This window comes from Acidocella facilis ATCC 35904, from assembly GCF_000687875.1.
Lineage (GTDB): Bacteria > Pseudomonadota > Alphaproteobacteria > Acetobacterales > Acetobacteraceae > Acidocella > Acidocella facilis.
This window is the reverse complement of record NZ_JHYG01000004.1, coordinates 224,715-280,110: the sequence shown is the minus strand read 5'-3', so window position 1 is coordinate 280,110 and position 55,396 is coordinate 224,715. Positions and strand designations below refer to the sequence as shown.

The window sequence follows — 55,396 nt, the reverse complement described above, 5'->3', positions numbered from 1 at the left end:
AACCGGCTGATACGGCCCGAAGGGGGCAACACTCTGCTCAACCTCCACCACCTCCTCCGCATGCCCCTCTTCAAGGCCGAGCCTTGTGCGGATGGAGCGGAAATTATTCTCAACCAGGAAGGCGCGCAGCACCGCGGCGTCCCAGGCTTTCACCCCCAGCTCGTCCACCGGCAACGGCAGCGGCGCATCGTCGCGCAAAATCACCAGCTCGCGCGAAATCCTTGCCGCCTGCGCATGCTCAATCAGCGCATCCCGCCGCTTCGAGGGCTTCATCGAGGGGGCGGCCTCCAGCACGGCTTCGAGCGTGCCATACTCGCCAATCAGCGCCGCCGCCCCTTTCGGGCCAATCCCCGGCACGCCGGGCACGTTATCCACCGAGTCGCCGATCAGCGCCTGCACCTCGATCACCTTGTCCGGCGTCACCCCGAATTTCTTCTCAACCTCTTCGAGGCCGATCGGCGTGTTCTTCATCGGGTCCAGCATCTCCACGCCGGGGCGCAGCAGCTGCATCAGGTCTTTATCGGACGAGACGATCACCGCCTCCCCGCCCGCTTCCAAGGCCGCCTTGGCATAGGCGGCGATCAGATCATCCGCCTCCCAATCCTCCAGCTCGATCGAGGGCACGCCGAACGCCTTGGTCGCCTCGCGGATCAGCGCGAATTGCGGCACCAGCTCCGGCGGCGGCTCGGGCCGGTGGGCCTTGTACTGGTCGTAGAGCCGGTTGCGGAAGGTATGCCGCCCGGCATCGAAAATCACCGCCAGATGCGTCCCGGCATGGTTTTTCAGCAGCCGCTCCAGCATGTTGCAGAAGCCGAACACCGCGTTCACATGCACGCCATCGGCGCGCTGCATGTCAGGGATGGCGTGAAAGGCCCGGAAGATGAAACCCGAGCCGTCGACGAGGACGAGTTTCAATGGCTCTCGCCCGCGCCGTCACCATCGAGGATGAAGATGCGCGAGCAATAAGGGCAGGCGACTTGCTTGCCCGGGATCTGCAGGTAGACTTTGGGGTGGCCCAGCGGGCCAACGCCGCCATCGCAGGAGACGGACCGGGTTTTCACATGAAGAATTTCAGAATGATTGATCGAATCCGTCTGTACGCTCATGGCTCCGCTCTCCGGTGCAAAGGAATAACCGCCCCCCTCTTAGCTTCATTCCGCGCCATACCCAAGCTGGGGCTTTGGCGGCGGCCAGATAAGACGAAGGGGCTTTTTGTAAAAAGCCCCTTCAACCCCAAAAACTTTTTTTAGCCGCGCTTGGGCAGCGGCCGGGGGCGACCCGTCGAGTCGATCGCCACGAACCGGAACACCGCCTTGGTCACGCGCTCGTCATTCTCCTCGGCGCGCTCCCGCCGCCAGGCCTCGACCGAGATATTCATCGAGGTCCGGCCGGTGGACAGCAGCTCACAATAAACACTTACCTCATCGCCGATCTTCACCGGGCGGATGAAGCTCATCGCCTCCACCGCCACGGTCACGCAGCGGCCATGGGCGGTACGCTGGGCCAGATTACCGGCCGCGAGATCCATCTGGCTCATCAGCCAGCCGCCGAAAATATCGCCATTGGCGTTGGCATCCGCCGGCATGGCGATGGTGCGGATCATCGGCATGATCGCCGGCGGCTGCTCGCGGTCGGACATTAGAGGCTTTTCTCGATCCAGGCCTTGAGCACGGATTTCGGCGCCGCCCCCACCTGCTGGGCCGCCACCTGGCCGTCCTTGAAGATCAGCAAAGTTGGGATGCCGCGCACGCCATACTGGGTGGGTGTCATCGGATTCTCATCGATGTTCACCTTCACCACTTCCAGCTTGCCGCCATATTCCTCGGCCAGCGCCTCCAGCGAGGGGGCGATGGACCGGCACGGGCCGCACCATTCGGCCCAGAAATCCACCAGAACCGGGGTGCTGGCTTTCAGCACATCGGTCGAAAACGTTGCGTCGGTTACAGCCTTGGTCATGATACACCTGTCAAAAACAGAATTTTTCGTAACATGGCGGTGATTGCCATGCCGATCAACCCAACCCCGCCTGATCCAAGGCCGCCTCCGGCACCGCCATGGTTGCGGCCCGCGCGGTCCAGACCAGCAGGCAGCGCACGGGGCGGCCAGGGTGGATCTGGCGCAGCACAGCGCGATAGGCGGCGAGCTGGGCGAGATATTTTTCCGGGATTCCGGATGGGTCCGAGGGGGGATTTCTGTCGGTCTTATAGTCGGCGATGAGGATCTCCTCCGGGCCGATGAAAACCCGGTCCGCGATGCCCGCCACTTCCCGCCCGCCAACGACGCCCGCCAGCTCCATTTCCGCCACCGAACCAGGGCCGAATAGCGGCGCCAGCGCCGGCTCATGCAGAATTTTCAGGACGGAGGCGCAAATTTCCGCCGCCTCCGGGGCCAATTCCGGCTGCGCCGTGAGATAGGCCAAAGCCGCCGCCTCCCATGCCGGCACCGCCACGCCGGGCAGATGCTGCAGCAACGCATGCACCGCCACCCCGCGCGCCATGGCGGCGGCGCGGCGTGAGGCCGGGCTTTGCGGCCCGGCCAGCGGGCTGATGGCGAGGGCAGCGCGCGAGGTTTCATCCGCCACCCGGCTGGGGACGATTCGCTGCGGGCCTGGCGCTTCCTTCGGCGCGGGGGCGGCCTGCCAGTCCGGCGCGCGCCCTGCCCAGGCGGGCAGCGACGCCTGCAACTTGCTGCGGGCCTGCGAGGTGCCATCCGGCGCGGCGCTCTGCGGGCAGTCATGCAGCAGCACGCCGTCCTCATCGCGCGCCCCCAGCCGTTCAAAGCCCTGCTTCACCGCCTCGTACCAGCACTCCGCCGGCAATGCCCGCCGCCCGGCAGCCCCGCAGATCAGCAATTCATCCTCGGCCCGGGTCAGCGCCACATAGAGCAGGCGGTTATATTCATCGAGCTGGGCACGGCGCAGCGCCGCCTGCTCATTCGCCAGCACCGCCGGGCGCAGCGCTGCGCGCGGGCAGAGCACCGGCAGCCGGTAGGCTGCCTGCGGCACATCCAGCCAGAACAAACTGCCCTCGGCCTGCGGCAGGCCGGTGGTGTCGGGCATGATCACGATCGGCGCCTGCAAGCCCTTGGCGCCATGCACGGTCATGATCCGCACCTCGTCGCTCCCGGCCTCGGATTCGCGCTTGATCGCGGTTTCGCTCGCCCGCAGCGCCTGCACGAACAACTGCAGACTGCCCGGCTCGGCGATGGAGAATTGCAGCGCCTCGGCCAGGAACTCATCCAGCGGCTCCGCCGCCTCCGCGCCGAAGCGCGCCAGCAGCCGTGCCCGCCCGCCCAGCGCCCCCAGCGCCTCAGAGAGCAGTGCGAAGGGCGTGTCAAAATCCGCGCGGGCGCGCAGCGCCTCGAAATAGGCTTTCGGCGCCTGCCACTCCGCGCGCTCATCGGCCCGGGCATAAAGCGCGCCCAAGAGCGAGCCGGGGCGGCCCAGCGCCAGCTCCATCAGGCTGTCATCGGACAGGCCGCCCAAAGGCGAGACCAGGAATTGCGCGAAGGCGAGATCATCCTCGGGCAGCAGCAGCGCGTCGCACAAAGCCAGCATGTCGGCCACCGCCGGCTGCTGCGGCAGCACCATCCGGTCCAGCCCCGCCACCTCGATGCCGCGCGCCTTCAGCTCCGAGGTCACGGCGCCGACAATCGCCCCGCGCGAGCGCACCAGAATCAGAAAATCCCCAGGCCGCGCCAGCCGGTCTTTCGCCGGCAGAGGCTGCGTCAGCCGCATCTCGATATAGGAGGCCAATTGCCGCGCCAACGCCGCGACAGCGGATTCAGCGCTCTGATACTCATCCAGCACCTGCCAGTCCGGCGCCGCCTGCGCCTCTTCGGCGACACTCAGCGGCCAGAGCGCCACCTCGCCGGCCTGGCCCAGCCTGGCCACGCCATGGCGCAGCCGCTCACCCGGCGCCACCACGCCCTGGCGGGCAAAGCCCTCGGCAAACACGGCATCGGTCAGCTCCAACACCGGCGCGGTGGAGCGGAAAGAGACCGAGAGCGCCCCATCCAGCCAGCCCTGCCCTGCCTGCTGCGCCGCCTGCCGGAAGGCCCCCCTGTTGGCATCGAAGCTTTTCAGATCCGCGCCCTGGAAGGAGAAGATCGACTGCTTCGGGTCCCCCACCGCGAAAATGCTGCGCCGCGCCTCCCGCGCGCCTTCACCGGCGAAAAACTCGGCGGCGATGGCGTTGGCGATGTCCCATTGCGCCGGGGCGGTGTCCTGCACCTCATCCAGCAGCAGATGCTCGATGCCGCCATCCAGCTTGTACAGCACCCAGGCCGCACCGGGATCAATCAGCAGCTCCGAGGTCTGCGCGATGAGATCGCCATAGGACAGCTCAGAGGCCAGACGCTTTCCCGCCCGCTCCGCCAGCCCCACCGGGGCGAGAATATCGAGCAGCGCTTCATTGATGCGCAAAAGCCGGATCAGCTTCAGCCGGTCCTGAAAACCCAGCACACGCTCGGCCTCTCTCTGGAATTCGGCCTTGATCCGCTCTTCCTCGGCGGCGAGCTTCTTGCCGCAAAACCCTTTCAGCGTGCGTGGCTCACCGGCGGTGGTAAGGCAGATGCCAGCCCAGACCTCACGCTGTGCGATCCGCTCAGGCCGCGGCAAAGCCAGCCAATCCAGCCCCGGCCAGGCCCATTTCTGGCCGCTGGCATTGCCGCGTGAGGCCACATCGTTGAGGGCGTCGCGCAGCACGCTTTCACGCGGCGGCGAAACCAGGGCCGTCAGCAGCGCATCTTCATCCTCATCCTGCGCGCCCAGCGCCGCCTGCAGCAGCGCCGACCGTGCCGGGGCCGACGCGTCCAGAAACGCCTTTTCCGCCCCTTGCACGAATTTGCCGCTGAGATCGGCAAAGCGCAGCTCGTCGATCTCCGCCGCCAGCACCTCCACTGCCGCCCGCGCCGCGGGGCTGGCCAGCACCTGCTCGCGCGCCTCGCGCAGCCGCAAGCCCGCCGCCTCGTCATCCGCGACGGTGAAATGCGGCGAGAGCCGCGCCTCCAGCGGGAAGCGCCGCAATAGCGATTGGCAAAAGGCGTGGATCGTCTCGATCCGCATTCCCCCTGGCAGATCCAACACTTCCGCGAACAGCCGCCGCGCGCGGGCGAGTGTGGCGGCATCCGCCGCCACATCCAGCGCCTGCAGCGCGGCGCGCAGTTTCTCCTGCGGCAGCGCCACCCATTCGCCCAAGCGGCGATTGAGCCGGATGCGCATCTCCGCCGCCGCCGCCTTGGTGTAGGTGAGGCAGAGAATGCGCTCCGGCGGCGTGCCCGCCAGCATCAGCCGCAACAGCCGGTCGGTCAGCAGCTTGGTCTTGCCGCTGCCGGCGGAGGCGGCGACGAAAGCGGAAATCGCCGGGTTGGAGGCGCGCAGCTGCTCCTGGTTGGCCTGCTCAATCGCCCCCATTCTCATCCTCCCCGCCCCATTCGGCGCGGCGCGACAGCCCGGCATAATCATCGAACCGGTTTTCCCGCTCCGGATGCGGGGCGGCGAGGAAGGCCGTGTCCGGGTGTGCGAATTTCGCCAGCAGTGCGGGCAGCTCACCGGCCCGCTCGACCACCTCGCGCAGCGCCTCAGGCGTTTTCAGCACAGCACTCTGCGCTCCGGCCGCCGCGCGGCCGGAGAGTGCGACATAAAGCAGCTCCACCGCCTCACCCTCAAATTCCGGACCAAAGCCGCCGCGCCGCGCCATCGCCGCTTCCAGCGGCAACTGCGGGGCGATGCCGGCTTTCACCTGCTTTTCGGACGGCACATTGCCGGTCTTATAGTCGATAATCCTGATCCCGCCTTGCGAATCGCGCTCGATTCGGTCGGCGCGGCCCTTCAGCGTGAAGCCGCCCGGCATCCGCCATTCACCCGGCTGCTCCAGCGCCTGCGCGGCGGGCGGGCCATATTCGGCCAGGCGGGCGCGCTCCTCCGCCACCAGCCATTCGGCGATCCGCCCCAGCCGCGCCCCCCACCATTGCGCCAGCGCGGCGCGCGGGCGTTGCTGGCGCATCGCCACCTCCAGCGCGTGGCGCAGCCGCAGCGGCGCATCCGGCGCGGTGATGTCGCTGGTTTTGAAAAACGCCGCCAGACCTGCATGCACCACATCGCCGAACTGGCTGGCATCGCTCTCCTCATCCAGCGCCTCCAGCGGGGCGAGCTTCAGGATCTTGCGGGCATAGATCGCGTAAGGATCGACCATCAGCGTCGCGATATCCGAGATGGAATAGGTCTTTGGCCGGGCATGGGCGGGCGGGCGCGGCTGCGGCTTCGCCCGGCGGATGCGCTCCATCGGCAGATCGAGCTGCCCGGCCCACAGCCCGGCCTCATGCGCGGGCAGGCTCTGCCCCTGCCCGGCCAGCATCGCGGCCAGACGGGTCAGCCAGCGCGCCGGCACCGCCGGGGCGCGTTCGCGCCGGTTCGGCGTCGCCAGCACCACCTGCTTGCAGGCGCAGGCGAGAGAGAAAAACCCATGCGCCGCCTGGCCGATCTTACGTTCCGGGCTGGGCAGCCCGGCGGCGCGGCGCATCGGCCGGGAGAGCCAGGGGCCGGGCTCTTCCGGCGATGGCCATACACCCTCCACCAGCCCGCCCAGCACCGCCACATCCACGCTTTGCAAAGCCGCCTCCTGGATGCCCCAGATGGCGATGCGCGGATGCCCATCCTTCGCCCGGGGCTTGCGCACGCTCTGCCCGGCGATCAGCGCGTCAAGCAGCTCCGGCAGATCGGCCGGGTCCATCTCCGGCATCTCCGCCAGCGCCACCAGACTCTCGGAGAGCAGGGAGGAGAGCGCATTGCCGGCCTCGCCCAGCCAGAGCCGGGCCGGGCCGGGCTCCTCCGGCGTCGCCGCCAGCGCCTCCCCGGCCTCGATCAAGGCGGTGAGCGCTGCCACCGGCGAAACCGCCACCGGCAGCGCCAGAGGGGCCAGCAACGCTTCCAGCCGGGTGAGGAAATCCCGCTCCGCCTGATGCTCGTCCTTCAGCCGGAAGCGCAACCCCTCCAGCCCCGGCGGCGGGCGCGGGCCGCGCAGGGCCTGGCGCTCCAGCTTGCGGGCCATGCTGCGGAACGCCAGCGGGGCGATGCCGCCGGTGGCGAGCGGATGTTTCAGCAGCGCCAGGAGCGGCAGCGGCGCGTAGCCCTCGCGCGCGGCGCGGGCGAGCAGGCGCAGATACACCGCCGGCGGGGTGGCGGAGAGCGGCTCCCCGGCGCTGTCATCGGCGATGATGCCAAAGCGCTTCAGCGCCGCCCCCACCCGCGCCGCCAGCGCCCGGTCCGGGGTGATCAACGCCGCGCTCTGGCCCTGGATCTGCAAGGCCTCGCGCAGGATCATCGCAATCGCCACCGCATTCTGCGCCTCATCCCCGGTCTCCAGCCGGGAGAGCCCGGCCAGATCCAGCGTTGCCGGCTCCTGCCAGGCGGAGAGCGCGGCGGCGGGCAGCAAGGCGCGCGAGAGCAGCGCCCCGCGCCCGCCTGGCATTGCCCCCGGCAGTGCCTCAACCTCCTCCACCCGCGCCCCGATATCGGCCAGCAGCCGGGCGATGCCGCCCTGGGCGTGCGAATCTTCCACCCCCTCCCAGGCAGCGGGTGCCAGATGCGGATCGAACCCCGGCAGGATCAACCGCCCCTGCGGCAGCTTCGCCACCATCTCGGCCATGCGGGCGATGGCGGGCGTGCCTTCCGCCGCGACCATCCAGACCGGCCCGGCGGGCGGGTTTTCCCCCCAGGCCTTCGCCTGCGCCTCGATCAGCAACGCCAGACGCTTCGCCGGGTTCATCACCCCCTCGGCCTCCAGAATGGCCGGCCAGGCATGGGTGACGATGGTGAGGAATTCCAGCGTCTTCTGCCAATGTTCCGCGAATTCCGCCGGGGCCAGCCCGGGCAGGGCGGCGGCGAGATCCACCCCGGCATGGTCAGCCTCGTCCAGCAATGTCGCGAACTCCGCCGCCAGCGCCCAGGCGGCGGGGAGTTTCTGCGGCGCCCCGCTCTCCTGCGGCTTCTGCAGGATCAGCCGCGCCAGCAGCGCCTGCCGCCGCGCGGGGGCGATGGCGGGGGCCAGCGAAAACCCGGCCGAGAGCAGTAGCCCGGCCTCATCGATATTGCCCAGCGCGACGATACGCGGCAGCAGCAGCGCCTTGCCGTCATTCGCCTCCAGAAACGCCGCCCCCAGCGCCTGCGCCGCGCGCCGGCTGGGCAGGATGATCAGCCCCTCATGCGCGCCGCCTTCCGCCAGCCAGAGCCGCGCCAGAGACGGCAGAAACGCGGCCTCCGGCGCAAAGGCGCCGATCCGCAAGCTCACGTGGAATTACCCACTTCCCGCGCCGCCAGCAGCTCCTCGGCGCGGAGTATATCTTCCGGCGTGGTCATATGCAGCCAGACCCCGTCATGCACGATGGCATTCAGCCGCCCGGCCGCCAGCGCCTCATCCCAGAGCCGGTTCATCGAAAACCGCTCCACCTTGTCGCTGTGCAGGAGGGCCGTGGTGGCGATCTGGATGCCGGAGTAGAGATAAGGTGCAACCTCCCGCTCCTCGCGCCGGCGCAGCCCGGCCTCACGGTCCCAGACGAAATCGCCAAAGCGGGTCTCGGCGATGGTCCCGGCCGAGCGGGCCAGCAACAGCATCGCATCCTCCCGCCTGGGATCGAACGCGGCGGCCAGACGCGGCAGCGCCGCCGAAGGGCCGTCCACCCAATAGGAATCGCCATTGAGAATATAGAAGGGCGCATCCGGCAGCAGCGCTTCGGCCGCCATCGCCGCCAGCGCCCCGCCGGTCTCCAGCAGGCTCTCCTCGCGCCGCACGATCACCCCCTCATAGCGATCGAAAAACGCCTCGATCTGCTCGGCCAGATGAAACGCGTTCACGATCACCTTGCGCACCCCGGCATCGCGCAGCCGGGCCATGGTGTGGGCAAGGATCGGCTGCCCGGCGAGGTTCAGCAGCGGCTTCGGGGTGGAATCGCTGAGCGGGCGCATCCGCTCGCCCAGCCCCGCACATAAAATCACGGCCGTATCAGGTCGCATCGAAACCTCTCACATCCCCTGCAATCTCAACCATCCGCCCGTCGCCATCCAGCGAAAACCGCAGGTGCCAGGCGCCGGGCGGGGTCAGCTCACCCAGCCGCTCCGGCCATTCCACCAGAGCGATGCCCTCCAGCGCCTCGTCCCAGCCCAGCTCCTCAAGCCCCCCCGGACCATCCAGCCGCCAGAGATCATAATGCCAGATCTGGGTGCCGTCCGGGGCGTCGTATGTTTGCACCAGCGTGAAGGTTGGGCTGGGCACGGTCAGCCGCGCATCCCCCAGCCGGGCGCGGATGAAAGCGCGCGCGAAGCTGGACTTGCCCGCCCCCAGCGGGCCTTCCAGCAGCAGCACGTCCCCGGCGCGCGCGACCGCGGCCAGTTTTTCCCCCAGGCTTTGCGTCTCCGACTCGTCCTTCAGCTTCAGGCGCATAAGAGACCGTTTCAAAAGTCACTCTGGTGAGTCGTCAAGTGGTGGGTTTCGAGCACCGGCGCGCAGCGTACATTAAGTACGTGAGCACCGGCGCACAGAAACACGCCGCTTGCCGGCCGCCAGAGTGGCTTTGGAAATGGTCTCTGCATTGTTTTGCCGGGACCGGCTTGATTGGAAAAGGGGGCCGGGGCAAAGCAGAGCGCATGGAACGGATTTCTGCCGATGTGGCGATCATAGGCGCTGGCCCGGCCGGCATGTTCGCGGTGTTCGAATGCGGGATGCTGAAAATGTCCTGCGTGCTGATCGACGCGCTGGACGAGCTGGGCGGGCAATGCGTCGCCCTCTACCCGGAAAAGCCGATCTACGACATTCCCGCCCATCCCGGCATCGAGGGCGGCGCGCTGATCGCCAAGCTGGAAGAGCAGATCGCGCCGTTCAACTGCGCGAAGCTGCTGGGAAGGCAGGTGACCGGCCTCTCCGGGGCGGCGGGGGATTTCACCCTGACCACCAGCGCCGGGGATGAGGTGAAAGCCAAAGCCGTGATCCTCGCCGCCGGCGCCGGCGCCTTCGGCCCCAACCGCCCGCCGCTGGACGGGCTGGAGGCGTATGAGGCCAGCGGGGCCGTGCGTTATTATGTGAAGAAGCGCGAGGATTTGCGCGGCAAGCGCGTGGTCATTGCCGGCGGCGGCGACTCGGCGGTGGATTGGGCGCTGGCCCTGCAAGGCATCGCCGCCAGCATCGCCGTGGTGCATCGCCGCCCGAAATTCCGCGCCGCCCCGGAGAGCACCGCCCAGCTCGACGCGCTGGCCGCTGAAAGCAAGGTCGAGATGGTAATCCCTTACCAGCTGCACGCCCTGCACGGCGCGGGCGGCGCGCTGGAGGCGGTGGAAGTGGCCGACCTGGACGGCGCCACCAAGCATCTGCCCGCCGACGTGCTGCTGCCCTTCTTCGGGCTGGCGATGGAGCTGGGGCCGATCAATGACTGGGGCCTGGGTCTGGAAAAAAGCCATGTCGCGGTGACGCCCTACAACATGCAAACCTCCCTGCCCGGCGTGTTCGCGGTGGGCGATATCTGCACCTATCCCGGCAAGCTGAAGCTGATCCTGCAAGGCTTCGCCGAGGGCGCGATGGCGGCGCACGCGATCTACCCGATCGTGAACCCGGACACGGCGCTGCATTTCGAATACTCCACCACCAAAGGCGTGCCGGGTTGATCGCAGCCGGGCGCAGCCTGCTCACGGCACGCCCGTTCCTGGTCTGTTGCCTGTTGGCCCTGGCCCTGCGGCTGCCCTTAGCGATCTGGGGGCAGAATTTCATCGCGCCGGACGAGGTCGCGCAATATTTCGGCCAGGCGCACCGGCTGGTTTACGGCCAGGGGCCGGTGGCGTGGGAATATCAGGTGGGTCTGCGCTCCTGGCTGCTGCCGGGGATGGTCGCCGGGCCGATGGAAATGGCCAAGCTGGCCGGGCTTTCGCCTTATGCGGGCGTGGTGCTGGTGCGCGTGCTGCTCTGCTTCGCCTCGCTCAGCCTGGTCTGGAGCGGCTTCGTCTGGGGGCGGATGGCGCAGGGCTTACGCGGCGGATTGATCGCCGGGGGGCTGACCGCATTATGGCCGGATCTCTGGCTGATGGCCCCGCACCCGCTGGAAGAGGCAGTGGCTGCCTATTGCCTGGTTCCCGCCGCCTGCCTCGCCAGCCTTCCCCGGCAAACAGGCCGCCTGCTCGTTGCAGGGTGGCTGCTCGGGATGAGTTTCATCTTTCGTGAAGCGCTGGCCCCGGGCATCGCCATCATCGGCATTATTCTTTGCGGGCGAAAACTGCAGCATTGGGCAATTGCAGTGAGTGCCGCAACCCTGCCGGTACTGTTCGCGGGTGGCCTTGATTGGGTGACATGGGGCCAGCCATTCCGCTCATTCTGGCTTAATATTTATCTCAATCCAATCATCGGCCATGGCGATAGCGGATTGTTTTTGCCCACGCCCTTGCTTCGATATATTCTTGACATGGCCATGGATTGGCTCTGGGCAATACCCTTTTTAGCCTTGTTCGCATGGCGTGGCGCCAAGCTCTCACCGTCCGCGGCACTGGCGGCCCTCGCTCTGCTGCTCGAACATAGCCTGATCTCCCACAAAGAATTCCGTTATATTTTCCCGGCCATAGCGTTGCTGGTGCCTCTGGCAGGCGCTGGTTTCGCCCTCTCGTTTGGCGCCGCGCCGCCCTGGCGGCCCCTGCTTGCAGGTCTCGCACTTCTATCCGGCCCGCTGCTGAGCCCTCGGCTGCCCGAATCTGTGACCGCCCAGCGACGTCAGTTCGCGCTCTATGACGCGCTGGCGCACCGCCACCCATGCCTTGTCGCGGACAGTCTGCCCATCAGCTTCATCCCGATGGCCATGTTGTTTACCACCACCCGCTTTACCGGTTCCGAAGGGATGTCGCAGGCCGACGCCATTATCGGTGCCAATGGGTTTACGCATGTGCCGGCAGGCTTTCGCCAAAGCATCTGCATTACCCGCGACCCCGGCGCCAGCAGCACAACAAACCCTCGCCTTTGCAGCTGGACGAGAGAGCAAGGCTGGTGTGACCAGACGTCTCCTGCTCCGCCACTGCACCTTATTTTCCCTCCGGAAGCGCGCGCCTTTCAAATCATATCGCCCGGAACTCGGCCTCCTCAAGCTGGCCCGCCATGACATTACGGCCCGCATATCTTATTTTCCTCCTGGCGCTGGCGCTGCGCTTGCCTCTGGCGATCTGGGGCCAGGATATCGTCGCCCCGGACGAGATCATCCAATATTTCGGCCAGGCGCATCGGCTGGTTTACGGGCACGGGCCGGTGCCGTGGGAATTCCAGGTCGGCATGCGCTCCTGGCTGCTTCCCGGCCTGCTGGCTGGGCCGATCTGGCTGGTGAAAGCCCTCGGCGGCGCCCCCATCACCGGGCTCATCCTCGACAAGATCCTGCTCTGCCTCGCCTCGCTCAGCCTGGTCGGCTGCGCCTATGGCTGGGGCCGGATGTTCCATGGCGCGCGTGGCGGCTGGATCGCCGGCGGCCTCGCCGCCCTCTGGCCGGATCTCTGGCTGATGGCGCCGCACCCGTTGGAGGAATCGCTGAGCGCCTACGCGCTGGTGCCGGCCTGTTATTTCGCCACCCGCGCCCGCCAGAGCGAGGCGCGCGCGCACAGTCTCGCCGCCGGCGCGCTGCTGGGCTTGAGCTTCGTGCTGCGCGAACAGCTCGCCCCGGCGATCGCGCTGATCGGGCTGATGCTGTGCGGGCGCAGCCCCCGGCGCTGGGCGTTGGCGCTCGCCGCCGCTGGCCTGCCGGTGCTTCTCGCCGGGGGGCTGGATTGGCTCACCTGGGGCCAGCCTTTCCGCTCCTTCTGGCTCAATATCTATCTCAACGCCGTGCTCGGCGTCGCTTCGGGGAGTTTCGGCGGCGAGCCGGTCAGCTTCTATGCGCTGCATCTGCTGGAGGATTGGCTCTGGGCCATCATCCCCATCGTCTGGCTGGCTTGGCGCGGGGCGCGCCGGCTGCCGATGCTGGCGCTGGCGCTGGCGGCGCTGGTGATCCTGGTCGAGCATAATCTGCTCGGCCATAAGGAATTGCGCTTCATCTTCCCGGCCATCGCACTGATTGTGCCACTGGTGGGCGTCGGACTGGCGGAGCGGCCGCTGTCCCGGAAGCTGGTGCTGGCGCTGCTCTCCGGCCTGCTGCTCTCGCCGGTGACCGCCTACGCGCTGCTGGAAGACAGCAGCGCCACCAGCCTCTACAGCGCCCTCGCGGCGCGGCATCCCTGCCTGGTCGCGGTCGGCATCGTCAACAGCCATTTCGTGCCGATGACGCCGCTCTTCACCAGCACCGATTTCACAAGCATGCAGGATGCGGCACGCGCCGATGCGATCATAGCCCCTGAGGACACCCCCATCCCGCCCGGCTTCACCCGCGATCGCTGCGTTGTGCGCGACCGTTTCTTTCCCGGCAAACACCCGATCATGATCTGCGCCTGGACCCGCGGCCAAGGCTGGTGCGGCCAGGCCGGCCCGGCCCCGCCGCCGCCAGGCTTCGTCTATCCGCCCGCCGCGCGTGGGTTTATCATCACGGGGCGTTAACCAGGATCGCCCATAGCCCATATCCGAAATGCCATCGGCACGTATATGCCGCGCCGCAACACAAGGCTATAAGGCCGCCATCCAGAAAACAGGAGCCAAGACATGACCGCAACCGGTTCGACCACCCCGAAGACCAAAGTCACAGCTTTGCCGGGGGACGGCATCGGCCCCGAGGTCATGGACGCCACCATTCGCATCCTGGAGGCCGCCAACGCCCCGATCGAATGGGATTTCGCCGAGGCCGGCGCCAAGGCGTTCGAGCGCGGCGTGGTCACCGGCGTGCCGCGTGAAACGCTGGACTCCATCGGCGCCAACAAGCTGGCGCTGAAATCCCCGCTGGAAACCCCCATCGGCTATGGCGGCAAATCCGCCAACGTGACGATGCGCAAATATTTCGAACTCTACGCCAATATCCGCCCGGTGCGCGAGCTGCCCGGCATCCAGACCCCCTTCTCCGGCCGCGGCATCGACATGGTGATCGTGCGTGAAAACGTCGAGGACGTTTACGCCGGCATCGAGCATATGCAGACCAGCACCGTCGCCCAGTGCCTGAAGCTGATGACCGCCGCCGGCTGCGAGCGCATCATCCGCGCCGCCTACGGCGTGGCGCTGTCCGAAGAGCGCAAGGAAGTCACCGTCGCCCATAAGGCCAACATCATGAAGCTCACCGAGGGCATGATGAAGCGCATGGGCGAGAAGGTGGCGCGCGAATATCCCGGCATCAAGGCCAGCCAGGTGATCATCGATAACTGCGCCCACCAGTTGGTCATCCGCCCGGAGACTTACGACGTCATCGTCACCTCCAACATGAATGGCGACATCATCTCGGACCTCGCGGCCGGTCTGGTCGGCGGTCTGGGCATCGCCCCCTCCTCCAATCTCGGCGACCAGGTGGCGATGTTCGAGGCCGTGCACGGCTCCGCCCCGGACATCGCCGGCAAGGACATGGCGAACCCAACCGCCCTGCTCTCCGCCGCGATCATGCTGCTGCGCCATATCGGCGCCTTCGATGTCGCCGAGAAAGTCGAGCAGGCCTTGTTCGTCACCCTGGCGGAAGGCCGCAACCTCACCGGGGACCTCGCCCCGCGCGGCCATGGTGTCGGCACCAAAGCCTATACGGATCAGGTCATCGCCAATCTCGGCCGCACCTCCGCGATGAAGTCCCGCACCTACAAGAAGCTGGAACTCACCGCCTGGCCGAAGCTGACCGCGCATATGGAGCCCTCCACCCGCGAGCTGGTCGGCATCGACGTGTTCCTGGAAACCGACCAGGACGCCGAGACGCTGGGCAAGACGCTGGAGCAGATTTCCGAGTACAGCCCCTTCACCCTCACCGGCATTTCCAACCGTGGCGTCACCGTCTATCCGCCGACGGGCGGCCAGACCTTCCTGGTCGACCATTTCGCCGCCCGCTTCATGCTGAAGCACCCGATCTCGCTGGCCGGCAATACCGGCGAGGGGCAGCCGGAGATCTCCTATCTGGTGCAGCGCATCGGCGCGAAATTCTCCTGGATGCATATCGAGAAGCTGCAGCGTTTTGACGGCAAGGACGCGTTTGAGCGCCCGCAGGGCGAGGGCTAAAAGTTTTTTGGGTGCCGCCTTTTTTCAAAAAAGGCGGCAAAAACGTCTGGGGCGGTGGCAACGCCAGTGCCCTCCCCCGAACGTTGTGGGGACTTTTTAAAAAAAGTCCCCACACCCCCAAAAACTTTTGAAAATTTAAAAAAGAGATCCAAAAAAGGACCACCAAGACAAAAGGCCGGACGCCCCTCAGGGCGATCCGGCCTTTTGTCACTCAATCCGATTTTTTCAGATCAGCTGCGTCGTCAGCAGATCTTCCATATCGCTGGTATGGGCTTCCTCATCCGCCATGATCTCATTGAGGAGCGCCTGGGTCTTCGGATCATGCCCGGCGAAATGCCCGGACAGCTCCCGGTACAGCTCGATCACGCATTGCTCGGCGGCCAGATTCTCCGCGAACAGACGCGGCAGGCAGCCCTTGGCGGCTTCCGGCGCCATGTGGCGCGTCGCCAGCCCGGCGGCGTAGTAATCCGGCTTGCCGCCCAGCTCGGTGATCCTCGCCGCCAGCCGCGTCATATGGTCGCGCTCATCCGCCGCCTGGGCCGCGCATTCGGTGGCCACCCACTCATTCTCCAGCCCGTCGGCGGAAATCGCGATCAGGCTGTAGCGCAGCACGCAGGCGATCTCGGCCGACATCGCCGCCTGCAACAGCCCCACCGGCTCCGCCCCGCTGGCCATCATCGCCTGCGCGGTGGCGCGCAAACGCTGAACGTCGGCAAGAAAATGGTTATCTCCGGTCGCCTGCTCGTACATGCGCTACCCTTTTCGCACGATAATTGAGAATAATTCTCAATTCATACTTTATACGTAAACCCTGCCCTCCGCCCGATCAAGCAGGATCGATGCCCTGGCGCGCCGAATTCATGTCCGGCCTGTCATCACGACATGATTTTTTACCCCGCGCCGCCGGCTCGGCCCTGTTTAACTGCCGCCCGGCTGCGCTAGAAGAGACGCATGAACGACCACACCCCCAACAGCCTGCGCGCCTGGCCCGACGCTCGCGGCCGCTTCGGCGAATTTGGCGGCCGCTATGTCGCTGAAACCCTGATGCCGCTGATCCTGGAACTGGAGAGCGCCTACCGCGCCTCAAAATCCGACCCGGAATTCCAGAAAGAGCTGGATTACTACCTGACGCATTATGTGGGGCGGCCGAGCCCGCTCTGGCATGCGCAGCGTTTGAGCGCGCATCTGGGCGGTGCGAAAATCTATTTCAAGCGCGAAGAGCTGAACCATACCGGCGCGCACAAGATCAATAATTGCGTCGGCCAGATTCTGCTGGCCAGGCGCATGGGCAAGACCCGCATCATCGCCGAAACCGGGGCCGGCCAGCACGGTGTCGCCACCGCCACGGTCTGCGCCCTGTTCGGCCTGCCCTGCACGGTTTACATGGGCGCCACCGACGTCGAGCGCCAGCAGCCCAACGTGTTCCGCATGAAGCTTCTGGGCGCCGAGGTGGTGCCGGTGAAATCCGGCGCCGGCACGCTGAAGGACGCGATGAACGATGCGCTGCGCGACTGGGTCGCGAATGTGCACGACACTTTCTACATCATCGGCACCGCCGCCGGCCCGCACCCCTACCCGGAGCTGGTGCGCGACTTCCAGACCATCATCGGCACCGAGGCCCGCGAGCAGCTGATGCAGGCCGAAGGCCGCCTGCCGGATATCGCCATCGCCTCGGTCGGCGGCGGCTCGAACGCCATTGGCCTGTTCCATACCTTCCTGGACGAGCCCAATGTGCGCCTCATCGGCGTCGAGGCCGCCGGCAAGGGCATGCATAGCCACGAGCACGCCGCCAGCCTGAATATGGGCCGCCCCGGCGTGCTGCACGGCAACCGCACCTATCTGCTGCAGGATGATGACGGGCAGATCCAGGAGGCCCACTCCATCTCCGCCGGGTTGGATTATCCGGGCATCGGCCCGGAACATAGCTGGCTGCACGACATCAAGCGCGTCGAATATGTCGGCATCACCGATAGCGAGGCGCTGGAGGCCTTCCAGCTCTGCGCCCGCACCGAGGGCATCATCCCCGCCCTCGAATGCGCCCACGCTTTGGCCCATATCTCCAAGATCGCCCCGGAGATGGGCAAGGAGCAGATCATCCTGCTCAACCTTTCCGGCCGTGGGGATAAGGATATCTTCACCGTCGCCAAACATCTGGGAACAAGCCTATGAGCCGCATCGCCGGTGTATTCGCGGGTCTGCGCAAAGAAGGCCGCGGCGCCCTGATCCCCTTCGTCGAGGCGTTCGACCCTGACCGCGCGACCAGCCTGGCGCTGCTCCAGGGCATGGCCGCCAATGGCGCGGACATCATCGAGATCGGCATGCCCTTCACCGACCCGATGGCCGATGGCCCGACCATCCAGGCCGCCGGGCTGCGCGGGCTGAAGGCCGGGGCGACGCTGAGAGGCGTGCTGGGCCTGGTGCGCGAGTTCCGCGCCACCGATAGCCACACCCCGCTGGTGCTGATGGGCTATCTCAACCCCATCCTCTCCTACGGCGTGCCGCAATTCTGCGTCGATGCCGCGCAGGCCGGGGTGGACGGGCTGATCATCGTCGATCTGCCGCCCGAGGAAGCCGACCTGATCCTGGACGATGCCAAGGCCAACGCGCTGGATATCATCCGCCTGATCGCCCCCACCACCTCCGATGCGCGGCTGAAGCAGGTGCTCGAGGGCTCGTCGGGCTTTGTCTATTACGTCTCGATCACCGGCATCACCGGCACCCGCACCGCCTCGGCCGCGGATCTGGCGCGCGATATCCCCCGCCTGCGCGCCGCCACCGACCTGCCGATCGCGGTGGGCTTTGGCGTGCGCACGCCCGAGCAGGCCGCCACCGTGGTGGCGCATGCGGATGCCGCGATCGTCGCCTCGGCGCTGATCGACACGCTGTGCAAGGAGAGCAAGGAGGCCGTGCTGCGCGATGTGCGGGCCCTGGCCGACGGTGTTCGGGGCGTGCGCAAACAGGCGGCGTAGAGCGAGATGGGTTTACACCCGCTCGCTCTCTTTATGTTCTGACGCGCGATATGGGCTTGTCCTGACACGCCAGCGTCAAGATAAACACATGAAATTGCTTGTTAAAACAAAACTTAGAGCCTCACGCAAAAAGCGTGAGGCTCTAAACATATATCGCTCTGTGTCAGGCTTTTGTCACCCGGAAAAGGGCTGAAGCCTTCCTCGCGCGCTTATTGCGCCGGCCCGGGATAAGGCGGCGGGGGCGGGTTGGGCGGCGGCTGGTTCAGGTCATAGGGCTGGCCGTTCGGGCCACCGCCCCCGCCATACATCACGCAGCCAGACAGCCCGGCCAGCACCAATAGTGGCAACAGCATTTTGCGCATGGTTCCTCTCCCAGAGCAGCACCCCGTTAGAGCAATATGTGTTTAGGTTGACGCGCCAGCGTCAAGATAAACACATGAAATTGCTCGCTCAAACAAAACCTAGAGTATCAAGCTAAAAGCTTGATACTCTAGTGATTGGTCAAGCCAAAGAAAGAATTCCCGTGGGCGCCGCCGCCTTGCGGCCCGCCGCCATGATCCCCGCCCGGGCCGCCCCCACCGGGTCCACCGCCATGCCCGGGGCCGCCGCCGTGATCACCGCCATGATCGCCACCCGGACCGCCCGGTGGGCCTCCGGGCCGACCGCCAGGGCCGCCATGCCCATCGCCATCCTGGCCGCCACCATGCCAGCCGCCCGGCGGGGGACGCCCATCCGGTCCGCCATGCCAGCCACCATCATGGTCGTGATCGCCGCCATGCCAGCCGCCATCATGATCGCCGCCGCCGATGAAGACGCCGCCGCCGGACACATAGCCGGGCTGGCCGTAATAATAGCCACCCGGTTGGTAATAGCCGCCGGACGAATAATAACCGCCATCCGGACGGCCATACCCATAACCGCCAGGGCTCTCGACGCAGCCTGTAAGGGATGCCAGCGACCCGGCCACCAGAAAGGGAACAAGAATGCGTTTCATGACGCTTATATAGTGCGCCGGATCATGACTTCATGATGGCGAGATTAAGAGCGTTTACCCCAGGCGAAAAAATCCGGGTTTTCCCAGCCCGGCTTGCCATAGCGCAGCGCCGTCCCGTCGCGCGTCATCACCGCCCCGCCGGCCGCCTCCAGCACCGCCTGCGGCGCCGCCGTGTCCCATTCCATCGTCCGCCCCAGCCGCGGGTAGAAATCCGCCACCCCTTCGGCCAGACGCAGGAATTTCAACGCCGAGCCGATATTCACCAATTCCGCCACCCGGTAATCCGCCAGGCAGGCTTTCAGCTCCGGCGCGTCCTGGTAATGGCGCGAGGCGAACACGCTCAGCCCCTCCTCTGGCGGGCGCCGTGCCTGGATGCGCGCCTCCGCCCCGCCTTGCCGCCGCCACGCCCCCAGCCCGACCAGCCCGAAATGCAGCTCGTTCAAGGCCGGCGAGGCCACCGCCCCCAGCACCGGCGCGCCGCCCACGATCAGCCCGATACAGACCGCGAACTCATCCCGCCCGGCGGCGAATTCGCGGGTGCCATCCAGCGGGTCCACCAGCCAGTACATCATCTCTGTCGCGATGATCCGCCCGGCCGCCACCTCCTCTTCCGCCACCACCGGGATCGCCGGCACCGCGGCCCGCAAGCCCTGGGTGATCAGCGCCTCCGCCTGGCGGTCGGCGATCGTCACCGGGGTCTCGTCGCCCTTGGTCTCCACCTCGAACCCGGCGGCGCGGATGGCGCGGATGGTGGCAGCGGCCTCGTCGGCCAGGCGCACGGCAAGCGAAAGAAGATCCTGCATGCGCTGAAGCTTAGCCCCCTCCCCCCGGCTGGCCAAGATACGCGGCGGTGATATGGTTGCGGCAGTTTGAAGACGGAAGGTAGTCGCATGGTCGAGATCTTGTTCGCGAAATCCGCATTGCCGAAAGACGGGGTGCTGGTGTTCCCCCTGGCGGAGGACGCGCCGCTGCGCGAGGACGCCGCCGCCCTGAATGAGCGCCATGACGGCGCGTTGGCGAAAGCGATCGAGGCCGCCAGCTTCAAGGGCAAGGCCGGGCAGAGCCTCAATCTCTACCATATCGGCGGCTATAAGCGCGTGCTGCTGCTGGGCACCGGCAAGGCCGATGCGCCGCGCCGGGCCGAGCTGCTGGGCGCGGCGCTCGCCACCAGCCTGAGCCAGGAGAGCGAGGCCGGCCTCGTCACCACCGGCTTCAGCGCCGACGAGGCCGCGCAGATCGCGCTGGGGGCCAGCCTGCGCGCCTACCGGTTCGACAAATACCGCACCACCGAAAAGGAAGAGGCCAAGCCGAAGCTGAAAAAGCTGAAACTGCTCTGCGCCGCGCCGAAGGAGGCCGAAGCCGCCTGGAGCAGCGCCAAGGCGCTGGCGAACGGCGTGGATTTCGCCCGCGACCTGGTCTCCGAGCCGGCCAACATCCTTTACCCGGCGGAATTCGCCGAGCGGCTGGAAGGGCTGAAGAAGCTCGGCCTCAAGATCGAGGTTTACGGCCAGAAGGAGCTGGAGAAGCTGGGCTTCGGAACCATGCTCGCGGTCTCCCAGGGCTCGGTGCGCGAGCCGCGCATGGTGGTGATGCAATGGCTCGGCGCCTCCGGCGGCGATGAGAAAAAGGCGAAGAAGCCGAAAGAGCCTCTGGTCTTCGTCGGCAAGGGCGTGACCTTCGATACCGGCGGCATCTCGCTGAAACCCGCCGCCGGCATGGAGGACATGAAATGGGACATGGCCGGCGCCGGCGCCGTCTCCGGGCTGATGGCGGCCTTGGCCGGGCGCAAGGCCAAGGTGGATGCGATCGGGCTGGTCGGGCTGGTCGAGAACATGCCCTCCGGTTCGGCCACCCGCCCGGGTGACGTGGTGAAGAGCTATGCCGGCAAAACCGTCGAGATTCTCAACACCGATGCCGAAGGCCGGCTGGTGCTGGCGGATGTGCTCTATTACGCGCAGGAGCGTTTCGCGCCGAAATTCATGGTCAACCTCGCCACCCTCACCGGCGCCATCATCGTCGGGCTCGGCCATGAATATGCCGGGCTGTTCTCCAACAGCGACGAGCTGGTGGAAAAACTCGTCGCCTCCGGCGAAATCGTCGGCGAGAAGCTCTGGCGCATGCCGCTGGCCAAGGAAGGCGAGGCCTATGACAAGGAGCTCGATTCCGCCATTGCCGATGTGAAGAATATCGGCGGCGGCCGCGCTGGCGGCTCCATCACCGCCGCGCAATTCCTGCAGCGCTTCGTCAACAACACACCCTGGGCGCATCTGGACATTGCCGGCATGGCCTGGGCGACCAAGGATGCCGGCGTCAACCCGAAAGGCGCCACGGCCTTCGGCGTGCGCCTGCTCGACCATTTCGCCCGCGGCTTCGAGGCATGAGCGAACTGCTGATCGAGACCATCCTGGGCGACAAGAACGACCCTGCCCTGGACAGGAAACTTCACGATCTCGGCCATCATGGCGGGCATGTGGAAACTTTGGTGGTCACGCAAGAGGACCTGCCCCGCCGGCGTTTCCACGCGCACACGGATCACGGCACGCCCTGCTTCATCGCGCTGCCCCGTGATGTCAGCCTCACTGACGGCGCGGTATTGCATCTGAGCGACCACAAGGCCGTGGTGCTGAAGGTCGGCGCGCAGGACTGGCTGCGGCTGCAACCGCAAAATGGCGGCGGGCTGGAGCTGGGCTACATGGCCGGCAATCTACACTGGCGGGTGCGTTTCGATGAAGGCTGCCTGCTGGTCGCCATCGACCATCCCCGCGAAACCTACCTGGCCCGGCTGCAGGAGCTGGAACATGCCGGCAAGGTGAAGGTGCTGGAGTGAGCGACGCGCTGTCCCTCCTGCGCGGGCTGCAATTCGCTGACGGGCAATTCCCCTCCGGCGGCTTCGCTTTCTCCTGGGGGGTGGAAAGCCTGGCGGCGGACGGTCTGCTCACCCGGGCGGACTGGCCATCCTTCCTGGAGGGCCAGATGCAGCATCGCTGGGCCACGCAGGACCGCCCGCTGACCGCCCATGCCTACCTGAACGCGAACAACCAAGACGCGCTCAGGAACCTTGACGAGCTCACCGAAGCCCTCAGCCTCGCCTCCGCCGCGCGCGAGGGCTCGCGCCGCGCCGGCGCGGCGTTGCTGTCCACCCATGTCCGCCTCGGCACGCCGGGTGCTGCCGCCTACCGGGACCGGGTGAATGCAAGCGAGGTGCCGGGGCATCTGCCGGTGGTGATGGGCATCGTGCTGGCAGGTGCCGGGCTGGATCTGCCCACCACGCTGGCCGTCTCCGCCCATTCCAGCGCCCAGGCGCTGGGCTCGGCGGCGGTGCGGCTCGGGCTGATCGGCGCGCTGGATGCGCAGATGGCGTTGCAAAAGCTGCAGCCGCGTCTGGCGGAATGGGTGGCGCTGCCTTTGCCGAAGCTGGATGAGATTGGGGGATTCACGCCCTTGGCGGATATTGCGATGATGCGGCACCCGACCCAGCCGCAGCAGTTGTTTTCGAATTAGGCTTCGCCGATTTTTTGAAAAAAAGCGGCACCAAAAAACTTTGATCCTGGAGTTCGGGCATGAATCTGTCGCCGACTGAGCTGGAACGGCTTACCATTTTCACCGCCGCCGAACATGCGCGGCGGCTGAAAGCCCGTGGCGTCAAGCTCTCGCACCCGGAGGCCGTCGCCCTCATCGCCGATGAGATGCTGCTCGCCGCGCGCTGCGGCCAGGATTATGCGCGGATCGTCGATATGGCCGCCAATCTGCTCACGCCGGAGGATGTCGAACCCGGCGTGCCGAGCCTCACCGAATTCATCGCCGTCGAGGCCAATTTTCCCGAAGGCACCAAGCTCGTCATCGTCTTCCGCCCGATCGCCGATGGCCAGGAAAACCAGGGCGTCGAGATCCCCGGCGAGATCATCCCCGAAGAGGGCGAGATCGAACTCAATGCCGGGCGCGAACGCATCGAGATCGAGGTGCTGAACACCGGCGATCGCGACATCCAGGTCCGCTCCCACGCGCATTTTTTCGAAACCAATCCGGCTTTGCAATTCGACCGCAAATCAGCCTTCGGCTTCCGGCTGGATGTCCCTTCCGGTGCCGGCATCCGCTTCGAGCCTGGCATTTCCAAAAGAATCAGCCTCGTCGCCATGGCCGGCGCGCGCCTCGTCCACGGTCAGGCCGGGCTGACCAATGGTCGGCTGGACGATCCGGAGATTGCGCGCGCCGCACACGAAGCCGCCCGCGCGCGCGGCTATAAGGGAGCCTGAGCCATGGTGAAAATGACCCGCGCCGACTACGCCGCCACCTTCGGCCCCACCAAGGGCGACATGGTGCGCCTCGGCGATACCGGCCTGCTCGCGCAGATCGAGCATGATTACACCAGCTACGGCGACGAGCTGACCACCGGCGCCGGCAAGGCGATGCGCGACGGCGAAGGCTTCCAGACCACCGGCACCCGCGCCACCGGCGCGCTGGATGCGGTGGTACAGAACGCCACCATCCTCGACCCGGTGCTGGGCATCATCAAGGCCGATATCGGCATCCGCGATGGCCGGATCGTCGGCATCGGCAAGGCCGGCAATCCGGATATCATGGATGGCGTGCATCCGGATCTGCGCACCGGCCCCAACACCGCCGTGCACCACGCCGAAGCCTACATCATCACCCCCGGCGCCATCGAGAGCCATGCGCATTTCCTCTGCCCGCAGCAATCGGACCATGCGCTGGCTGGTGGCACCACCACCATCATCGGCATGTCGCCCGGCCCGTATTTCGATGTCTCCTGCTCCGGCCCGGAAATTCTCGGCCAGATCATCCAGGCGGCGGAATTCTCGCCGCTGAATTTCGGCTTCCTCGGGCGCGGCTGTTCGGACCCTGTGGCGGTCGAGGAATCCGTCTCCGGCGGCGCGCTGGGGGTGAAAATCCACGAGGATTTCGGCGCCTCCGGTGCGGTCATCGATGGCTGCCTGATCGCCGCCAACCGGCATGATTTTTCCGTCTGCCTGCATACCGACACGATCAATGAATATGGCTTCTGCGAGGATACGATCCGCGCGATCAATGGCCGCTCCATCCATATGTTCCACACCGAGGGGGCGGGCGGCGGCCACGCGCCGGACCTGCTGCGCGTGAACGGCCTCGCCAACGTGCTGCCCGGCTCCACCAACCCCACCAACCCCTTCACCGCCTACGCGCTGAATGAAGGGCTGCCGATGACCATCCTCGCCCATGCGATGAACTGGCGCCTGCCCGAGGACCTCGCCTTCGCCGAATCGCGCGTGCGCCCGCAAACCATGGCGGCGGAGGATCTGCTGCATGATATGGGCGCGATCTCGATCTTCTCGACCGATAGCCAGGGCATGGGCCGGCTGGCCGAAAACCAGGCCAAATGCTGGCAACTCGCCAGCGTGATGAAACGCCGCCAGGGCCGTCTGCCGGAAGAAAAAACCGCCCGCGCCGATAATGAGCGCATCAAGCGCTACCTCGCCAAGCTCACCATCAACCCCGCCATCGCCGCGGGGATCGATGGTTATGTAGGCTCCATTCAGCCGGGCCGGATGGCGGATCTCGTCTTCTGGCCGCGTGCCAGCTTCGGCATCAAGCCGCGCGTGGTGATGAAGAGCGGCTTCATCGTCTGGGCCACATGCGGCGATGCGAATGGCAGCATGATGGATAGCGAGCCCAACATCCAACGCCCGATGTGGGGCAGCCTGGGGCTCTCACCGCAAAAACTCGGCGCCACCTTCGTCTCCAAACTCGCCATCGAAGCCGGGCGCGCGGAAAAGCTCGGCGTGCAGAAACCCTTCCTGCCCATCGCCAACACCAACGGGCTCGGCAAAAAGGATATGCTGCATAACGACGCCTTGCCGAACATCGAGGTGGACAGCGAAACCTTCGAAGTCCGCGCGGATGGCCGCCTGCTCGCCGGCCCGCCCGCCGCGCAGGTGCCGCTCAACCGCGCCTACATGCTGCGGTGAGGTGAGCCCCCAACTCCGCCTGCGCTTCGCCCCCGGCGCGGATGGCCGCACCCGCCTGACCCAGCGCCTCGCCACCTACCCGTACGCGATCACCGCGCCCCATGCCCGCACCGGGGCGCTGGCGCGGCTCACGCTGCAATCCATCTCCGGTGGCATCCATGGCGGCGAAACGCTGGCGCAGCACATCACCCTCGCCCCCGGTGCGCGCGCGCATCTGCTGCAGCCCGCCGCCACCGCCGTGCGCCGCCAGGGCGATGCCGCCCCCGCCCGCCAAAGCATCCGGCTGGAGATCGGCGCCGATGCCAGCCTGATCTATGAAACCCGGCCGCTGATCATGCTCCCCGGCGCGGCGCTGATTCAGGCATGGGACATCACCCTCGCCCAAGGTGCCAAGCTGCTGCTGGCGGACGGCTTCCTCACCCACAACCCGCAAGGCGGCGCGGCGGACTGGCAGCTCACCACCAGCCTGCGCGCCCGCAGCGCCGAGGGCCGCCTGCTCGCCGCCGAGCATATGGCCCCGCGCGCCAGCCCGCTGGCCTGCGCCAAGCTCTGGGGCTTCGGGATCGATCTCTCTGGCCTGAAGCTGCCGCCAGGTGCCGGCCGCAGCACACTGGCGCATGGGGCCGGCCACGTCATCGCGCTGGCCGGCGCGCCGGCCGGGCCGCTTTGCGCCGCGCTGGAGGTGCTGGTCGGGCAAGTGACGGCGGAGTTGAGGGCTTTTTGAAAAAAGCCCCACCTCCCAAAAACTTTCATCAATTTTACAGCTTGGAGCCAGCACGGCGCGGCTACATACGGACTATGCGCTTTGCCTTGGTTCTTGTTTGTATCGCCGCCCCCGCCTCTGCTTTGCCGGTCTGCAAGCCGAACCAGCTCTCGCTCGGTTTCGACGCCGAAAACGGCAATTTCGACGGCATGTCCCATTCCGGCACCTTGCTGGTGCTCCGCAATCTCGGCCCCGCCCCCTGCCAGCTGCCAGCCTTCCCGACCCTTGCCCTGGAAACCGCCAAGGGCGAGGCGCTGCCGCTCCAGCCCACCCGCCAGGGCAGCGCCGCGCCAGTCCGCTTGGCCGCCGGGGCGGAGGCGACAGCCGGGCTGCGCTGGGTCTCCTCGCCGGTCTATTCGCATAATCGCTGTCTGAAGCCGGCACAGCTGCGCCTCTCCTGGTCGGGCGGAAGCTTGCGCCAGGCCTTCACCGGCACGCTCTGCGGCCCCGGCAACGCGCCCGCCCGCCTCACCCAGCCGCCGCTGGCGCTGGACCCGCCGCCACCCGCCTAAATCATGGGCCGCAAGGCGATCCGCTTGCCCGCCCCGGCGATACTGGCAATCCGCCCGCCTTCCGCCCCGGAGAGCATCACCATGTCGCCCTCCGCCATCAGATCCGCCGCATCGGCAAAAAACCCGGGCTTGCCAGCCTCCGCCAGATTGTCGTTCCCGGCCTTGTAGTGCCAGAGCGTGAAGCCGTTCGCATAAGCCAGCACCGAGAGGTTGCGCAGCGTGAATGACATTGGATTTTCCTTTCGCCTTACCTGAGGTTGAGTTACGAAAGGTTTATATTCCTACACACAGAACATAACAAGAACAAAATAGGTTTTCGTCACATTTTTTTCGTGAAAATTCCGACAAAATTCCTATTTTCTCTTTCCGCTCGTTACGAACGCGCGTAAATCTCTGATCTTAAAAGATTGACCAGGCTCCCATGCGGCATGATGACATCTGGCGGGCGATCGACACTTTGGCGGCGGAGCGCGGGCTCTCCCCCTCCGCCCTGGCGCGCCAGGCCGGGCTCGACGCAACCAGCTTCAACCCCTCCAAGCGCCGCACCGCGGACGGCAAGCTGCGCTGGCCCTCCACCGAGAGTATCGCCAAGATCCTGGACGCCACCGGCGCCAAGCTGGAGCATTTCTCCGCTCTGGTGAACGGCGCGCGCGCCATCCCGGAGGCACGCGCCAAAGGCCGCTCGCGCCTGCCGCTGATCGGCATGGCGCAAGCGGGCGCGGAAGGGTTTTTCGATGATGGCGGCTATCCCGCCGGGGCCGGCTGGGATGAGGTGGAACTCCCCACCGTCGCCGATGTGCACGCCTACGCGCTCAGCATCAGCGGCGAGTCGATGCTGCCGGTCTACCGGCCGGGCGATACCATCATCGTCTCCCCGGCCGCTCCCGTGCGCCAGGGCGACCGCGTGGTGGTCCGCACCCAGGATGAGGCGGTGATGGCGAAGCTGCTTCTGCGCCGCACCGCGGGGCAGATCGAGCTGGGCTCGCTCAATCCGGATTACCCGGACCTGCGTTTTTCCGCGCGCGCGGTTTTATGGATGCACCGGATCGTCTGGGCCAGCCAGTAGGCTCAGGCCGGGTCGATTTCAAAAGCCCTCAGCGCCAGTCATCGTCGTCCCCGCCCCACCAGCCGCCGACGACAACCGGCGCCGGCGCCACGGCCACCGGCGGCGCGGCGTAATACCCGGAACTGTAATACCCGTCGGACGGATAATAGACGCAGCCGGCAAGCGCCGCCCCCGCCAGCATCACCAGCGCCGTACGCCGCACCACGGCCGCGAACGACCGACCATTGAACTCTGCCATTGTTAAATCCTCGCCATATATTCAGACGTGTTTTCAACTTGGACGAAGGCTGTGACGAATTTGCGTCGCGATTGCGGCGGCCTTCACATAGTTGTGTAAGACAATGCAACGCGGCGCTGAATTTCGTGACATGTCCCTCTTGTTTTTATTCTGCACTGGATTATGCACGCGGCTGTAACCATAACCCCTCAGGGATTTACAAACATGGCTTCTCTGTCTTCCAAGTTCTCTCGCACCCTGGCGTTCGCCTCCGCCCTGACCCTGGCCGTGTCCGGCACCGCCTTCGCGCAGACCGCGCCGGCGACCTCCGCCCCGGCTGCGTCCGCCCCGGCCGCGACCATGTCCGCCCCGGCCGCTTCCGCCCACAAGGCGAAGAAGTCCACCCACAAGAAAGTGGTCTCCAAGAAGAAGATGAAGGCCAAGAAGGCCTCCACCACCACCAAGTCCTAATCGACTTGCCCGTCTAGGCGGGGCCTGCAAGGATGCGGCATGGATGATCCATTGCCGCATCTTTCAAAAGCCGACCCCCGCCTGGGCGATCTTATAAAGCGGCTCGGCAAGCTGCCACGGGTCAAGCCCGAACATAAAGAGCTCTATCACGCGCTCTTCTCCGCCATCGCGCATCAGCAGCTCCACGCCAAGGCGGCACAATCCATTCTCGGTCGGCTCCGTTCCGCCTGCGGCGAAACCCTCCCCGATTCCGCAACGCTGCTCGCCCTTCCTGACTCCACGCTGCGCGCCTGCGGATTCTCTGGCTCCAAGGTCGCCGCCCTGCGCGATGTCGCCGCCAAGGCCGCCGACGGCACCATCCCCTCCCGCCGCGCCGCGAAAACCCTCACCGATGAAGAGCTGATCGCGCGCCTCATCACCATTCGCGGCGTCGGCCGCTGGACGGTGGAGATGATTCTCATTTTCACCCTGGAGCGGCCTGACATTTTTCCCGTCGATGATTTCGGCGTGCGCGAAGGCTACCGCATCCTGCACGGGCTGGAGGCACAGCCGAAACCGAAAGCCTTCATCGAAATCGGCAAGGCCTACGCACCGCACCGCACGCTGGCGGCGCGCTATCTCTGGCGCGCGGCGGATGAGCTGAAGAAGCCGGGGACGATTCTGTCCAAGGCCTGAAAAACAGAGCGGGGTTTTGGCAAGCACGTGCCAAAACCCCGAACATTTTGCAGCCTTTTTGAAAAAAGGCTGCACCCAAAAACTTTTATCACTTATCCCAATTGCGTCGCGACATCGCCGCGCCGCCATCGGGATGGGTTTACTTTGGCAGGTGCTTGGCGATGTAGGGCGGCAGCCAGAAGCTCGCCACATGCACTTGCGGGCTCCAATATTCGCTCTTGCCGGCAATATCCCCGGCCGCCTCGGCGCGCTTGGCAATCTCGTCCACGCTCACCTCGGTCTGCGCCGGATTCTTGCCCGCCCAGCCCAGCGTCATATAGCCGCCAACATAGGTCGGCACCGCCGCCACATAAGCCGAGACAAACGGGAAGAATTTCTTGCGCCGCACCGAGGTCTCATACAGCTCATCCGCCTGCATGAAAGGCACGCCGCACTGATTCACAATCAGCCCGTCATCGCGCAAAATCCGCGCCGCGTTCTCATAGAATTCGTCAGTGAACAGAACTTCACCCACGCCGATCGGATCGGTCGAGTCCACAATGATCACATCGAAAGAGCCCGTCGGCGCCTTCTTCACATAATCAATGCCGTCGCCGACAATCACCTGCCCGCGCGGGTTGGTCCACGCATCGCCGCCAATGCCCGGCAGGAACTCCTTGGAAAGGCGAATCACCTCCCCATCAATCTCCGCCATCACCGCGCGCTCAACGCCCTTGTGCATCAGCACATGCTTCAGCACACCGCCATCACCCGCGCCGATAATCAGCACGTCCTTGGCATTCCCATGCGCCAGCAACGGCACATGCGTCAGCATCTCCTGATACACGAACTCATCGCGCTCAGTGATCTGAATCACGCCATCCAGCGTCAAAACCCGGCCATGACTCGTGGTCTCGAAAACCCCGATATCCTGAAACTCACTCTTCACCCGTGCCAACTCACGCACAGTCTTAAAGCGCTGCCCCCAATCCGGATACAACGTCTCATTCAACCAGGTCTCGGCCATCAAAGCGCTCCTTGTTCGTGTCAGTACCCAAGGGGGGCGCCGCCCCCCTTGACCCTCTGCTGGGGCCTGAGGCCCCAGACCCCCGCTACTGAGCGTACCGGGAGGGAGGGGTCACTCGCCCGCAAAGGACCAGGATTTCAAGCATAGCACTGGGAGGGCGAGTGCCCCCTCCCTCCCGGTACGCTTAACTAATGGGGGTTTGGGGCCTCAGGCCCCAACGGGGGTCCAGGGGGCAAAGCCCCCTGGGATCCTTACGCGATCAAGCCGCGCTTTTGCTCGTTGATCTGGATGTGCGACGGCGTGAAGGCTTCCTTGAGGAAGGGGATCAGCTTGTAGGGGTCGCAGCAGCCGCACATGAACACGTCCAGAGCGGCGAAGTTACGTTCCGGCCAGCTATGGATGGAGATGTGGCTTTCGGCCAGCACGACGACGCCGGAGACGCCGCCATTCGGCTCGAAATGGTGGAAATGGTGGTGCAGGATGGTGGCGCCGGCGGCGCGCGCGCCGTCGCACAGCGTCTGGTCGATCAGCTGCGGGCTATCCAGGTTGGAAGCGCCCCACAGATCGATGATCAGGTGCATGCCGGCGTACTTCACGCCGTCTTTTTCGACGTAATAGTCCTTCTGTGCCTCGTCGGAGACCGTGGAAATCATCTGGTTTTCGCTCGGAGACTCCGAGACCATCCCCAGTTGGGCAAGTGCGTTCATTGCGAACCCCCTAACTAGTAGACAGCCTGTAGAACATGACACCGCGTCATGCCCCCCTGGGCCAGTGGGGGCGGCTTATGAGGCCATCCCCCCCTGGATGCAAGTGATATTTTGCCCCCAGCCCCCAAAAAATTCACCCCCTGCCCCGCGTTGGCGGAGCAGGGGGTTTTCGTGAAAGACGCAAGCAGGAAACAAAGAAGTTTCCGTTACTCCGCCGCCTCCTGATAGGCCTCCAGCGGCGCGCAGGAGCAGACCAGGTTGCGGTCGCCATAGACGTTATCCACCCGCTTCACCGGCGGCCAGTATTTCTGCGCCGCCACGTAGGGCAGCGGGAAGGCGGCCACCTGCCGGGAATAGCCATGCGCCCAGTCTTCCGCCATCACTTCAGAGGCGGTATGCGGGGCGTTCTTCAGCGGGTTGTCATCCTTCGGCCAGGTGCCGGAGGCGATCAGCGCGATCTCCCCGGCGATGCTCAGCATCGCGTCGCAGAACCGGTCCAGCTCCGCCTTGTCCTCGCTTTCGGTCGGCTCGATCATCAACGTCCCGGCGACGGGCCAGGACATGGTCGGCGCGTGGAAGCCGTAATCGGCCAGGCGCTTGGCGATATCCTCCACCTGCACGCCGGAGGTGGCGGCAAAGCCACGGCAATCGACGATGCATTCATGCGCGACGCGCCCCTGCTCGCCCCGATACAGAATCGGGTAAGCCTGGGAGAGGCGCGTGGCGATGTAATTGGCGTTCAGGATCGCCGCGCGCGTCGCCTGGGTGATGCCCTCGGGCCCCATCAGCCGGATATAAGCGTAGGGGATGGGCAGGATCAGCGCCGAGCCGAACGGTGCCGCGCAAACCGGCCCGAAGCCCGTTTCCGGCCCCGCATCCGCGCGCAGCGGATGGGTGGGCAGATGCGGCGCCAGATGTGCCGCCACCCCAATCGGCCCCACGCCGGGCCCGCCGCCGCCATGCGGGATGCAGAAGGTCTTGTGCAAATTGAGATGGCACACATCAGCGCCGATATTGGCCGGGCTGGTCAGCCCCACCTGCGCGTTCATGTTGGCGCCATCCATATAGACCTGCCCGCCCACCTCATGCACCGCCTGCACGATGTCGCGGATCGCGGTTTCGAACACGCCATGGGTGCTGGGATAGGTGATCATCAGCGCCGCGATGCGCGGGCCGTAGGCGGCAATCTTCGCCTGCATATCGGCCAGTTCGACATTGCCCTGCTTGTCGCAGGCGGTCACCACGACCTTATAGCCCGCCATCGTCGCGGAGGCCGGGTTGGTGCCGTGCGCCGAGGCCGGGATCAGGCAGATATCCCGCGCCCCCTCACCACGCGCCTCATGATAGGCGCGAATCGCGAGCAGCCCGGCATATTCGCCCTGCGCCCCGGAATTGGGCTGCAGCGACACCGCCGCGAAGCCCGTCACCTCGCACAGCAACGCCGCCAGCTCATCGATGAGCTGCTTGAAGCCCAGCGTCTGCGCGGCCGGCGCGAAAGGATGCAGGCTGGCGAATTCCGGCCAGGTGATCGCCGCCATCTCCACCGCGGCGTTCAGTTTCATCGTGCAGGAGCCAAGCGGGATCATCGAGCGGTTGAGGGCGACATCCTTATCCTCCAGCCGCTTCAGATAACGCAGCATGGCGTGCTCGGAATGATGCGCGCTGAACACCTCCTCAGTGCAGAACCGGCTCTTGCGCTCCAGCTCTGCCGGAATCGAGACCGCCGCCTCCCCCAGCGTGCCGCCGAACAGCCCGGCCAGCGCCTCCAGCGCAGAGCGGGTAACGGTTTCATCCAGCGCGATGCCGATGCCGGTTGCATCGATGCGGCGCAGATTGAACCCGGCCGCCTCGGCCTTCTCCATCAGCGCCTGCGCCTGCGCGCCGGCCTCGATCGCCAGCGTGTCGAAATACGCCGTGTGGCGCAGCGAGAAGCCAGCCTTGGCCACCACATCCGCCAGCAGCCGCGCCTGCAGGTTGACCCGCCGCGCAATCGCCTTCAACCCCTCCGGCCCATGCCAGGCGGCATAGAACCCGGCCATCACCGCCAGCAGCACCTGGGCGGTGCAGATATTGCTGGTCGCTTTCTCGCGGCGGATATGCTGCTCGCGTGTCTGCAAGGCCAGGCGCATCGCCGGCCGGCCGGCGGCATCCACCGAAACCCCCACCAGCCGCCCCGGCATGGCGCGCTTGAACGCGTCGCGGGTGGCGAAATAGCCGGCATGCGGACCGCCAAAGCCCATCGGCACGCCAAAGCGCTGGGCGGAGCCGACGGTGATATCCGCCCCCATCTCGCCCGGCGGGGTCAGCAGCGTCAGCGCCAGCAGATCAGCGCAGACGATGCTCATCGCCCCGGCAGCCTTCGCGGCGGCAATCTCGGCGGAATGGTCGCGCACCTCACCCGTGGAGCCCGGATAGTTCAGCACCAGCGCAAACGGCTTGGCCGCGCTGATCGCCGCCACATCCCCCGGTGCCACATCCGCAATCTCCCAGCCCAGCGGCCAGGCGCGGGTGGCGATCACGGCGCGGGTCTGCGGATGCACATCCTTCGCCACCGCGATCACGTTGCTGCCGGCCTTGTGCAAGAAGAAGGCCATCGCCACGCCCTCGGCGGCGGCGGTGGCCTCGTCCAGCAGCGAGGCATTGGCGATATCCAGCCCGGTCAGCGAGGCGATCATGGTCTGGAAGTTCAAAATCGCTTCCAGCCGCCCCTGGCTGATCTCCGCCTGATAGGGCGTATAGGCCGTGTACCAGCCCGGATTCTCCAGCACATTGCGCTGGATCACCGGCGGGGTGACGGTGCCGTGATAGCCCATGCCGATCAGCGAATGCTTCACCACATTGCGGCTGGCGATCTGGCGCAGCCGCTCCAGCAGCGCCGCCTCATCCTCGGCGGCGGGCAGCGCCAGCGCGGCATTGGTGCGGATGCTCTCCGGAATCGTCTGGGCGATCAGCCCTTCCAGGCTCGGCGCGCCGACGGCCTTCAGCATCGCGGCAATCTGCGCCTCGTTGGGGCCGATATGCCGGCCCACGAAACTATCCGGCCGCTCCAGCGCGGCCAGTTCGGTCAATGCGTTCACGAAAGCGTCCCCAGAAATTCGTCATAGCCGGCGCGGTCCATCAGCTCGGTCAGCGCCGCCGGATCCTGCAGGCGCAGCTTGAAGAACCAGCCCTCGCCCTCGGCGGCGCTGTTCACCTTCGCCGGCTCATCGACGATGCTCTGATTAACCTCCGCCACCGTGCCGGAGAGCGGCGCATACACGTCGGAGGCCGCCTTCACGCTCTCCACCACCGCGCAGGCCTCGCCCTTGCCGACCGAGCGCCCCGGCTCCGGCAGCTCGACGAACACGATATCGCCCAGCGCCGCCTGGGCGTGGTCGGTGATGCCGATCGTGGCCAGCCCATCCGCCCCGACGGCGACCCACTCATGATCCTTGGAATAGAAAATCTGCGACATGAGCCTTACCTTTCAGCGGACATAGTTATGAGGAACGAAGGGCAGGTCCGTGACCTGCCCGGGAAGCGGCTTGTCACGCACGATCAGATCGAGCGCGGTGCCGGTTTCAGCCGCATCGGCGCGGACATAGCCGAGCGCGATCGGGGCATTCAGTGTGGGGGAAAACACCCCGGAGGTGACATGGCCGAGGCTCTGCCCGTCCTTGCCCCGGATCTCGGCCCCGGCACGGGCGGGCGCGCGGCCCTCCAGCCTTATGCCGACCAGACGCCGCGCCGGCCCCTTGGCCTGCACCGCCGCCAGCGCGGCGGCACCCAGGAAATCCGCATGCTCCAGCCGCTTCTTCGAGAGCGCGAAGCCGAGCCCGGCGGAAACCGGGTCGGTCGTCTCATCGATATCATTGCCATAGAGCGGCAGCCCGGCTTCCAGCCGCAGCGAATCCCGCGCCCCGAGCCCCGCCAGCACCGCGCCGCGCGCCAGCAGCTTTTCCGCCAGCGCCTCGCCGTTCTCGCCGGCACAGCCAATCTCGAATCCGTCCTCGCCGGTATAGCCGGAGCGGGTGACGATGCAGTCGATCCCCTCGACCACCAGCGCCGCCACATCCATGAATTTCAGCCCGGCCGCCTCGGGCAGCACATCCTTGGCTTTCGGGCCCTGCAGGGCGAGCAGCGCGCGGTCGAACCTGGTATGGACATCGAGTCCATTGCCACGCAGATGCGCCACATCCGCCGCCTTGCGCCCGGCATTCAGCACCAGCTGGATATGCGCGCCGAGATTGGCCATCATCAGATCATCGAGAATGCCACCCGCCTCATTCAGCAGCAGCGTGTAACGCTGCCGCCCCGGCTTCAGCCCGGCGACATCACCTGGCACGAAGCGGGCCAGCCCGGCCACGTCGGCAATCTCCGCCTGCCCCATATGCGAAACATCGAACAAGGCCGCGCCGGTGCGGCAGGCCATATGTTCGGCGATGATACCCTGATATTGCAACGGCATATCATAGCCGGCGAATTCCACCATGCGCGCGCCGCGCCGGCGATGCAAAGCGTCCAAAGGAGTCTGGGCCAAAAGAAAAATCCCCCAAAAGTCAGTTCACCCGGCGCGCGGCGCGCCCCGGAAAATCTGACCCCCCTCTGTCCTGTGACCTGAGAGATTCGGGTGGTGAAACCCTTGACCCCGTCGGTGCGGCGGGGGCTCCCGCCGGCTTTCCAGAGTGTCCTTCCCCGCAAAACGGCGACCGGTCCGCAGCCCTTTTGCCTGAGCGGTTCCGGGGGCCGGTTGCGCCTTCGGCGGCGGGGCAAGCCCCGCTCTCTCCTGCGTCCGCGTAAGGACGCTTCCCTTTTGCCCGAGGGTACGTATTTTGCAAAGCTGAATCTGCCCCTTACGCGCAAAAACCAGATCGAGGCCCCGCATGCTAGACGCCAACCAGACCGCCCCCGCCCTCGCGGTGGAGAACATCCATAAATCCTTCGGATCGGTGGAGGTGCTCAAGGGCGTGTCCCTGTCGGCGCGCGACCAGGATGTGATCGCCATTCTCGGCTCTTCCGGCTCGGGCAAGAGCACCTTCCTGCGCTGCATCAACATGTTGGAAATGCCCGACCAGGGCAGTGTCGCGATCAAGGGCGAGACCATCGCGATGACCCAGGGCAAGGGCGGCCGCGCCTGTGCCGACCCGAAACAGCTGGAGCGGCTGCGCGCCCGGCTCTCCATGGTGTTCCAGCAATTCAATCTCTGGGGCCATATGAACGTGCTGCAGAACGTCATGGAAGCGCCGGTGCATGTGCTCAAGCAGGACAAGAAGACCGCCCGCGCCAAGGCCGAGGCGATGCTGGAGAAGGTCGGGCTCTCCGCCAAGCTGGACGCCTTCCCCGCCCAGCTCTCCGGCGGCCAGCAGCAGCGCGTCGCCATCGCCCGGGCGCTGGCGATGGAGCCGGACGTGCTGCTGTTCGATGAGCCGACCTCGGCTTTGGACCCGGAGCTGGTCGGCGAGGTGCTGAAAGTGATGCGCGATTTGGCCAAGGAAGGCCGCACCATGCTCGTCGTCACCCATGAGATGGGCTTCGCGCGCGAGGTCGCGAGCCGGGTGATGTTCCTGCATAAGGGCCAGACCGAGGAGGAAGGCGCGCCACACGAGATGTTCGCCGCGCCCAAGACCGAGCGCTTCCGGCAATTTCTGTCGAGCACATTGAAACATTGATAGAATTGATGGGATTGCGCGAAGCCCCTGCCTCTCCCACATGAGAATTCCATAACGGCCGGATCTCGCTTGCTCCCTATGCTCTCCATCAAATCTCCGCCCTCTTCCCAAGCGCAGGCCGCCGTTTTGCTTGTGGAAGACGAGCCGGTGATCCGGCTGCTGCTGGCGGAAGCGCTGCGCAATGAGGGCCTGCGCGTGATCGAGGCGAGCAACGCCGACGATGCCTGGACCTATCTGCAAGCCGGCGGCGATGCGGATCTGGTGTTTTCGGATATCACCATGCCGGGCTCGATCAACGGGCTGGAGCTGATGCGCCGCATCGCCACCGCCTATCCGGAACTCAAACGCATCATCACCTCCGCCAATCCGGGCCGGGAGAATGTTTCGGCGCTGGGCCTGTTCCTGGCCAAGCCCTACCGGCTGGAGACGGCGGCGAAGGCGACATTGGACCTGCTGGGACGGGAGGCGAAATGAGCGAGACGGAAGAGCTGTTACGGGTTCTGCTGGTGGAACCCGATGTGCTGGTGCGCCATACGGTGGCGGAATATCTGCGCGAATGCGGCTATCACGTCGCCGAGGCGGCCGGGCTGGAGGAGGCGCGGCATCTGCTGGAGTCCGGCAAGGTGCACGTGGATGTGCTGTTCTCCCGTGGCGAGGTCGGCTTTGCCGCGGCGCGCCTGGCCCGCGAGGCCTTCCCGGATCTCGACGTGGTGCTGAGCGCCGGCCTGGCCAGCACCGCCGCCAAAGCGCATGATCTGTGCGAGATGGGGCCGGAAGAAAACCCGCCTTACGATCATCAATATCTGCTGGAGCAGATCAAGCGGCTCACCGCCCGGCGGCACGGCCAGTAAGCGCGTTCGCGCTGAAAAGCTGATGCGCCCGGCAGCCGGCTTTACCGTGCCGGGGCGTTGTTAAATCAAGCTTTGCCTCCCTATCTTAGGGGTAGAGCAACACGACCCTGACTGGAATCATTCAGGGACGTAAAGTTGCTCGTCGAAACAAAGAGCTAGAGCGCGCCGACCGTTTACGGTCAGCCTGAAAGCGCTCTAGGTTGCATTACCTTCGATTCAGGGACGAGCATGGCAGACGACCCGTATAAAATTCTCGGTGTGAAGAAAGAGGCCAGCGCGGACGAAATCCGTTCCGCCTATCGCAAGCTGGCGAAGAAGCACCATCCGGATCTCAACCCCGGCAACAAGGCGGCGGAGGAGACCTTCAAATCCATCTCCGGCGCCTATGACCTGCTCAGCGACGCCGAGAAGCGCGGCAAATATGATCGCGGCGAGATCGACGCCTCGGGGGCCGAGCGTCCCCAGGCGCAGAGCTGGCGCCAATATGCCGAGGCCGGGCCGGGCGAGCGCTACGCCTATTCCGGTGCCGGCGGTGGCGCGGATTTCGAGGATCTGTTCGGCAACATCTTCAACCAGCGCCCGCGCGGCCCGGCCAAGGGGCGGGATCGGCAATATAGCCTGGAGGTTGGCTTCCTGGAGGCGGTAAGCGGCGCCACAAGGCGCATCACCTTGCCCGATGGCGGCACGCTGGATGTGAAAATTCCCCCCGGCACCGAGGAAGGGGATATTCTGCGCCTGCGTGGCAAGGGCGATCCCGGCGCCAAAGGCGGGCCGGATGGCGATGCGCTGATCGAAATCCATGTCGCGCCGCATAAATTCTACCGCCGCATGGGCCGCAACATTCATATGGAAGTGCCGGTCTCGATGAAGGAGGCGGTGCTGGGGGCGAAGATCACCCTGCCCACCCCGGCCGGCGATGTGGCGATGACGATCCGCCCCGGCACCGAGAGCGGCACCGAGATGCGGCTGCGCGGGCGCGGCGTGCCGGCGCATGGCAAGCACGAGGCGGGGGATCTGCATGTGAAGCTGAACGTGGTCATCGGCCCGGCCGATGCGGCGTTGAAGACATTCCTGGAAAGCTGGGAGCAGCCCGGCTTCAACCCAAGGGAGGGGCTGAAATGATGGATTTCGAGTCTCTGCATATTTCCGGGCTGGACGAGGCGGAGCTGGGCGGCTGGATCGACGCCGCCTGGGTCCGCGCGCGCGGCGCGCAGGGGGCATGGCAGTTCGAGGCGGTGGATGTGGCACGGATCAGGCTGATCCAGACGCTGCGCCATGATCTGGAGATTGGCGAGGCGGCGATGCCGGTGGTGCTGTCGCTGCTGGACCAGCTCTACGAGTTGCGGCGCAACGCGGCGAAGCTGAACGCGGCGCTGGCGAGCCTGCCACCGGAGGCGCGCGAGGCGATTCTGGATAAACTAAATAAATAAAAGTTTTTGGTGTCGCTTTTTTCAAAAAGCGACAAAAACGTTCGGGCGTTGACTACGTCGTCGTCAAAACCCCAAACGTTTCTCTTTGGATTTTGGCGGCCCGATTCAGACTACGCGGCTGCGCCGCTCCGTCATCGGGACGCCAAAAACTTTTTACACCGAAAAATACTTCGCGTGGCTGTTCAACACCACAATCGCGCTGGTGCTCTGTTCCGGATGCAGCTGATGCTCATCCGACAGCGAAATCCCAATCCGCTCCGCCCCCAGCAGCCGCAACAGCTGCTCCTGGTCCTCCAGCTTCGGGCAGGCCGGGTAGCCGAAGCTGTAGCGCGAGCCGCGATAGCCCTGCCCCAGCATCTTCTCCATCTCCCGGTCATCCTCCGCCGCGAAGCCCAGCTCGGCGCGGATGCGCTTATGGGTGTATTCCGCCAGCGCCTCCGCCATCTCCACCGAAACGCCGTGCAAATAGAGGTAATCCTGGTAGCGATTGCCCTCGAACCATTCCCGCGCCACCTCGGACGCCTTCTGCCCCATGGTCACCGCCTGCAGCCCGATCACGCCGCGCCCATCCTCCACGTCCGGGAAGAAATCCGCGATGCATTCGCCATCCTGCCTGGGCTGGCGCGGCAGCGCGAAGCGGGCAACTTCGGCGGTGCCGTCCTCATCGAACAGGATCAGATCATTCCCCTGCCCCGCCGCCTTCCAATAGCCATACACGGCCTGCGGGTGCAGGATGCGCTCCGCCTCGCAGAGATCGAGCATGCGCTTCATCACCGGCCGCAGCTCCTGGCGCGCCCAGCCCATGAAATCCTCCAGGCTCTTGCCCTGCTTGCGAAAGCCCCATTGGAACTGGAAGAGTGAGCGCTCATTCAGGAACGGCACCACCGCCTTCGGCGCGGCCTCCAAAACCTTCGCCCCCCAGAAGGGCGGCACCACATCCGGCTGGTCCGCGTTCAAACGCCGGCGGCGGGCCTGCACCTCCTTCACATCCACCGGCGCGAAGGCGCTCGCCTCCGCCTGGCCCAGCGTGCGCTTGGTGTTGCGGGCCTTGCCGGCGCGCTTGGCCTGGATCGCGGCGAGGTAATCGTCGAAATCATTCCCCGTCACCTTGTCCATCAGATGCAGCCCGTCGAACGCATCCCGCGCATAGGCGACACGGCCGGAGGCGTAGGAAGCGGCGCAATCCTCCTCGACATAATTGCGGGTCAGCGCCGCCCCGCCCAGCATCACCGGAATATCCAGCCCCTGGCGGGACATCTCTTCCAGATTCTCGCGCATCACCACGGTGGATTTCACCAGCAGGCCGGACATGCCGATGGCGTGGGCTTTGTGTTCCTTCGCCGCCGCCACCATCTCCGCCAGCGGCACCTTGATGCCGAGATTGACGACCTTGTAGCCGTTATTGGTGAGGATGATGTCGACCAGGTTCTTGCCGATGTCATGCACATCGCCCTTCACCGTGGCGAGCACGATGATGCCGCGCTCCTCACCCTCGACGCGCTCCATCATCGGCTCCAGATAAGCCACCGCCGCCTTCATCGTCTCGGCCGATTGCAGCACGAAGGGCAGCTGCATCTTGCCCGCCCCGAACAGCTCGCCCACCACCTTCATCCCATCCAGCAGGATGTTGTTGATGATCTCCAGCGGCTTGTGGGTTTTCAGCGCCTCGTCCAGATCCTCGGTCAGCCCCTTGCGGTCGCCATCGACGATGCGGTCCTTCAGCCGCCCTTCCGGGGTTTCGGCGCGCTTCTTCTTGGTGGCGTCCGCCGCCTTGCGGTCCGCGAACATCTCCAGCAGCTTCTGCAACGGGTCATAGCCTTCTTCGCGGCGGTCGAAGATCAGATCCTCGCACACCTTCACCTCCGCCGGGTCGATCAGATGCAGCGGCCGGATCTTGGAGACATGCACGATCGCCCCGGTCATGCCGGCCTTCACCGCATGGTCCAGGAACACCGAATTCAGCACCGCCCGCGCGGCGGGGTTGAGGCCGAAGGAGATGTTGGAGAGGCCGAGAATGATCTGGATGTCGGGGAATTTATCCCGGATCAGCTTGATGCCTTCCAGCGTCCATTGCCCCAGCTTGCGGTCATCCTCATTGCCGGTGGCGATGGTGAAGGTCAGCGGGTCGATCATCAGATCGGATTGCGGCAGCCCGTACTGGTCGCAGGCAAAGGCCACCAGCCGCTCGGCGATGCGCAGCTTGTCGGCCGGCTCCTTGGCCATGCCGACCTCATCGATGGTCAGCGCGATCATCGCCGCGCCAAACTTCTTCGCGAGCTTCAGGCGCTCATGCGCATGGCCCTCGCCATCCTCGAAATTGATCGAGTTGATGATCGGCTTGCCGCCATGCAGCTTCAGCGCCGCCTCGATCACCGGCGTCTCGGTGGAATCGATCACCAAAGGCGCGTTCACCGAGGAGGTGAAGCGGGTGATCACCTGGTTCATCTCGGCGATCTCGTCACGCCCGACGAAGGCGGTGCAGATATCCAGCGCGTTGGAGGCTTCCGCCACCTGCTCGCGGCCCATGGCGACACAGCCATCCCAGTCGCCGCTTTCCTGCAGCTCGCGCCATTTCTTCGAGCCATTGGCGTTGCAGCGCTCGCCGATGGAGAAATAAGCGTTCTCCTGGCGCAGCGGCACCGCGCCATAAAGGCTGGCGACGGACGGCACCCAGTGGAATTTGCGCGCGATTGGCGCCGGGCGCGGATTGCCCAGCTTCCTCAGCATCCCGTCCAGCGCCTGGATATGCGGGATCGAGGTGCCGCAGCACCCGCCGATCAGGTTCACCCCGTCCTCGACCACGAAACGTTCCACCCAGCTCGCCATCTCGGCACCGCCCAGCGGGTAATGGGTCTGGCCATCCACCAGCTCGGGCAGGCCGGCATTCGGCTGCACGGAAATCTTGCCGGGCCAGTTCTGGGAGAGATAGCGCACATGCTCGGCCATCTCCTGCGGGCCGGTGGCGCAGTTCAGCCCCATCAACGGCACATCCAGCGCGTGGATCACGGTGGCCGCGGCGGCGATGTCCGGCCCCACCAGCAGCGTGCCGGTGGTCTCCACCGTCACCTGCACGAAAATCGGCGTATCCTTGCCGGCCTCACGAATGGCGCGCTTGGCCCCATTCACCGCCGCCTTGATCTGCAGCGTGTCCTGGCAGGTCTCGATCAGCAGCGCATCCACCCCGCCGGCCAGCAGCCCGACGCATTGGGCGTAGAGCGCCTCCTCCAGCGGGTCATAGGCGATATTGCCCAGGCTCGGCAGCTTGGTCCCCGGCCCGATCGAGCCGACCACCCAGCGCTGCCGGCCATCGGCGAAGCTCTCCGCCGCCTCGCGCGCCAGCTCGCCGGCAATTTTGTTGATCTCGAAGGCGCGGTCCTGCAGCTCGAACTCCGCCAGCGTGATCGGCGAGCCACCGAAGGAATTGGTCTGCACCATGTCCGAGCCGGCCTCGAAATAGCCGCGATGGATCTCGCGCACGAGATCCGGCCGGGACAGGTTCAGCACTTCCGTACAGTTTTCCTTGTCCCAGAAATCTTTCTCGATATCGAGGGTCAGCGCCTGCACGCGCGAGCCCATGCCGCCATCGCAGAGCAGAACGTTACGGGAGAGGGCTTCGAGCAGATGTGGACGCTTTGACATGCTTGCCAAATAGCCCCCCGCACCCCCATTTCCAAGTCATGGAAAAGGATGGCCGCATTCCGGTTTATATAGGGGGCACGCCCGGCCCGCTTGACGCGGTGCTGGTGGAGGATGGCCACGCCATGCCGCCGGCCGGCCATGCCATGCGTTTCACCGCCCCGCGCTTTGGCCACCAGCCCGGCTGCTTCTGCTGCACGGCGCGCGGCCCGGCGGCGAATGCCTTCTCCGCCCTGTACCGGGACCGGGCGATGGGGGCGGCACCTTATTTCGAGCGTGTGGTGATTCTGGCCTCGTTGCAGGGGGAGGCGGATATCAAGGCGGCGCTGGAGCAGGATGCGGTGACGAAAGCGCGGTTTCGGCTGGGATGAGACAAAAGCCCGGACGCCCCGCGAGGGGGCGGTCCGGGCTTTTGTCTGAAGGGGGATTTTTGCAAAAATCCCCCTTCAACCCCTAAAAACTTTTACGCCGTGTGGAAGCCGCCCGCCAGCCAGATGATCAGCAGCACGATGATGATCAGCCCCAGCACCCCGCCCGACCCGCGGCCGCCATAAGAGCGATGCGCATAATACCCGCCACCGCCGCCAAACAGCAGCACCAGCAGAATGATGATCAGAATCAAACCCATGATAAACCTCCGATAATGAAGCCAAGCTGAACAGGACATGGTGCGCGCCGCGCCGGGGCCGCATGAGACGTTCATGAAATCCCCGAAACCCCACCCAAGCCCCGGAAAAAGCTGGGCTGCCCTTCGGCTGGCGAATTGTCCGGCGCGCCGGTTGGGTCTAAGAGCCGGGGCGCAAAGTATTTATCAGCGCTTGGAGAGGGAAAAATGGCCGAAGCTTTCGACGTTATCGTGATCGGGTCCGGGCCGGGCGGCTATGTCTGCGCCATTCGCGCGGCGCAGCTCGGCTTCAAGGTGGCCTGCGTCGAGAAGCGCGCCACGCTGGGCGGCACCTGCCTGAATATCGGCTGCATCCCCTCCAAGGCGCTGCTGCAATCCTCCGAAAATTTCCACGAGGCGGCGCATGGCTTCGCCGATCACGGCATCCAGATCGAAGGCATCAAGCTCGATCTCGCCCGCATGCAGGCCCGCAAGGGCGAGGTGGTGAGCGCCAACACCAAGGGCATCGAGTTCCTGTTCAAGAAGAACAAGGTCACCTGGATCAAGGGTGCTGCCAAGTTCACCGCCAAGAACGAGATCGAGGTCGAGGGGAAGGGCTATACCGCCAAGCATATCGTCATCGCCACCGGCTCCGATTCCACCCCGCTGAAGGGCGTCGAGGTCGATGAGAAGCGCATCGTCACCTCCACCGGCGCGCTGGAGCTGGACAAGGTGCCGGGCCATCTGGTCGTCATCGGCGGCGGCGTGATCGGGCTGGAGATGGGCTCGGTCTGGCGCCGTCTGGGTGCGGAAGTCACCGTCATCGAGTTCCTGGAAAAGATCACGCCCACCATGGATGGCGAGATCTCCAAGAGCTTCCAGCAGATCCTGACCAAGCAGGGCTTCAAGTTCGAGCTGGGCCAGAAGGTCACCTCCGCCAAGGTCGAGGGCGAAAAAGTCACCCTCAGCGTCGAGCCGGCCAAGGGCGGCGAGGCCAAGACCATCACCGCCGACGTGGTGCTGCTGGCCATCGGCCGCTACGCCTACACCGCCGGGCTGAACCTGGAAGCCGCCGGGGTTGAGACCGACGAGCGCGGCCGCGTGAAGATCGGCAAGCATTTCGAAACCAACGTCCCGGGCGTGTACGCGATCGGCGACGTCGTCGCCGGCGCGATGCTGGCCCACAAGGCCGAGGAAGAGGGTGTGGCTTTGGCCGAGATCCTGGCCGGCCAGCATGGCCATGTGAATTACGGCGCCATCCCGAGCGTCGTCTATACGTGGCCGGAAGTCGCCTCCGTTGGGCAAACCGAGGAAGAGCTGAAAGCCGCCGGCGTGGCCTATAAGGTCGGCAAATTCCCGTTCATGGCCAATGGCCGCGCCCGCGCCATGGGCGCCACCGAGGGCTTCGTGAAGCTGCTGGCCGACAAGACCACCGACCAGCTGCTCGGCGCCCATATCATCGGGCCGGATGCGGGCGGGCTGATCGCCGAATGCACCATGGGCATCGAATTCGGCGCCTCCGCCGAGGACGTGGCCCGCACCTGCCACGCCCACCCGACCCTGGCCGAAGTGGTGAAGGAAGCCGCCCTGGCCGTGGACGGCCGGCCGATCCATATCTGATCGCGCCATGATCCGTCTCGGCGTCAATATCGATCATGTCGCCACGTTGCGGAACGCGCGTGGCGGCAACCATCCCGATCCGCTGACGGTGGCCAAGGCGCTGGTCGGCTCGGGCATGGATGGCATCACCATCCATCTGCGCGAGGACCGGCGCCATATCCGCGATGCCGATGCCGAGGCGATCTGCGCCTGGGCCGGCAAGCCGGTGAATTTCGAGATGGCGGCGACGAACGAGATGGTCGCCATCGCCACCCGGCTGAAGCCGCATGGCTGCTGCATCGTGCCCGAGCGCCGGGCCGAGATCACCACCGAGGGCGGGCTGGACGTGTTCAATCAGCGCGAGGCGCTGCGCCCCGCCATCGCCCGGCTGAAGGATGCGGGCATCCGCGTCTCTTTGTTCGTGGACCCGGACGAGGCGCAGATCCACGCCGCCGCCGAGGTTGGCGCACAGGTGGTGGAGCTGCATACCGGCGCCTATGCCAATGGCAAATTGGGCGAGCTGGACCGGCTGCGCGAGGCGGCGACGCTGACCACCAAGGCCGGGCTGGAATGCCATGCAGGCCATGGGCTGACCTTCGCCAATGTCTCGCCCGTCGCCGCCCTGCCGGAAGTGACCGAGCTCAATATCGGCCATTTCCTGATGGGTGAGGCATTGCTGATCGGCCTGCCGGCGGCGATCGCCGAAATGAAGCGGCTGATGATCGAAGCCCGCATTAAATAAAAGTTTTTTGGGGCGGCTTTTTTACAAAAAAGCCGCGAAAACGTTGGGGGCGGTGGCGGTTGCGCCGTCAACACCCCAAACATTTCTTGGCCCTTTTTGAAAAAAGGGCCAAACCCCCAAAAACTTTTGCAACCTTGGCGTCGGGGCGTTGCAATCTCCGCAGGTTTGCATTCGGACGCGGGGGCAACACATTAACTTCATGACCGCGAATAAAGAAATCGTCGCCGGGGATATCGGCGGCACCAATGCGCGCTTCTGTCTGGCGCGGATCGAACAAGGCCGGGTGGTGGCGTTGGGTGAAACCGTGCAGATCCAGACCCGCGATGTCGGCGGCTTCGCCGAAGCCTGGTCGATCTTCGCCCGCGAAACCGGCAGGCCCCTGCCGCGCGAGGCCGCCATCGCCATCGCCTGCCCGGTGCAGGGCGAGGTGCTGAAACTCACCAACACCCATTGGAGCATCCGCCCGGCGGCGCTGAAAGCCAAGCTCGGGCTGGAGCGGCTGGACTTCATCAATGATTTCGGCGCCGTCGGCCATAGCCTGTCGCAGCTGCAGGAGCCTGATTACGTGCATCTCGCCGGCCCGCCCGGCCCGTTGCCGGCCCAGGGGATAATCACCATCGTCGGCCCTGGCACCGGGCTGGGCGTCGCCCAGGTGCTGCGCACCGCCACCCATACCCATGTGCTGGAATGCGAAGGCGGCCATATCAGCTTCGCACCCTTGGACGAGTTCGAGGACGAGCTGCTGGCCAGGCTGCGCGCCCGGCACGGGCGGGTCTCCGCCGAACGCGTCGTCTCCGGCCCGGGCCTGCGCGCCATAGATGAAACCCTGGCCGCCGCCCGCAACCTGCCCGCCCATCCGGGTCCGGACGCCGCCCTTTGGCAAAGCGGCATCGATGGGGTAGATGAAATCGCCATGGAGGCGATTTCACGCTTCGGCGCGGCGCTGGGCGCGGTCGCCGGAGACTATGCGCTGGCCCATGGCGCCAGCGCGGTTGTAATCGCTGGTGGAATTATTCCGAGGCTGCTACATATTCTGCCCAGAACAGGCTTTGTGCATCGTTTCTTGGATAAGGGGCGCTTTCAACCTCTAATGGCACGGATTCCGGTCAAGCTGATCGTGCACGCCTGCCCCGGTTTGCTGGGAGCCGCCTCCACCGCCGCCTAAATGCCGCACCACAGAGTTGTTCAATGATTTGTGATGCAACGTAAGAGTTGTTTTTTTTAAGTGAATGATGCTAACTGACCTAACCTGATAAGATAATTGTATCAATTTTTCTACAAACAGGATACGCAGTCATGGATATCGGCATTGGCGGCAAAAGCCCATTCACTTGCGAGACGATGCATAATCCAGGCTTCATGATCCGACGTCTGCACCAGATCTACGTTGCCTTGTTCGCCGACGAGACGATGGGGCTGGAGATCACCCCGGTGCAGCTCAGCGTGCTGCGCGCGATTTCCAAGCAGGCCGGGCGGGACCAGTCCGCCATCGCCGAGGAAATCGGGGTCGATCGCGCCACCTTGGCCAGCGTTGCCGCGCGGCTGGAAAGCGGCGGGTTGATCCGCCGGGCGATCAGCCGGCGCGACCAGCGCCAGAAGCTGCTGCACCTCACCGCCAAGGGCAAGGCCGCCCTCACCCGCATGCAGGCCCCGATGGCGCGCGCCAATGAACGCATTCTGGCCCCTTTGGACGAGGCGGAGCAGGAATTATTCCTCTCGCTGCTGGCCAATCTGGTCGATGGCGGCAATGAACATGCCCGCGCCAAGCTGAAGCTGCAATTCGGCAGGGATTTGAGTTCCGGGCCAAGCTAAAAAAACCTTCACCCGCGCCCCGATGTATCCGGCTCTGTCCGCGCTTAAGTGAGGCGGCTAACACGCATCGCCGGAGGGGCTGTGGCTGAAGACAATCAATTGCAGCATCTCGACGATGGCGAGCTGCGTCTGGCCGAACGCCATTCCGTGCCGGATGCGTTTCTCATCCATGAAATCATCCGCCACGAGGGCGAGGAAGAACTGGCCCGCAAACCCGGCGCGTTGGCCCTCTCGGGCCTGGCGGCCGGGCTCTCGATGGGGTTTTCCTTCCTCACCCAGGCGCTGCTCACCGCCGGCCTGCCGGACACACCCTGGCGGCATACCCTGGCCAGCTTCGGCTATGCGGTGGGCTTCATCATCGTGGTCCTCGCCCGCCAGCAGCTTTTCACCGAAAGCACCCTCACCGCCATCCTGCCGCTGATCACCAGGCGCGACCGCGCGACGCTGCTGGGCGTGCTCAAGCTCTGGGGGGTGGTGCTCACCGCCAATATCGCCGGCACCTGGATTTTCGCCGTGCTGGTGCACGCGCCGGGGCTGTTTCCACCCGCCGTCACCCCGGCCTTGCAGGAGATGGCGCGGGCGGCGATCCATCCGGGCTTCGCTGGCACCTTCGTGCGCGCCTTCTTCGCCGGCTGGCTGATCGCGTTGATGGTCTGGATTCTGCCCAGCGCCTCCACCTCGCGCCCGCTGATCGTGCTGCTGATCACCTATGTGGTGGCGCTCGCTCAGCTCTCCCACATCATCGCCGGCTCAGCCGAGGCCGCTTATGGCGTGCTCGCCGGCAGCGCCACGCTCTATGACTACGCGGCGCATTTCTTTGCCCCCACCATTCTGGGCAACATCACCGGCGGGATCGTGATGGTCTCGGTGCTCAATCACGGCGCCATCAAGCCGGAGATCGAGGAGCGTCTGGGCGAGGGCGAGCGCCAGGAGCGGCGCAACGCCAATCTCAGGGCGACTTCGCGGGCGGGCAAGCCGAAGGCGGGACGCTGAGGCTGGTCAGCTTGCCGCTCATCACGAAATCCCCGAAATCCAGCACCAGCCCGGTTGCCACACCGTTTTCGTAATAGCGCATCGAGGTCCGGAAATCCGGCGTCTCATCCTGGTTCTTGCGCTCGAAAAAGCCGATATCGACATCGGTGCTGGCGAATTTATCCAGATCCGGCCAGGGCGCCTTCTCCGCCCCATGGTGGCCGAGCACGGTAATAAAGGTGGCCTGGGCGCCATCGGGCGAGGTGCCATCGAACAGCAAGGGCGAGATGAATTGCTTGCCCGCCCGCCCGGCCGCCAGCAGCGCCTCGGTATGCTGCATCGGGAACAAGGTGCCCGGCGGCAATTTCACCTCTTTCTTGGTCGGCGCGGTATAATCGATCACGCCGCTGTCATCCGGCCCGGTATGGGTAGCGGTGCCGGCGCTGTCGATCTTCTCCTTGCCGTCATTATCGCTCTCGCGCAGGGTGAAGCTCAGGGTTTTGCCGTCCTTGCTCTCCCAGGTAATGTAGTCGCTCACCGATTTGGTCAGCGAGCCATCAACATTGCGGATGATCAGCGTCATATGCTGCGTCGTCGCCCAGCCGGTGCAGCCATCCACCACGTTGAAATTCATCTGCCCGGTGGCGCCGGTGATGTCATGGGTGCGCAGCTTGGAGAGGCTCAGCTTATAAACGGCGTGCTGGCCGGTAAGCTGGCTGGCGAGATCAGGGGCGGCGGCCAGAGATGGCAGCGGGGCCAGGGCGGCCAGCAGGGCGAGGGCGGAGAGCTTCATGGCGTGCAGGATACAAGTGCGGCGCGCGCCGTCAAACCTTGCGCGCCCGCCCCCTGCCCTTGCGCATCGCCGGATCATAGCCGCCACCGCCCGGCCCCAGCGGCACCGGGCCCTTCGGCTTGGCCGGCGCCCGGCTGGAGAGCGGCGGCGGTTCCAGCCCCAGCATCAGCGCCTCCAGCCGCTTCACCTCATCGCGCAGCCGCGCCGCCTCCTCGAATTCCAGATCCGCGGCCGCGGCGCGCATCCGGGTTTCCAAGGCAGCGATGGAGCTGGCCAGATCCTTGCCGACAAACTCGTCCGCCTTCACATCCTTCACCGGCGCCACGGTGACGTAATCCTGCTCGAACACCGAATGGATCACCTCGCCGATATTCTTGCGCACCGATTGCGGGGTGATGCCATGCGCCTCATTCCAGGCCATCTGCTTGGCCCGCCGCCGCTCGGTCTCGTCGATCGCCTGTTTCAGCGAGCGGGTCATGGTGTCGGCATAGAGAATGACCCGGCCATCGACATTGCGCGCCGCCCGGCCGATGGTCTGCACCAGCGAGGTGACGGAGCGCAGGAAGCCTTCCTTGTCCGCATCCAGAATCGCCACCAGCATACATTCCGGAATATCCAGCCCCTCGCGCAGCAGATTGATGCCGATCAGAACATCATAGGCGCCAAGCCGAAGATCGCGGATGATCTCGATGCGCTCCAGCGTATCCACATCCGAATGCAGATAGCGCACCCGCACACCCTGCTCGGTGAGATATTCGGTGAGATCCTCGGCCATGCGCTTGGTCAGCGTCGTCACCAGCACCCGCCCGCCCTGCTTGGTGACAAGCCTGATTTCGCCCAGCAGATCGTCCACCTGATGCTCGACCGGGCGGATTTCGGTGACCGGATCGACCAGCCCGGTCGGGCGGATCACCTGTTCGGCGAACACGCCCTGGGTGCGCTCCATCTCCCACGGGCCGGGGGTGGCGGAGATGAACAAGGATTGCGGGCGGAAACGCTCCCACTCCTCGAATTTCAGCGGCCGGTTATCGATGCAGCTCGGCAGCCGGAAGCCATATTCGGAGAGGGTGAATTTGCGCGCATAATCGCCTTTATACATGCCGCCGATCTGCGGCACCGTCACATGGCTCTCATCGACAAACAGCAAGGCGTTCTCAGGCAGATATTCAAACAAGGTCGGCGGCGGCTCGCCGGCATTGCGCCCCGAGAGATAGCGGGAATAATTCTCGATGCCCTTGCAGGCGCCGGTGGTTTCCATCATCTCGATATCGAAGGTGGTGCGCTGCTGCAGCCGCTCCGCTTCCAGCAGCTTGCCCTCGGCGGTGAATTTCGCCAGCTGCTCCTTCAGCTCGATCTTGATCTTGGCAATCGCCTGGTTCAGCGTCGGGCGCGGCGTCACGTAATGCGAATTCGCATAGACCGAGATATTTTCCAGCGCCGCGCTCTGCTCGCCGGTCAGCGGATCGAATTCCGAAATCTTCTCGATCTCATCGCCAAACAACGTCACCCGCCAGGCGCGGTCCTCATATTGGGAGGGGAAAATATCCACCGTCTCGCCGCGCACCCTAAAGGAACCACGGGCAAAGGCCATGTCATTGCGGCGATATTGCAGATCCACCAGCGCCTTCACCAGCGTATCACGGTCGATCCGCCCGCCGGTCTCCAGCCGCACCACCATCTTCGAGTAGGTTTCGACCGAGCCGATACCATAGATGCAGGAAACGGAGGCGACGATGATGACATCCCCGCGCTCCAGCAACGCCTGGGTGGCGGCGTGGCGCATGCGGTCGATCGTCTCGTTGATCGCGCTGTCTTTCTCGATGTAGGTGTCCGAGCGCGGCACATAGGCTTCGGGCTGGTAGTAATCGTAATAGGAGACGAAATATTCCACCGCGTTATCGGGGAAGAAGCTCTTCATCTCAGCATAAAGCTGGGCCGCCAGCGTCTTGTTCGGGGCCAGCACCAGAGCCGGGCGCTGCGCCGCCTCGATCACCTTGGCCATGGTGAAGGTCTTGCCGGAGCCGGTCACCCCCAGCAGCACCTGGTCACGCTCCTGCGCGCCCAGCCCCTCGACGAGCTGGGCGATGGCGGTGGGCTGATCGCCGGCGGGCTGGTAGTCTGAGACCACGCGCAACGGCTTCTGCAGCGGCCGGGGCGCCTGTTTTTGCGGAATGAAGGTCAGGGACATGTGGGCAATATGGCCCCTGGCTCAGCCTTGGAAAAGCCCGGACCTGAAGTCGCAAAAGTTTTTGGGGTGTGGCCCTTTTTTAAAAAAGGGCCACAAAACGTTTGGGGTGGTGACGATGGCGCTGCACACGCCCCGGCCTCTTCGCCGCTTTTTTGAAAAAAAGCGGCACCAAAAAACTTTTGGTTAATTTGAGCGGCCCGATTCAGACTACGCGGCTGCGCCGCTCCGTCATCGGGAAAAATCTTTGAAGGAGCGGCCCGATTCAGACTACGCGGCTGCGCCGCTCCGTCATCGGGCCGCTATTTCTTCTCCAACAGCGCCTTCATCTCCGTCATCGCCTCGGAAAACCGCGTATTCAGCTTGCTCATCGCCTCGGCGTTGGATTTCTGGATCAAATCCCCCAGCTCCTTGGTATTCGCCACGGCGTTCTCATACGCCTTCTTCAACAGCTCGGCCTGCTTGGCGGCACGCACCGCCGGGGGCTGGTTGCCGGCGAGTTCCTTCAAGGTCGAGGTCAGGCCGGACATCGTCTCCTGCATGATCTCCATATGCCGGCGCGCCACCAGCTGCGCGCCTTCCAGCGCCACCCGGTTGGCCTCGGTCAGCGCGTCCAGATTGCGCTTATGCGCGGCCAGCACCGCCTCCACATCCGGCATCGCGGGGATCTTCATATCCCCCATCAGCTTCTTGATATCGAACTCGGGCATGAAAGGCGCGGTGCCAGCTTTTGTCGTCTTCTCAACCATTGTTCGTCTCCTTGGTTATGGTTTTATCCCCCGCCTTGGCTCCTCAGAGCGGCGCGGGCAGCTCAGGCTCCGGCGCCGCCTTGGGCGCCGGTTCGGTGGAAAAGCGCGTGGCGAAGCGCTCGGCGCGGGCCAAAGCGCTGTCCACCGCGGCCATGGTGGCGGTCAGATCCAGGCTCTCATCCGCAGCCCAGGCGCGCAGCCCATAAAGCCACACCGCCAGCAGGCCGCGTTTTTTCACCGCCCCGGTGAGGCCGGTGGCATCCACCCCCGCCCCTTCCAGCAGCCAGCCCATCGAGGCGATGTTCATCTCCGCCAGCGCCACCGCCAGCGGCGGGCAGGACGGCAGCGCCTTCATCAGCGCCAGCACGCCAGGCCGCCGCGCCTGCAGAAAATCGAACCGGCGCAGCAGACTATCGAACAGCCGGTCGCGCACGCTGCCCTCCTGCAGCGCATGGCTCAACGCCGCCGCATCCGCGAGGCGACCAAATTTTTTCAGGATTGTCCCGGTGCAGGGAAACAGCGCCCGGGCGCGCACCAGATCCAGCCCGGCATGGCGCGCCGCGGCGGCGGGAGAGACATGCCGCCAGCCCGCCTGCGCCCCCAGGGCGAAAGCGGCGTCGATAAGGGCGGCTTCGAAATCCTGTTCGCTCATGCCCGAAACTTAGTCGCGCCCCGTAAGATTTTCCAGGAAAATTAAGTGATTGGCCGCAAGCTTTTCATATATCGCGCGGTGAGGCCGAGATAATGCGGCACCGTCTCATCCCAGCGCGCTCGCTCGGCATCGCTCATCACCCGCACCAGCCGCGCCGGGGTGCCGGTCCACAGCTCCTGCCGCCCGATGCGCTTGCCCGGCCCCAGCAAGGCCCGCGCGCCGAGCAGCCCGCCTTCCTCCACCACCGCGCCATCCAGCACCGTCGCCCCCATGCCGATGAAGGCGCGGTTTTCCAGCGTGCAGGCATGAATGATGGCGCCATGGCCGATGGTCACATCATCGCCGATGATCGCGGGATGGTCGTCATGGTCCACATGCACGATGGTCCCATCCTGCACATTGGAGCGCGCGCCGACGATCACCGGGTTGGTATCGCCGCGCAGCACGGCGTTGAACCAGATATTCGCCCCCGGCCCGATCCGCACATCGCCGATCAGCACCGCCGTCGGCGCCACCCAGGCGGTCGGGTCGATCCGCGGCGCCAGATTGCCCAGCGCGTAAAGCAAGCCCCCCGGGCTCTGCGCCTCGCTCACGCCGCCAGCCCCAGCATCAGCTTCAAATTCTGCACCGCCGCCCCGGAGGCGCCCTTGCCGAGATTATCCAGCCGGGCAATCGCCACCGCCTGCCCCGCCGCCTCATTGCCGGCGACGAAGATTTCGAGGCGATTGCTGCCGTTCAGCGCTTCCGGGTCGAGATTGCCGGTGGCAAGCCCGCGCTGCACGACGATATTTTCCGCCCCGGCATAGAAATCCGCATAGGCCTCGGCCAGCTGCGCGGCACTGCCGGGCCGGGCCAGCTGGTCCAGATGCAAAGGCAGGCTCACCAGCATGCCCTGGTGGTAATGGCCCACGGCGGGGGTGAAAATCGGCGCCCGGGTCAGCCCGGTATAGGTCATGATCTCGGGAATATGCTTGTGCTTGAGCCCCAGCGCGTACAGCTCATAGGCCGGGCCGCCCTTGGCCTCATGGTCCGCGATCATCCCCTTGCCGCCGCCCGAATAGCCGGAAACGGCGTTGATCGAAACCGGTGCATCCGCCGCCAGCAGCCCCAGCCCCAGCAGCGGCCGCAGCAGCGCGATCGCCCCGGTGGCGTAGCAGCCGGGATTGGCGACGCGCTGCGCCTTGGCGATCTTCTCCGCCTGGTCCGGCCAGGCCTCGGCAAAGCCATAAACCCAACCCGGCGCAATCCGGTGGGCGGTGCTGGCATCCAGAATCCGCGCCCCCTGCGGGGCGATAGCCACCGCCTCGCGCGCCGCATCATCCGGCAGGCAGAGCACGGTCAGATCCGCATTGCCCATCGCCTCGGCGCGGGCCTCCGGGTCCTTTCGGCGCGCATCCGCCAGGGTGACGAGAGAAAAGCCCCCATCCGCCTCAAGGCGCTGGGCGATACCAAGCCCGGTGGTCCCGGCCTGGCCGTCAATGAAGATGCGTGCGGTCATGCCCTACTCTTATCATGCCCTGCCCAGCGTGCTAGGGCAGCGCAGCCTTTCAACAGGGAAACCAGATATGTCCGAACAAGCCGGCCTGCCGCCGCAACCGCTGATCCTCAACATCCAGTACACCAAGGATCTCTCCTTCGAGGTGCCCGGCGCGCCCGCCATCTTCACCCAGCTGCGCGCCCAGCCGCATGTGAACCTGAATCTGGACGTGCAGGTGCGCCGCATCGAGGAAGAGCAGACCATTTTCGAGGTCGCGCTGGCGATCCGCGCCGAGGGCACCACCGAGGCGCCGAAATCCGCCGGTGGCACCCAGGAGAAGCCGCCCGTCGTGTTCATCGCCGAGCTGTCCTATGCCGGCGTGTTCACCCTCAACGGCATTCCGGAAGAGCAGCAGGAGCCGATTCTGCTGGTCGAGTGCCCGCGTTTGCTTTTCCCCTTCGCCCGCAACATCCTGGCCGACGTGACCCGCGATGGCGGCTTCCCGCCGGTACTGCTCGGGCCGATCGACTTTGTCGGCCTCTGGCACCAGCGCCGCACCGCCGCCGCCGCCGCCAACGGCGCGCCGAACTGAGACGCTAAAATCGTGGGGTGTTTTTAAAGAACACCCCACGCCCGCGCCGGCCTTCCAGCGCCGCGCACAAGCCTGAACGATTTGGTTGCAGAGCTTTATTCCCGCCAAACCATCTCGAATTAAGTCCAAGATTAGTTGTATCCTGACTCCAGGACATAAAGAACGGCGACAAAATCAATGAGCCCGATAAGCCAAGATGACGGAATGCGCCCCTATCTCCCACCCCGGCGGGCGATAAATTTCTGCAGCGCCGGGCTGGGGGGCGGTTTATTCGTCGCCCCGCTGGTGATGATATTTGATATTCTATATCTGTGGTTCGGCGATGCTTGGCAAAGCGTTTTCATGCCAGATGGCTTGCCCATCGGGCCGGTTATTTTCGCGGTCATCCTGTCGGCGTTCGCCGTAACCTTTGTCCGAAAAATCTATGTCTATAAAACCATAAAATGGGTCCGCCGCTTCCGCCGGCTGGCTTTTATATCCTCGCTTTTCACGCTTTTACTGCTGGTATGGAATGTCATCGAGCTTGTGCTCGCCCCTAACCAGGATGTTTTTTCGTGGTATTTGATGTTTGTAATTGCCCTGTGCATTGCGCTGGGATTGTGCGGGCTGCTGTTATGGACCATCCACAAATACCGCTGGTATCATCCTGACTCAAAACCTGAGGAATGGGAATTGCCCGAGGCAGTATTATGCCAGGAATGAGTAAGGCAAGCCGGTTTTAAGGAAAAGCCATGACGGACGGTACAGAGCGGTTCACGTTTGGCCCCTATCTCAGCGCAGCCATGGCGCGCCACCATCTGCGCATGTTTCAGTCCTTGGCGTTTCCTGGCCAAGGCAGCGAGGCTTGGGGCATCGTATGGAGCGAGAACGGGCAGGCCTGCGTGTTGCAGCCGCCGACCTACGACAAAGATGGCGACGCCCTGGCCCTGGCCTATGAATGGACCGGCGCTGTTCCCCTTCACCCCAAACCCCAATATGACAAGACGCCAGCACGTTCTGTAAAAACCATTCTGGAGGAATTCTATACAAATTCAGTGCAGAATCTTAAAACATTTGCAGTCACCCATGTCGTCAATCCCGTCATATCCAGCGTTAACGCTGTGCATAATGTCATTGTTGATCACCCTATAGCGTTTGACACGATGAATACTGCCCTCGATGCCTATGGGACGATAAGCGGTTTTTTGGACGG

Annotated in this window: 58 protein-coding genes and 2 riboswitches (2 of these 60 only partly in view); of the genes, 31 read left to right on the top strand and 27 right to left on the bottom strand. The window is 65.1% G+C overall.

The window, feature by feature from the left end:
* The 8 genes from polA to tsaE all read right to left on the bottom strand — a co-directional run.
* On the bottom strand, positions 1-915 hold the 5' end (the start) of the coding sequence (gene polA / locus T331_RS0107530) for a DNA polymerase I (protein ID WP_026439578.1). 1,791 nt of this gene lie to the left of the window's left edge; 915 of the gene's 2,706 nt are visible here — the first part of the coding sequence; it begins with the start codon at positions 913-915; its stop codon lies beyond the left edge, outside the window.
* Positions 912-1,106, bottom strand: a complete 195-nt coding sequence (locus tag T331_RS0107525; RefSeq protein ID WP_026439577.1) for a zinc-finger domain-containing protein — start codon at positions 1,104-1,106, stop codon at positions 912-914. Before T331_RS0107525 ends, polA begins: the two co-directional genes overlap by 4 nt.
* Positions 1,107-1,246: 140 nt before the next feature.
* The gene (locus T331_RS0107520; RefSeq protein ID WP_008493296.1) at positions 1,247-1,639 is read right to left on the bottom strand and encodes an acyl-CoA thioesterase; all 393 of its coding nucleotides are present in this window, start codon (positions 1,637-1,639) and stop codon (positions 1,247-1,249) included.
* Complete coding sequence (trxA, locus tag T331_RS0107515) at positions 1,639-1,956, bottom strand: thioredoxin (RefSeq protein ID WP_035179512.1); 318 nt, start codon at positions 1,954-1,956, stop codon at positions 1,639-1,641. Before trxA ends, T331_RS0107520 begins: the two co-directional genes overlap by 1 nt.
* Before the next feature lie 55 nt (positions 1,957-2,011).
* Positions 2,012-5,413: a double-strand break repair helicase AddA gene (gene addA / locus T331_RS0107510; RefSeq protein WP_035179509.1), complete on the bottom strand. Its 3,402-nt coding sequence runs from the start codon at positions 5,411-5,413 to the stop codon at positions 2,012-2,014.
* Positions 5,400-8,288, bottom strand: coding sequence for a double-strand break repair protein AddB (gene addB, locus T331_RS0107505; RefSeq protein WP_155992639.1), 2,889 nt, complete (start codon positions 8,286-8,288; stop codon positions 5,400-5,402). Before addB ends, addA begins: the two co-directional genes overlap by 14 nt.
* Entirely contained in the window at positions 8,285-9,010 is a 726-nt protein-coding gene (locus T331_RS0107500; RefSeq protein ID WP_026439573.1) for a nucleotidyltransferase family protein, read from the bottom strand. The genes addB and T331_RS0107500 overlap by 4 nt, the downstream gene beginning before the upstream one ends.
* Positions 9,000-9,437 carry a tRNA (adenosine(37)-N6)-threonylcarbamoyltransferase complex ATPase subunit type 1 TsaE gene (gene tsaE, locus T331_RS0107495; protein WP_008493302.1) on the bottom strand — a complete coding sequence of 146 codons (438 nt, stop codon included), beginning with the start codon at positions 9,435-9,437 and terminating at the stop codon, positions 9,000-9,002. The genes T331_RS0107500 and tsaE overlap by 11 nt, the downstream gene beginning before the upstream one ends.
* Positions 9,438-9,640: 203 nt before the next feature.
* On the opposite strand from tsaE, the gene T331_RS0107490 reads away from it, so the two are divergent.
* The 4 genes from T331_RS0107490 (at position 9,641) to T331_RS0107475 (ending at position 15,119) form a co-directional block, all read left to right on the top strand.
* Positions 9,641-10,651, top strand: coding sequence for an NAD(P)/FAD-dependent oxidoreductase (locus T331_RS0107490; RefSeq protein ID WP_026439571.1), 1,011 nt, complete (start codon positions 9,641-9,643; stop codon positions 10,649-10,651).
* Positions 10,648-12,123 (top strand): glycosyltransferase family protein, encoded by a 1,476-nt coding sequence (locus tag T331_RS0107485; protein ID WP_026439570.1) that lies wholly within the window; start codon positions 10,648-10,650, stop codon positions 12,121-12,123. Before T331_RS0107490 ends, T331_RS0107485 begins: the two co-directional genes overlap by 4 nt.
* On the top strand, positions 12,120-13,538 hold the full coding sequence (locus T331_RS0107480) for a glycosyltransferase family protein (RefSeq protein ID WP_026439569.1): 1,419 nt from the start codon (positions 12,120-12,122) through the stop codon (positions 13,536-13,538). Before T331_RS0107485 ends, T331_RS0107480 begins: the two co-directional genes overlap by 4 nt.
* 102 nt (positions 13,539-13,640) lie before the next feature.
* Entirely contained in the window at positions 13,641-15,119 is a 1,479-nt protein-coding gene (locus T331_RS0107475) for an NADP-dependent isocitrate dehydrogenase (RefSeq protein WP_026439568.1), read from the top strand.
* 225 nt (positions 15,120-15,344) lie between these two features.
* On the opposite strand, the gene T331_RS0107470 is transcribed toward T331_RS0107475, so the two are convergent.
* Positions 15,345-15,869, bottom strand: coding sequence for a ferritin-like domain-containing protein (locus tag T331_RS0107470; RefSeq protein ID WP_008493308.1), 525 nt, complete (start codon positions 15,867-15,869; stop codon positions 15,345-15,347).
* Positions 15,870-16,070: 201 nt separating this feature from the next.
* Between T331_RS0107470 and trpB the strand changes: the two genes are divergently transcribed.
* A complete protein-coding gene (gene trpB / locus T331_RS0107465) occupies positions 16,071-17,288 on the top strand; it encodes a tryptophan synthase subunit beta (RefSeq protein WP_026439567.1) in 1,218 nt (405 codons plus the stop codon).
* Positions 17,285-18,088: a tryptophan synthase subunit alpha gene (gene trpA, locus T331_RS0107460; RefSeq protein ID WP_026439566.1), complete on the top strand. Its 804-nt coding sequence runs from the start codon at positions 17,285-17,287 to the stop codon at positions 18,086-18,088. Before trpB ends, trpA begins: the two co-directional genes overlap by 4 nt.
* A gap of 209 nt (positions 18,089-18,297) precedes the next feature.
* Here the strand turns inward: trpA and T331_RS19840 are convergent, their stop codons facing one another.
* Together T331_RS19840 and T331_RS19835 are read right to left on the bottom strand one after the other, a co-directional pair.
* On the bottom strand, positions 18,298-18,450 hold the full coding sequence (locus tag T331_RS19840; protein WP_008493312.1) for a lipoprotein: 153 nt from the start codon (positions 18,448-18,450) through the stop codon (positions 18,298-18,300).
* 139 nt (positions 18,451-18,589) lie between these two features.
* Positions 18,590-18,865 (bottom strand): hypothetical protein, encoded by a 276-nt coding sequence (locus T331_RS19835; RefSeq protein ID WP_211248693.1) that lies wholly within the window; start codon positions 18,863-18,865, stop codon positions 18,590-18,592.
* Between T331_RS19835 and T331_RS20270 the strand changes: the two genes are divergently transcribed.
* Positions 18,864-19,118 carry a hypothetical protein gene (locus tag T331_RS20270; RefSeq protein ID WP_211248691.1) on the top strand — a complete coding sequence of 85 codons (255 nt, stop codon included), beginning with the start codon at positions 18,864-18,866 and terminating at the stop codon, positions 19,116-19,118. The genes T331_RS19835 and T331_RS20270 overlap by 2 nt on opposite strands.
* Positions 19,119-19,126: 8 nt before the next feature.
* On the opposite strand, the gene cysQ is transcribed toward T331_RS20270, so the two are convergent.
* Positions 19,127-19,885 (bottom strand): 3'(2'),5'-bisphosphate nucleotidase CysQ, encoded by a 759-nt coding sequence (gene cysQ / locus T331_RS0107445; RefSeq protein WP_026439564.1) that lies wholly within the window; start codon positions 19,883-19,885, stop codon positions 19,127-19,129.
* An 87-nt stretch (positions 19,886-19,972) separates the two neighbouring features.
* On the opposite strand from cysQ, the gene T331_RS0107440 reads away from it, so the two are divergent.
* The 7 genes from T331_RS0107440 to T331_RS0107410 all read left to right on the top strand — a co-directional run bounded on the left by T331_RS0107440 (position 19,973) and on the right by T331_RS0107410 (position 26,320).
* Positions 19,973-21,463, top strand: a complete 1,491-nt coding sequence (locus T331_RS0107440; RefSeq protein WP_026439563.1) for a leucyl aminopeptidase — start codon at positions 19,973-19,975, stop codon at positions 21,461-21,463.
* The gene (locus T331_RS0107435; protein ID WP_026439562.1) at positions 21,460-21,909 is read left to right on the top strand and encodes an urease accessory protein UreE; all 450 of its coding nucleotides are present in this window, start codon (positions 21,460-21,462) and stop codon (positions 21,907-21,909) included. Before T331_RS0107440 ends, T331_RS0107435 begins: the two co-directional genes overlap by 4 nt.
* On the top strand, positions 21,906-22,583 hold the full coding sequence (locus tag T331_RS0107430; protein WP_026439561.1) for an urease accessory protein UreF: 678 nt from the start codon (positions 21,906-21,908) through the stop codon (positions 22,581-22,583). Before T331_RS0107435 ends, T331_RS0107430 begins: the two co-directional genes overlap by 4 nt.
* Before the next feature lie 59 nt (positions 22,584-22,642).
* Positions 22,643-23,335 (top strand): urease subunit beta, encoded by a 693-nt coding sequence (locus T331_RS0107425; protein WP_026439560.1) that lies wholly within the window; start codon positions 22,643-22,645, stop codon positions 23,333-23,335.
* Between the two features lie 3 nt (positions 23,336-23,338).
* Positions 23,339-25,045, top strand: coding sequence for an urease subunit alpha (gene ureC, locus T331_RS0107420; protein ID WP_026439559.1), 1,707 nt, complete (start codon positions 23,339-23,341; stop codon positions 25,043-25,045).
* Position 25,046: 1 nt separating this feature from the next.
* On the top strand, positions 25,047-25,769 hold the full coding sequence (locus tag T331_RS19125) for an urease accessory protein UreD (protein WP_051622245.1): 723 nt from the start codon (positions 25,047-25,049) through the stop codon (positions 25,767-25,769).
* A gap of 74 nt (positions 25,770-25,843) precedes the next feature.
* Positions 25,844-26,320 carry a DUF4232 domain-containing protein gene (locus T331_RS0107410; RefSeq protein ID WP_026439558.1) on the top strand — a complete coding sequence of 159 codons (477 nt, stop codon included), beginning with the start codon at positions 25,844-25,846 and terminating at the stop codon, positions 26,318-26,320.
* Here T331_RS0107410 and T331_RS0107405 read toward each other — a convergent pair.
* A complete protein-coding gene (locus tag T331_RS0107405) occupies positions 26,317-26,550 on the bottom strand; it encodes a hypothetical protein (RefSeq protein ID WP_008493323.1) in 234 nt (77 codons plus the stop codon). The genes T331_RS0107410 and T331_RS0107405 overlap by 4 nt on opposite strands.
* A gap of 191 nt (positions 26,551-26,741) precedes the next feature.
* On the opposite strand from T331_RS0107405, the gene T331_RS0107400 reads away from it, so the two are divergent.
* Positions 26,742-27,386 (top strand): S24 family peptidase, encoded by a 645-nt coding sequence (locus T331_RS0107400; protein WP_026439557.1) that lies wholly within the window; start codon positions 26,742-26,744, stop codon positions 27,384-27,386.
* A gap of 28 nt (positions 27,387-27,414) precedes the next feature.
* On the opposite strand, the gene T331_RS17720 is transcribed toward T331_RS0107400, so the two are convergent.
* Complete coding sequence (locus T331_RS17720) at positions 27,415-27,624, bottom strand: hypothetical protein (protein ID WP_008493325.1); 210 nt, start codon at positions 27,622-27,624, stop codon at positions 27,415-27,417.
* A gap of 204 nt (positions 27,625-27,828) precedes the next feature.
* Here T331_RS17720 and T331_RS17715 point away from each other — a divergent pair, with 204 nt between their 5' ends.
* A complete protein-coding gene (locus T331_RS17715) occupies positions 27,829-28,074 on the top strand; it encodes a hypothetical protein (protein WP_035179503.1) in 246 nt (81 codons plus the stop codon).
* Between the two features lie 39 nt (positions 28,075-28,113).
* A complete protein-coding gene (locus T331_RS0107385; RefSeq protein ID WP_026439556.1) occupies positions 28,114-28,749 on the top strand; it encodes a DNA-3-methyladenine glycosylase family protein in 636 nt (211 codons plus the stop codon).
* Positions 28,750-28,888: 139 nt separating this feature from the next.
* Here T331_RS0107385 and speE read toward each other — a convergent pair whose 3' ends face one another.
* From speE to gcvT, 5 genes are all read right to left on the bottom strand, one after another.
* Complete coding sequence (gene speE, locus T331_RS0107380) at positions 28,889-29,755, bottom strand: polyamine aminopropyltransferase (protein WP_026439555.1); 867 nt, start codon at positions 29,753-29,755, stop codon at positions 28,889-28,891.
* A gap of 251 nt (positions 29,756-30,006) precedes the next feature.
* Positions 30,007-30,462 (bottom strand): adenosylmethionine decarboxylase, encoded by a 456-nt coding sequence (gene speD, locus T331_RS0107375; RefSeq protein WP_008493330.1) that lies wholly within the window; start codon positions 30,460-30,462, stop codon positions 30,007-30,009.
* Between the two features lie 206 nt (positions 30,463-30,668).
* Positions 30,669-33,539 (bottom strand): aminomethyl-transferring glycine dehydrogenase, encoded by a 2,871-nt coding sequence (gcvP, locus tag T331_RS0107370; protein WP_026439554.1) that lies wholly within the window; start codon positions 33,537-33,539, stop codon positions 30,669-30,671.
* Positions 33,536-33,916 carry a glycine cleavage system protein GcvH gene (gene gcvH, locus T331_RS0107365; RefSeq protein WP_008493332.1) on the bottom strand — a complete coding sequence of 127 codons (381 nt, stop codon included), beginning with the start codon at positions 33,914-33,916 and terminating at the stop codon, positions 33,536-33,538. Before gcvH ends, gcvP begins: the two co-directional genes overlap by 4 nt.
* Positions 33,917-33,928: 12 nt before the next feature.
* Positions 33,929-34,966: a glycine cleavage system aminomethyltransferase GcvT gene (gene gcvT / locus T331_RS0107360; protein ID WP_081822157.1), complete on the bottom strand. Its 1,038-nt coding sequence runs from the start codon at positions 34,964-34,966 to the stop codon at positions 33,929-33,931.
* 70 nt (positions 34,967-35,036) lie between these two features.
* Positions 35,037-35,135: riboswitch (glycine riboswitch) on the bottom strand.
* Between the two features lie 13 nt (positions 35,136-35,148).
* Positions 35,149-35,240, bottom strand: a riboswitch (glycine riboswitch).
* Between the two features lie 84 nt (positions 35,241-35,324).
* On the opposite strand from gcvT, the gene T331_RS0107355 reads away from it, so the two are divergent.
* The 5 genes from T331_RS0107355 to T331_RS0107335 all read left to right on the top strand — a co-directional run bounded on the left by T331_RS0107355 (position 35,325) and on the right by T331_RS0107335 (position 38,391).
* The gene (locus T331_RS0107355; protein ID WP_008493334.1) at positions 35,325-36,110 is read left to right on the top strand and encodes an ABC transporter ATP-binding protein; all 786 of its coding nucleotides are present in this window, start codon (positions 35,325-35,327) and stop codon (positions 36,108-36,110) included.
* Between the two features lie 132 nt (positions 36,111-36,242).
* Positions 36,243-36,584, top strand: a complete 342-nt coding sequence (locus tag T331_RS17710) for a response regulator (protein ID WP_205619739.1) — start codon at positions 36,243-36,245, stop codon at positions 36,582-36,584.
* The gene (locus T331_RS0107345) at positions 36,581-36,961 is read left to right on the top strand and encodes a response regulator (protein WP_026439552.1); all 381 of its coding nucleotides are present in this window, start codon (positions 36,581-36,583) and stop codon (positions 36,959-36,961) included. Before T331_RS17710 ends, T331_RS0107345 begins: the two co-directional genes overlap by 4 nt.
* 228 nt (positions 36,962-37,189) lie before the next feature.
* Positions 37,190-38,083, top strand: a complete 894-nt coding sequence (locus tag T331_RS0107340) for a DnaJ C-terminal domain-containing protein (RefSeq protein WP_026439551.1) — start codon at positions 37,190-37,192, stop codon at positions 38,081-38,083.
* Positions 38,083-38,391, top strand: coding sequence for a chaperone modulator CbpM (locus T331_RS0107335; protein ID WP_162173888.1), 309 nt, complete (start codon positions 38,083-38,085; stop codon positions 38,389-38,391). Before T331_RS0107340 ends, T331_RS0107335 begins: the two co-directional genes overlap by 1 nt.
* A gap of 153 nt (positions 38,392-38,544) precedes the next feature.
* On the opposite strand, the gene metH is transcribed toward T331_RS0107335, so the two are convergent.
* Positions 38,545-42,030 (bottom strand): methionine synthase, encoded by a 3,486-nt coding sequence (gene metH / locus T331_RS0107330; RefSeq protein WP_026439549.1) that lies wholly within the window; start codon positions 42,028-42,030, stop codon positions 38,545-38,547.
* A gap of 38 nt (positions 42,031-42,068) precedes the next feature.
* Between metH and T331_RS17705 the strand changes: the two genes are divergently transcribed.
* Positions 42,069-42,398 carry a P-loop NTPase family protein gene (locus tag T331_RS17705; protein ID WP_051622243.1) on the top strand — a complete coding sequence of 110 codons (330 nt, stop codon included), beginning with the start codon at positions 42,069-42,071 and terminating at the stop codon, positions 42,396-42,398.
* Positions 42,399-42,490: 92 nt separating this feature from the next.
* Here the strand turns inward: T331_RS17705 and T331_RS19435 are convergent, their stop codons facing one another.
* Entirely contained in the window at positions 42,491-42,655 is a 165-nt protein-coding gene (locus T331_RS19435; protein ID WP_008493342.1) for a DUF3309 family protein, read from the bottom strand.
* A gap of 204 nt (positions 42,656-42,859) precedes the next feature.
* On the opposite strand from T331_RS19435, the gene lpdA reads away from it, so the two are divergent.
* The 5 genes from lpdA (at position 42,860) to T331_RS17695 (ending at position 47,777) form a co-directional block, all read left to right on the top strand.
* Positions 42,860-44,251 carry a dihydrolipoyl dehydrogenase gene (lpdA, locus tag T331_RS0107315; protein WP_008493343.1) on the top strand — a complete coding sequence of 464 codons (1,392 nt, stop codon included), beginning with the start codon at positions 42,860-42,862 and terminating at the stop codon, positions 44,249-44,251.
* A gap of 7 nt (positions 44,252-44,258) precedes the next feature.
* A complete protein-coding gene (locus tag T331_RS0107310) occupies positions 44,259-44,972 on the top strand; it encodes a pyridoxine 5'-phosphate synthase (RefSeq protein WP_035179498.1) in 714 nt (237 codons plus the stop codon).
* 199 nt (positions 44,973-45,171) lie between these two features.
* On the top strand, positions 45,172-46,137 hold the full coding sequence (glk, locus tag T331_RS0107305) for a glucokinase (protein WP_026439547.1): 966 nt from the start codon (positions 45,172-45,174) through the stop codon (positions 46,135-46,137).
* Positions 46,138-46,268: 131 nt separating this feature from the next.
* Positions 46,269-46,784: a MarR family winged helix-turn-helix transcriptional regulator gene (locus tag T331_RS17700; protein WP_051622242.1), complete on the top strand. Its 516-nt coding sequence runs from the start codon at positions 46,269-46,271 to the stop codon at positions 46,782-46,784.
* 81 nt (positions 46,785-46,865) lie between these two features.
* Positions 46,866-47,777: a formate/nitrite transporter family protein gene (locus T331_RS17695; RefSeq protein WP_211248689.1), complete on the top strand. Its 912-nt coding sequence runs from the start codon at positions 46,866-46,868 to the stop codon at positions 47,775-47,777.
* Here the strand turns inward: T331_RS17695 and T331_RS17690 are convergent.
* The 6 genes from T331_RS17690 to argC form a co-directional block, all read right to left on the bottom strand.
* Positions 47,734-48,549 carry an EipB family protein gene (locus T331_RS17690; RefSeq protein ID WP_008493352.1) on the bottom strand — a complete coding sequence of 272 codons (816 nt, stop codon included), beginning with the start codon at positions 48,547-48,549 and terminating at the stop codon, positions 47,734-47,736. The genes T331_RS17695 and T331_RS17690 overlap by 44 nt on opposite strands.
* Before the next feature lie 31 nt (positions 48,550-48,580).
* On the bottom strand, positions 48,581-50,737 hold the full coding sequence (gene uvrB, locus T331_RS0107285) for an excinuclease ABC subunit UvrB (protein ID WP_026439546.1): 2,157 nt from the start codon (positions 50,735-50,737) through the stop codon (positions 48,581-48,583).
* A 299-nt stretch (positions 50,738-51,036) separates the two neighbouring features.
* On the bottom strand, positions 51,037-51,483 hold the full coding sequence (locus tag T331_RS0107280) for a phasin family protein (protein WP_008493354.1): 447 nt from the start codon (positions 51,481-51,483) through the stop codon (positions 51,037-51,039).
* 43 nt (positions 51,484-51,526) lie between these two features.
* Positions 51,527-52,135, bottom strand: a complete 609-nt coding sequence (locus T331_RS17685; RefSeq protein WP_008493356.1) for a hypothetical protein — start codon at positions 52,133-52,135, stop codon at positions 51,527-51,529.
* Positions 52,136-52,176: 41 nt separating this feature from the next.
* A complete protein-coding gene (locus T331_RS0107270) occupies positions 52,177-52,728 on the bottom strand; it encodes a gamma carbonic anhydrase family protein (RefSeq protein WP_035179495.1) in 552 nt (183 codons plus the stop codon).
* Positions 52,725-53,633, bottom strand: a complete 909-nt coding sequence (argC, locus tag T331_RS0107265; RefSeq protein ID WP_026439544.1) for an N-acetyl-gamma-glutamyl-phosphate reductase — start codon at positions 53,631-53,633, stop codon at positions 52,725-52,727. The genes T331_RS0107270 and argC overlap by 4 nt, the downstream gene beginning before the upstream one ends.
* Positions 53,634-53,700: 67 nt before the next feature.
* On the opposite strand from argC, the gene secB reads away from it, so the two are divergent.
* The 3 genes from secB to T331_RS0107250 all read left to right on the top strand — a co-directional run.
* Entirely contained in the window at positions 53,701-54,204 is a 504-nt protein-coding gene (gene secB / locus T331_RS0107260; RefSeq protein WP_026439543.1) for a protein-export chaperone SecB, read from the top strand.
* A gap of 177 nt (positions 54,205-54,381) precedes the next feature.
* Positions 54,382-54,906 carry a hypothetical protein gene (locus T331_RS0107255; protein WP_008493360.1) on the top strand — a complete coding sequence of 175 codons (525 nt, stop codon included), beginning with the start codon at positions 54,382-54,384 and terminating at the stop codon, positions 54,904-54,906.
* Positions 54,907-54,935: 29 nt separating this feature from the next.
* Positions 54,936-55,396: the 5' portion of a hypothetical protein gene (locus T331_RS0107250; RefSeq protein ID WP_026439542.1), read on the top strand. The gene runs 829 nt beyond the window's last position; the window shows 461 of its 1,290 coding nt (coding positions 1-461); it begins with the start codon at positions 54,936-54,938; the stop codon falls past the right edge of the window.

Excerpts from the sequence above, each read along its gene's own strand:
- glk (WP_026439547.1), top strand. The coding sequence starts at position 45,172 with ATGACCGCGAATAAAGAAATCGTCGCCGGGGATATCGGCGGCACCAAT.
- T331_RS19835 (WP_211248693.1), bottom strand. The coding sequence starts at position 18,865 with ATGGCGGCGATCACGACCATGATGGTGGCTGGCATGGCGGACCGGATG.
- gcvH (WP_008493332.1), bottom strand. The coding sequence starts at position 33,916 with ATGTCGCAGATTTTCTATTCCAAGGATCATGAGTGGGTCGCCGTCGGG.
- T331_RS20270 (WP_211248691.1), top strand. The coding sequence starts at position 18,864 with ATGCCAGCCGCCATCATGATCGCCGCCGCCGATGAAGACGCCGCCGCC.
- argC (WP_026439544.1), bottom strand. The coding sequence starts at position 53,633 with ATGACCGCACGCATCTTCATTGACGGCCAGGCCGGGACCACCGGGCTT.
- ureC (WP_026439559.1), top strand. The coding sequence starts at position 23,339 with ATGGTGAAAATGACCCGCGCCGACTACGCCGCCACCTTCGGCCCCACC.
- T331_RS0107310 (WP_035179498.1), top strand. The coding sequence starts at position 44,259 with ATGATCCGTCTCGGCGTCAATATCGATCATGTCGCCACGTTGCGGAAC.
- lpdA (WP_008493343.1), top strand. The coding sequence starts at position 42,860 with ATGGCCGAAGCTTTCGACGTTATCGTGATCGGGTCCGGGCCGGGCGGC.
- T331_RS0107400 (WP_026439557.1), top strand. The coding sequence starts at position 26,742 with ATGCGGCATGATGACATCTGGCGGGCGATCGACACTTTGGCGGCGGAG.
- metH (WP_026439549.1), bottom strand. The coding sequence starts at position 42,030 with ATGTCAAAGCGTCCACATCTGCTCGAAGCCCTCTCCCGTAACGTTCTG.
- T331_RS0107255 (WP_008493360.1), top strand. The coding sequence starts at position 54,382 with ATGAGCCCGATAAGCCAAGATGACGGAATGCGCCCCTATCTCCCACCC.
- T331_RS0107425 (WP_026439560.1), top strand. The coding sequence starts at position 22,643 with ATGAATCTGTCGCCGACTGAGCTGGAACGGCTTACCATTTTCACCGCC.
- T331_RS0107475 (WP_026439568.1), top strand. The coding sequence starts at position 13,641 with ATGACCGCAACCGGTTCGACCACCCCGAAGACCAAAGTCACAGCTTTG.
- speE (WP_026439555.1), bottom strand. The coding sequence starts at position 29,755 with ATGGCCGAGACCTGGTTGAATGAGACGTTGTATCCGGATTGGGGGCAG.
- T331_RS17700 (WP_051622242.1), top strand. The coding sequence starts at position 46,269 with ATGGATATCGGCATTGGCGGCAAAAGCCCATTCACTTGCGAGACGATG.
- cysQ (WP_026439564.1), bottom strand. The coding sequence starts at position 19,885 with ATGCAGGATCTTCTTTCGCTTGCCGTGCGCCTGGCCGACGAGGCCGCT.
- T331_RS19435 (WP_008493342.1), bottom strand. The coding sequence starts at position 42,655 with ATGGGTTTGATTCTGATCATCATTCTGCTGGTGCTGCTGTTTGGCGGC.
- T331_RS0107440 (WP_026439563.1), top strand. The coding sequence starts at position 19,973 with ATGGTCGAGATCTTGTTCGCGAAATCCGCATTGCCGAAAGACGGGGTG.
- T331_RS0107340 (WP_026439551.1), top strand. The coding sequence starts at position 37,190 with ATGGCAGACGACCCGTATAAAATTCTCGGTGTGAAGAAAGAGGCCAGC.
- T331_RS17715 (WP_035179503.1), top strand. The coding sequence starts at position 27,829 with ATGGCTTCTCTGTCTTCCAAGTTCTCTCGCACCCTGGCGTTCGCCTCC.
- T331_RS0107500 (WP_026439573.1), bottom strand. The coding sequence starts at position 9,010 with ATGCGACCTGATACGGCCGTGATTTTATGTGCGGGGCTGGGCGAGCGG.
- addA (WP_035179509.1), bottom strand. The coding sequence starts at position 5,413 with ATGGGGGCGATTGAGCAGGCCAACCAGGAGCAGCTGCGCGCCTCCAAC.
- T331_RS19840 (WP_008493312.1), bottom strand. The coding sequence starts at position 18,450 with ATGCGCAAAATGCTGTTGCCACTATTGGTGCTGGCCGGGCTGTCTGGC.
- T331_RS0107435 (WP_026439562.1), top strand. The coding sequence starts at position 21,460 with ATGAGCGAACTGCTGATCGAGACCATCCTGGGCGACAAGAACGACCCT.
- T331_RS0107345 (WP_026439552.1), top strand. The coding sequence starts at position 36,581 with ATGAGCGAGACGGAAGAGCTGTTACGGGTTCTGCTGGTGGAACCCGAT.
- T331_RS0107520 (WP_008493296.1), bottom strand. The coding sequence starts at position 1,639 with ATGTCCGACCGCGAGCAGCCGCCGGCGATCATGCCGATGATCCGCACC.
- secB (WP_026439543.1), top strand. The coding sequence starts at position 53,701 with ATGTCCGAACAAGCCGGCCTGCCGCCGCAACCGCTGATCCTCAACATC.
- trpA (WP_026439566.1), top strand. The coding sequence starts at position 17,285 with ATGAGCCGCATCGCCGGTGTATTCGCGGGTCTGCGCAAAGAAGGCCGC.
- T331_RS0107355 (WP_008493334.1), top strand. The coding sequence starts at position 35,325 with ATGCTAGACGCCAACCAGACCGCCCCCGCCCTCGCGGTGGAGAACATC.
- T331_RS17685 (WP_008493356.1), bottom strand. The coding sequence starts at position 52,135 with ATGAGCGAACAGGATTTCGAAGCCGCCCTTATCGACGCCGCTTTCGCC.
- T331_RS0107490 (WP_026439571.1), top strand. The coding sequence starts at position 9,641 with ATGGAACGGATTTCTGCCGATGTGGCGATCATAGGCGCTGGCCCGGCC.
- T331_RS17690 (WP_008493352.1), bottom strand. The coding sequence starts at position 48,549 with ATGAAGCTCTCCGCCCTCGCCCTGCTGGCCGCCCTGGCCCCGCTGCCA.
- trxA (WP_035179512.1), bottom strand. The coding sequence starts at position 1,956 with ATGACCAAGGCTGTAACCGACGCAACGTTTTCGACCGATGTGCTGAAA.
- T331_RS17705 (WP_051622243.1), top strand. The coding sequence starts at position 42,069 with ATGGAAAAGGATGGCCGCATTCCGGTTTATATAGGGGGCACGCCCGGC.
- T331_RS17720 (WP_008493325.1), bottom strand. The coding sequence starts at position 27,624 with ATGGCAGAGTTCAATGGTCGGTCGTTCGCGGCCGTGGTGCGGCGTACG.
- tsaE (WP_008493302.1), bottom strand. The coding sequence starts at position 9,437 with ATGCGCCTGAAGCTGAAGGACGAGTCGGAGACGCAAAGCCTGGGGGAA.
- T331_RS0107280 (WP_008493354.1), bottom strand. The coding sequence starts at position 51,483 with ATGGTTGAGAAGACGACAAAAGCTGGCACCGCGCCTTTCATGCCCGAG.
- T331_RS0107470 (WP_008493308.1), bottom strand. The coding sequence starts at position 15,869 with ATGTACGAGCAGGCGACCGGAGATAACCATTTTCTTGCCGACGTTCAG.
- T331_RS0107410 (WP_026439558.1), top strand. The coding sequence starts at position 25,844 with ATGCGCTTTGCCTTGGTTCTTGTTTGTATCGCCGCCCCCGCCTCTGCT.
- T331_RS0107480 (WP_026439569.1), top strand. The coding sequence starts at position 12,120 with ATGACATTACGGCCCGCATATCTTATTTTCCTCCTGGCGCTGGCGCTG.
- T331_RS0107405 (WP_008493323.1), bottom strand. The coding sequence starts at position 26,550 with ATGTCATTCACGCTGCGCAACCTCTCGGTGCTGGCTTATGCGAACGGC.
- speD (WP_008493330.1), bottom strand. The coding sequence starts at position 30,462 with ATGAACGCACTTGCCCAACTGGGGATGGTCTCGGAGTCTCCGAGCGAA.
- uvrB (WP_026439546.1), bottom strand. The coding sequence starts at position 50,737 with ATGTCCCTGACCTTCATTCCGCAAAAACAGGCGCCCCGGCCGCTGCAG.
- T331_RS0107335 (WP_162173888.1), top strand. The coding sequence starts at position 38,083 with ATGGATTTCGAGTCTCTGCATATTTCCGGGCTGGACGAGGCGGAGCTG.
- T331_RS0107385 (WP_026439556.1), top strand. The coding sequence starts at position 28,114 with ATGGATGATCCATTGCCGCATCTTTCAAAAGCCGACCCCCGCCTGGGC.
- trpB (WP_026439567.1), top strand. The coding sequence starts at position 16,071 with ATGAACGACCACACCCCCAACAGCCTGCGCGCCTGGCCCGACGCTCGC.
- T331_RS0107525 (WP_026439577.1), bottom strand. The coding sequence starts at position 1,106 with ATGAGCGTACAGACGGATTCGATCAATCATTCTGAAATTCTTCATGTG.